General features: G+C 60.4%; 51 protein-coding genes and 2 pseudogenes. 21 read left to right on the plus strand and 32 right to left on the minus strand.

Going from position 1 to position 55,789, the window contains the following annotated elements:
• Nucleotides 1-309 precede the first annotated feature (309 nt).
• From AC0Z5Z_RS25415 to AC0Z5Z_RS25425, 3 genes are read right to left on the minus strand one after another with little or no spacing between them, the layout of a single operon-like run.
• Nucleotides 310-1,545 carry an RNA polymerase sigma factor gene (locus tag AC0Z5Z_RS25415; protein ID WP_258707098.1) on the minus strand — a complete coding sequence of 412 codons (1,236 nt, stop codon included), beginning with the start codon at nucleotides 1,543-1,545 and terminating at the stop codon, nucleotides 310-312.
• Nucleotides 1,538-1,882 (minus strand): YciI family protein, encoded by a 345-nt coding sequence (locus AC0Z5Z_RS25420; RefSeq protein WP_039758054.1) that lies wholly within the window; start codon nucleotides 1,880-1,882, stop codon nucleotides 1,538-1,540. Before AC0Z5Z_RS25420 ends, AC0Z5Z_RS25415 begins: the two co-directional genes overlap by 8 nt.
• A gap of 40 nt (nucleotides 1,883-1,922) precedes the next feature.
• Entirely contained in the window at nucleotides 1,923-2,348 is a 426-nt protein-coding gene (locus AC0Z5Z_RS25425) for a YybH family protein (protein ID WP_056788004.1), read from the minus strand.
• Between the two features lie 142 nt (nucleotides 2,349-2,490).
• On the opposite strand from AC0Z5Z_RS25425, the gene AC0Z5Z_RS25430 reads away from it, so the two are divergent.
• Entirely contained in the window at nucleotides 2,491-2,976 is a 486-nt protein-coding gene (locus AC0Z5Z_RS25430; protein ID WP_056788001.1) for a GNAT family N-acetyltransferase, read from the plus strand.
• A gap of 142 nt (nucleotides 2,977-3,118) precedes the next feature.
• Here AC0Z5Z_RS25430 and AC0Z5Z_RS25435 read toward each other — a convergent pair whose 3' ends face one another.
• The 3 genes from AC0Z5Z_RS25435 to AC0Z5Z_RS25445 all read right to left on the minus strand — a co-directional run bounded on the left by AC0Z5Z_RS25435 (nucleotide 3,119) and on the right by AC0Z5Z_RS25445 (nucleotide 4,913).
• Complete coding sequence (locus AC0Z5Z_RS25435; RefSeq protein ID WP_485611798.1) at nucleotides 3,119-3,607, minus strand: GNAT family N-acetyltransferase; 489 nt, start codon at nucleotides 3,605-3,607, stop codon at nucleotides 3,119-3,121.
• An 88-nt stretch (nucleotides 3,608-3,695) separates the two neighbouring features.
• Complete coding sequence (locus AC0Z5Z_RS25440; RefSeq protein WP_151552947.1) at nucleotides 3,696-4,181, minus strand: GyrI-like domain-containing protein; 486 nt, start codon at nucleotides 4,179-4,181, stop codon at nucleotides 3,696-3,698.
• A gap of 69 nt (nucleotides 4,182-4,250) precedes the next feature.
• Entirely contained in the window at nucleotides 4,251-4,913 is a 663-nt protein-coding gene (locus AC0Z5Z_RS25445) for a LysE family translocator (RefSeq protein ID WP_016773553.1), read from the minus strand.
• Between the two features lie 138 nt (nucleotides 4,914-5,051).
• On the opposite strand from AC0Z5Z_RS25445, the gene alaC reads away from it, so the two are divergent.
• A complete protein-coding gene (gene alaC, locus AC0Z5Z_RS25450; protein ID WP_056787993.1) occupies nucleotides 5,052-6,269 on the plus strand; it encodes an alanine transaminase in 1,218 nt (405 codons plus the stop codon).
• 215 nt (nucleotides 6,270-6,484) lie between these two features.
• Here the strand turns inward: alaC and AC0Z5Z_RS25455 are convergent, their stop codons facing one another.
• Nucleotides 6,485-7,837, minus strand: coding sequence for a GntP family permease (locus tag AC0Z5Z_RS25455; protein ID WP_485611799.1), 1,353 nt, complete (start codon nucleotides 7,835-7,837; stop codon nucleotides 6,485-6,487).
• Between the two features lie 82 nt (nucleotides 7,838-7,919).
• Complete coding sequence (locus tag AC0Z5Z_RS25460) at nucleotides 7,920-8,453, minus strand: gluconokinase (protein WP_485611800.1); 534 nt, start codon at nucleotides 8,451-8,453, stop codon at nucleotides 7,920-7,922.
• Nucleotides 8,454-8,669: 216 nt separating this feature from the next.
• Between AC0Z5Z_RS25460 and gntR the strand changes: the two genes are divergently transcribed.
• Nucleotides 8,670-9,701 carry an HTH-type transcriptional regulator GntR gene (gene gntR, locus AC0Z5Z_RS25465; protein WP_485611801.1) on the plus strand — a complete coding sequence of 344 codons (1,032 nt, stop codon included), beginning with the start codon at nucleotides 8,670-8,672 and terminating at the stop codon, nucleotides 9,699-9,701.
• Nucleotides 9,702-9,840: 139 nt separating this feature from the next.
• Here gntR and AC0Z5Z_RS25470 read toward each other — a convergent pair whose 3' ends face one another.
• Entirely contained in the window at nucleotides 9,841-10,713 is an 873-nt protein-coding gene (locus AC0Z5Z_RS25470; protein ID WP_485611802.1) for a LysR family transcriptional regulator, read from the minus strand.
• A 122-nt stretch (nucleotides 10,714-10,835) separates the two neighbouring features.
• Between AC0Z5Z_RS25470 and AC0Z5Z_RS25475 the strand changes: the two genes are divergently transcribed.
• Both AC0Z5Z_RS25475 and AC0Z5Z_RS25480 read left to right on the plus strand, forming a co-directional pair.
• Nucleotides 10,836-11,276, plus strand: coding sequence for a PACE efflux transporter (locus tag AC0Z5Z_RS25475; protein ID WP_041479195.1), 441 nt, complete (start codon nucleotides 10,836-10,838; stop codon nucleotides 11,274-11,276).
• 125 nt (nucleotides 11,277-11,401) lie between these two features.
• Nucleotides 11,402-12,826 (plus strand): MFS transporter, encoded by a 1,425-nt coding sequence (locus AC0Z5Z_RS25480; RefSeq protein ID WP_130928862.1) that lies wholly within the window; start codon nucleotides 11,402-11,404, stop codon nucleotides 12,824-12,826.
• A gap of 135 nt (nucleotides 12,827-12,961) precedes the next feature.
• Here the strand turns inward: AC0Z5Z_RS25480 and AC0Z5Z_RS25485 are convergent, their stop codons facing one another.
• Together AC0Z5Z_RS25485 and AC0Z5Z_RS25490 are read right to left on the minus strand one after the other, a co-directional pair.
• Nucleotides 12,962-13,501: a methyl-accepting chemotaxis protein gene (locus tag AC0Z5Z_RS25485; RefSeq protein WP_223259141.1), complete on the minus strand. Its 540-nt coding sequence runs from the start codon at nucleotides 13,499-13,501 to the stop codon at nucleotides 12,962-12,964.
• A gap of 6 nt (nucleotides 13,502-13,507) precedes the next feature.
• A pseudogene (locus AC0Z5Z_RS25490) lies at nucleotides 13,508-14,281 on the minus strand (PAS domain-containing protein); the annotation flags it as partial.
• A 717-nt stretch (nucleotides 14,282-14,998) separates the two neighbouring features.
• On the opposite strand from AC0Z5Z_RS25490, the gene AC0Z5Z_RS25495 reads away from it, so the two are divergent.
• Nucleotides 14,999-15,421: a GNAT family N-acetyltransferase gene (locus AC0Z5Z_RS25495; RefSeq protein WP_056787980.1), complete on the plus strand. Its 423-nt coding sequence runs from the start codon at nucleotides 14,999-15,001 to the stop codon at nucleotides 15,419-15,421.
• A 115-nt stretch (nucleotides 15,422-15,536) separates the two neighbouring features.
• On the opposite strand, the gene def is transcribed toward AC0Z5Z_RS25495, so the two are convergent.
• The 3 genes from def to AC0Z5Z_RS25510 all read right to left on the minus strand — a co-directional run bounded on the left by def (nucleotide 15,537) and on the right by AC0Z5Z_RS25510 (nucleotide 17,384).
• Entirely contained in the window at nucleotides 15,537-16,076 is a 540-nt protein-coding gene (gene def, locus AC0Z5Z_RS25500) for a peptide deformylase (protein ID WP_041479189.1), read from the minus strand.
• Nucleotides 16,073-17,029 carry a YihY/virulence factor BrkB family protein gene (locus AC0Z5Z_RS25505; protein ID WP_041479188.1) on the minus strand — a complete coding sequence of 319 codons (957 nt, stop codon included), beginning with the start codon at nucleotides 17,027-17,029 and terminating at the stop codon, nucleotides 16,073-16,075. Before AC0Z5Z_RS25505 ends, def begins: the two co-directional genes overlap by 4 nt.
• 163 nt (nucleotides 17,030-17,192) lie before the next feature.
• Nucleotides 17,193-17,384: a CsbD family protein gene (locus AC0Z5Z_RS25510; protein ID WP_016775518.1), complete on the minus strand. Its 192-nt coding sequence runs from the start codon at nucleotides 17,382-17,384 to the stop codon at nucleotides 17,193-17,195.
• Nucleotides 17,385-17,578: 194 nt separating this feature from the next.
• On the opposite strand from AC0Z5Z_RS25510, the gene AC0Z5Z_RS25515 reads away from it, so the two are divergent.
• Nucleotides 17,579-17,956 carry a hypothetical protein gene (locus AC0Z5Z_RS25515; protein WP_016775519.1) on the plus strand — a complete coding sequence of 126 codons (378 nt, stop codon included), beginning with the start codon at nucleotides 17,579-17,581 and terminating at the stop codon, nucleotides 17,954-17,956.
• A gap of 158 nt (nucleotides 17,957-18,114) precedes the next feature.
• Here the strand turns inward: AC0Z5Z_RS25515 and fadD1 are convergent, their stop codons facing one another.
• Both fadD1 and fadD2 read right to left on the minus strand, forming a co-directional pair.
• Complete coding sequence (gene fadD1, locus AC0Z5Z_RS25520) at nucleotides 18,115-19,812, minus strand: long-chain-fatty-acid--CoA ligase FadD1 (RefSeq protein ID WP_024014053.1); 1,698 nt, start codon at nucleotides 19,810-19,812, stop codon at nucleotides 18,115-18,117.
• Nucleotides 19,813-20,160: 348 nt separating this feature from the next.
• Complete coding sequence (fadD2, locus tag AC0Z5Z_RS25525) at nucleotides 20,161-21,849, minus strand: long-chain-fatty-acid--CoA ligase FadD2 (RefSeq protein WP_024014054.1); 1,689 nt, start codon at nucleotides 21,847-21,849, stop codon at nucleotides 20,161-20,163.
• A gap of 225 nt (nucleotides 21,850-22,074) precedes the next feature.
• Here fadD2 and AC0Z5Z_RS25530 point away from each other — a divergent pair, with 225 nt between their 5' ends.
• Nucleotides 22,075-23,019: a lysophospholipase gene (locus tag AC0Z5Z_RS25530; RefSeq protein ID WP_485611803.1), complete on the plus strand. Its 945-nt coding sequence runs from the start codon at nucleotides 22,075-22,077 to the stop codon at nucleotides 23,017-23,019.
• A 43-nt stretch (nucleotides 23,020-23,062) separates the two neighbouring features.
• Nucleotides 23,063-23,533, plus strand: a complete 471-nt coding sequence (locus AC0Z5Z_RS25535) for a MaoC family dehydratase (RefSeq protein WP_003227420.1) — start codon at nucleotides 23,063-23,065, stop codon at nucleotides 23,531-23,533.
• A 123-nt stretch (nucleotides 23,534-23,656) separates the two neighbouring features.
• Here the strand turns inward: AC0Z5Z_RS25535 and AC0Z5Z_RS25540 are convergent, their stop codons facing one another.
• A complete protein-coding gene (locus tag AC0Z5Z_RS25540; RefSeq protein WP_485611804.1) occupies nucleotides 23,657-24,124 on the minus strand; it encodes a ferritin-like domain-containing protein in 468 nt (155 codons plus the stop codon).
• Between the two features lie 206 nt (nucleotides 24,125-24,330).
• On the opposite strand from AC0Z5Z_RS25540, the gene AC0Z5Z_RS25545 reads away from it, so the two are divergent.
• Together AC0Z5Z_RS25545 and AC0Z5Z_RS25550 are read left to right on the plus strand one after the other, a co-directional pair.
• Entirely contained in the window at nucleotides 24,331-24,567 is a 237-nt protein-coding gene (locus AC0Z5Z_RS25545; protein ID WP_003227425.1) for a DUF3820 family protein, read from the plus strand.
• 30 nt (nucleotides 24,568-24,597) lie between these two features.
• On the plus strand, nucleotides 24,598-25,779 hold the full coding sequence (locus tag AC0Z5Z_RS25550; protein ID WP_460161221.1) for an aminotransferase class V-fold PLP-dependent enzyme: 1,182 nt from the start codon (nucleotides 24,598-24,600) through the stop codon (nucleotides 25,777-25,779).
• Here AC0Z5Z_RS25550 and AC0Z5Z_RS25555 read toward each other — a convergent pair.
• The 4 genes from AC0Z5Z_RS25555 to zwf form a co-directional block, all read right to left on the minus strand.
• Nucleotides 25,776-26,348, minus strand: a complete 573-nt coding sequence (locus tag AC0Z5Z_RS25555) for a hypothetical protein (RefSeq protein WP_485611805.1) — start codon at nucleotides 26,346-26,348, stop codon at nucleotides 25,776-25,778. The genes AC0Z5Z_RS25550 and AC0Z5Z_RS25555 overlap by 4 nt on opposite strands.
• A 171-nt stretch (nucleotides 26,349-26,519) precedes the next feature.
• Nucleotides 26,520-27,185, minus strand: coding sequence for a bifunctional 4-hydroxy-2-oxoglutarate aldolase/2-dehydro-3-deoxy-phosphogluconate aldolase (locus tag AC0Z5Z_RS25560; RefSeq protein WP_056787965.1), 666 nt, complete (start codon nucleotides 27,183-27,185; stop codon nucleotides 26,520-26,522).
• Between the two features lie 17 nt (nucleotides 27,186-27,202).
• The gene (gene pgl, locus AC0Z5Z_RS25565) at nucleotides 27,203-27,916 is read right to left on the minus strand and encodes a 6-phosphogluconolactonase (RefSeq protein ID WP_150637499.1); all 714 of its coding nucleotides are present in this window, start codon (nucleotides 27,914-27,916) and stop codon (nucleotides 27,203-27,205) included.
• Nucleotides 27,903-29,369, minus strand: a complete 1,467-nt coding sequence (gene zwf, locus AC0Z5Z_RS25570; protein ID WP_016773537.1) for a glucose-6-phosphate dehydrogenase — start codon at nucleotides 29,367-29,369, stop codon at nucleotides 27,903-27,905. Before zwf ends, pgl begins: the two co-directional genes overlap by 14 nt.
• Before the next feature lie 226 nt (nucleotides 29,370-29,595).
• Here zwf and AC0Z5Z_RS25575 point away from each other — a divergent pair, with 226 nt between their 5' ends.
• Nucleotides 29,596-30,456 (plus strand): MurR/RpiR family transcriptional regulator, encoded by an 861-nt coding sequence (locus AC0Z5Z_RS25575; RefSeq protein WP_169842436.1) that lies wholly within the window; start codon nucleotides 29,596-29,598, stop codon nucleotides 30,454-30,456.
• Nucleotides 30,457-30,663: 207 nt separating this feature from the next.
• On the opposite strand, the gene AC0Z5Z_RS25580 is transcribed toward AC0Z5Z_RS25575, so the two are convergent.
• The 11 genes from AC0Z5Z_RS25580 to edd form a co-directional block, all read right to left on the minus strand.
• A complete protein-coding gene (locus AC0Z5Z_RS25580) occupies nucleotides 30,664-31,518 on the minus strand; it encodes a D-hexose-6-phosphate mutarotase (RefSeq protein WP_039758108.1) in 855 nt (284 codons plus the stop codon).
• A gap of 312 nt (nucleotides 31,519-31,830) precedes the next feature.
• A complete protein-coding gene (locus AC0Z5Z_RS25585) occupies nucleotides 31,831-33,180 on the minus strand; it encodes a carbohydrate porin (protein ID WP_016773536.1) in 1,350 nt (449 codons plus the stop codon).
• Between the two features lie 193 nt (nucleotides 33,181-33,373).
• Complete coding sequence (locus AC0Z5Z_RS25590) at nucleotides 33,374-34,534, minus strand: ABC transporter ATP-binding protein (RefSeq protein ID WP_485611806.1); 1,161 nt, start codon at nucleotides 34,532-34,534, stop codon at nucleotides 33,374-33,376.
• Nucleotides 34,535-34,536: 2 nt separating this feature from the next.
• Nucleotides 34,537-35,382, minus strand: coding sequence for a carbohydrate ABC transporter permease (locus AC0Z5Z_RS25595; protein ID WP_016773534.1), 846 nt, complete (start codon nucleotides 35,380-35,382; stop codon nucleotides 34,537-34,539).
• Nucleotides 35,375-36,283, minus strand: coding sequence for a carbohydrate ABC transporter permease (locus tag AC0Z5Z_RS25600; RefSeq protein ID WP_016773533.1), 909 nt, complete (start codon nucleotides 36,281-36,283; stop codon nucleotides 35,375-35,377). The genes AC0Z5Z_RS25595 and AC0Z5Z_RS25600 overlap by 8 nt, the downstream gene beginning before the upstream one ends.
• 214 nt (nucleotides 36,284-36,497) lie before the next feature.
• Complete coding sequence (locus tag AC0Z5Z_RS25605; protein WP_024014061.1) at nucleotides 36,498-37,799, minus strand: ABC transporter substrate-binding protein; 1,302 nt, start codon at nucleotides 37,797-37,799, stop codon at nucleotides 36,498-36,500.
• A gap of 118 nt (nucleotides 37,800-37,917) precedes the next feature.
• Nucleotides 37,918-39,177, minus strand: coding sequence for a D-mannose isomerase (locus AC0Z5Z_RS25610; protein ID WP_310217950.1), 1,260 nt, complete (start codon nucleotides 39,175-39,177; stop codon nucleotides 37,918-37,920).
• 306 nt (nucleotides 39,178-39,483) lie between these two features.
• Nucleotides 39,484-40,953 carry an ATP-binding protein gene (locus tag AC0Z5Z_RS25615; protein WP_056787959.1) on the minus strand — a complete coding sequence of 490 codons (1,470 nt, stop codon included), beginning with the start codon at nucleotides 40,951-40,953 and terminating at the stop codon, nucleotides 39,484-39,486.
• A complete protein-coding gene (locus AC0Z5Z_RS25620) occupies nucleotides 40,943-41,674 on the minus strand; it encodes a response regulator (RefSeq protein ID WP_016773529.1) in 732 nt (243 codons plus the stop codon). Before AC0Z5Z_RS25620 ends, AC0Z5Z_RS25615 begins: the two co-directional genes overlap by 11 nt.
• Nucleotides 41,675-41,853: 179 nt before the next feature.
• Entirely contained in the window at nucleotides 41,854-42,813 is a 960-nt protein-coding gene (locus AC0Z5Z_RS25625) for a glucokinase (RefSeq protein ID WP_056787957.1), read from the minus strand.
• The gene (gene edd, locus AC0Z5Z_RS25630) at nucleotides 42,810-44,636 is read right to left on the minus strand and encodes a phosphogluconate dehydratase (RefSeq protein WP_016773527.1); all 1,827 of its coding nucleotides are present in this window, start codon (nucleotides 44,634-44,636) and stop codon (nucleotides 42,810-42,812) included. The genes AC0Z5Z_RS25625 and edd overlap by 4 nt, the downstream gene beginning before the upstream one ends.
• Before the next feature lie 220 nt (nucleotides 44,637-44,856).
• Between edd and gap the strand changes: the two genes are divergently transcribed.
• From gap to AC0Z5Z_RS25675, 9 genes and pseudogenes are all read left to right on the plus strand, one after another.
• Nucleotides 44,857-45,858 carry a type I glyceraldehyde-3-phosphate dehydrogenase gene (gene gap / locus AC0Z5Z_RS25635; RefSeq protein ID WP_016773526.1) on the plus strand — a complete coding sequence of 334 codons (1,002 nt, stop codon included), beginning with the start codon at nucleotides 44,857-44,859 and terminating at the stop codon, nucleotides 45,856-45,858.
• Between the two features lie 199 nt (nucleotides 45,859-46,057).
• On the plus strand, nucleotides 46,058-46,585 hold the full coding sequence (locus AC0Z5Z_RS25640) for an RNA polymerase sigma factor (RefSeq protein WP_041479774.1): 528 nt from the start codon (nucleotides 46,058-46,060) through the stop codon (nucleotides 46,583-46,585).
• Nucleotides 46,586-46,686: 101 nt separating this feature from the next.
• Entirely contained in the window at nucleotides 46,687-47,652 is a 966-nt protein-coding gene (locus tag AC0Z5Z_RS25645; RefSeq protein WP_056787954.1) for a FecR family protein, read from the plus strand.
• Between the two features lie 122 nt (nucleotides 47,653-47,774).
• Nucleotides 47,775-50,360 carry a TonB-dependent receptor gene (locus AC0Z5Z_RS25650; RefSeq protein ID WP_485611807.1) on the plus strand — a complete coding sequence of 862 codons (2,586 nt, stop codon included), beginning with the start codon at nucleotides 47,775-47,777 and terminating at the stop codon, nucleotides 50,358-50,360.
• Between the two features lie 109 nt (nucleotides 50,361-50,469).
• Nucleotides 50,470-51,066 (plus strand): biliverdin-producing heme oxygenase, encoded by a 597-nt coding sequence (locus AC0Z5Z_RS25655; protein WP_485611808.1) that lies wholly within the window; start codon nucleotides 50,470-50,472, stop codon nucleotides 51,064-51,066.
• A gap of 162 nt (nucleotides 51,067-51,228) precedes the next feature.
• Complete coding sequence (locus AC0Z5Z_RS25660; protein ID WP_150637489.1) at nucleotides 51,229-51,639, plus strand: YbaN family protein; 411 nt, start codon at nucleotides 51,229-51,231, stop codon at nucleotides 51,637-51,639.
• Between the two features lie 441 nt (nucleotides 51,640-52,080).
• Nucleotides 52,081-53,088: pseudogene (locus AC0Z5Z_RS25665) on the plus strand (methyl-accepting chemotaxis protein); the annotation flags it as partial.
• 102 nt (nucleotides 53,089-53,190) lie between these two features.
• Nucleotides 53,191-53,946, plus strand: a complete 756-nt coding sequence (locus AC0Z5Z_RS25670) for a methyl-accepting chemotaxis protein (protein WP_371699605.1) — start codon at nucleotides 53,191-53,193, stop codon at nucleotides 53,944-53,946.
• A 191-nt stretch (nucleotides 53,947-54,137) separates the two neighbouring features.
• Entirely contained in the window at nucleotides 54,138-55,487 is a 1,350-nt protein-coding gene (locus AC0Z5Z_RS25675; protein ID WP_485611809.1) for a CoA transferase, read from the plus strand.
• Nucleotides 55,488-55,789 lie beyond the last annotated feature (302 nt).

Raw genomic sequence — 55,789 nt, forward strand, 5'->3', positions numbered from 1 at the left:
CCGACCGAAGTGTCTGGCGTTATGCATCGACCTGAAAAACCTTATCGATTATGGATTCAAGACAATTCGTTCAAGTCGGTGAATCCCTCCAATATCCCCAATCAGCCCCCTCTCCCTTTGGGAGAGGGGGCCGACCGAAGTGTCTGGCGTTATGCATCGACCTGAAAAACCTTATCGATTATGGATTCAAGACAATTCGTTCAAGTCGGTGAATCCCTCCAATATCCCCCGATCAGTCCCCTCTCCCTTTGGGAGAGGGTTAGGGTGAGGGCAATCCACAGACTGCCCACAATCGCCAGAGCGCCAAGGTCAGAGCATTTCCAGCGCCATGATCCGTCCTCGAATAAACCGCCGCTCCGGCTCCTGCCGCGTCAGCTCCAGCGCCCGCTGATACGCCGCCCGCGCCTGCTCCACTCGGCCCAATTGCCGGCAAAACTCCGCCCGCGCCGAATGCGCCAAGTGGTAATCCTGCAACTCCCCACGCGCCAAAATCCCTTCAACCAACAACAACCCGGCCAACGCTCCATCCCGTTTGGCCACCGCCACCGCGCGGTTCAGCTCGATCACCGGCGACGGCACCGCGCGCAGCAGCACGTCATACAGACCGACAATCTGCTGCCAGTCCGTTTCCGCCGCTGACGGCGCTTCCGCATGCACCGCTGCAATCGCCGCTTGCAGACAATATGGCCCGAAACGCCGCGTGCTCAGCGCGCTCTCGACCAGCGCGCAGCCTTCGGCCATCAACCCGGCATTCCACAACGAGCGATCCTGATCGTCGAGCAATACCAGTTCACCGCTCGGCGAAGTGCGCGCCGGTCGACGTGATTCGTGCAGCAGCATCAGCGCCAGCAGACCCATGACTTCCGGCTCAGGCAGCAACTCCATCAACAAGCGCCCTAGGCGAATCGCTTCGCGCGTCAGGTCCTCGCGGGTCAGCTCAGTGCCGACCGATGCCGAATAACCCTCGTTGAACACCAGATAAATCACCCGCAACACGCTGTCGAGGCGCTCGGGCAATTCGTTCAGCGTGGGTACTTGATAAGGGATTTTCGCGTCGCGGATCTTCGCTTTCGCGCGGACGATACGCTGGGCAATCGCCGCCGGCGCCGAGAGAAAAGCACGGGCGATTTCCTCGGTGGTGAGGTCGCAGACTTCGCGCAAGGTCAGCGGCACCTGCGCATCCGCCGCCAGTGCCGGGTGGCAGCAGGTGAAGATCAGCCGCAAGCGATCGTCTTCCACGTCTTCGCCACTCCAGTCAGCCTGTTCCAGCTCATCGAGTTGTGCCAGCAGCAACGGTTGCGACGCCTTGAACCGGGCGCGCCGGCGCAGCACATCGATGGCTTTGAAACGTCCGGTCGAGACCAGCCAGGTGCGCGGGTTGTCCGGCACGCCGTCGCGCTGCCAGCGCTCGACCGCGACGAAGAACGCCTCGTGCAAGGCTTCTTCGGCGAGGTCGAAATCACCGAGCAGGCGGATCAGCGTGGCCAGAATCCGCCGCGAATCCTCGCGGTAGACCTGCTCCACCCGCGCCCTGACGTCAGACATTCAACTGCCGCACCGGACGCACTTCAACGCTGCCGACCCGCGCTGCCGGAATGTTGCCGGCCACCTGAATCGCTTCGTTGAGATCCTTGGCATCGATCAGGTAAAAACCGGCCAGTTGCTCCTTGGTTTCAGCGAAAGGCCCGTCGGTGATCGACACCTTGCCGTTGCGCATGCGTACCGTGGTGGCGGTCTCTACCGATTCCAGCGCTTCAGCGGCGATCATCCGCCCGCTGCCCTGAATCGACTCGGCGTAGGCCCAGCATTCGGCGTCCTCCGGGCTGTCGGGCGAGGTGTGCAGCAGGCGTTCATCGCTGTAGACCAGGCATAGATATTTCATGGCGATCTCCTGATTCGAACGGATCAACTATGGCTGAAGATCAGGGCTGCACATCGAACAGCGTCGCGCCGCTCATCGGATCGAACGGTGCCGACCAGTGCTCGTGGGCAATCTTCCACGCCCCGCCGATTTGCCGGTAACAGGCGGTGACACGCATCCAGCAACTCTGGGTTTCGCCTTTGTCATTGGTGCCGCCGCAGTTGGCTACCCAATGGGCGAAAGCGATGTTGTCGGCACTTTCGATGGCGATTTCGTGGAACTCGAAGATGTGCGGGCCGGGGCACATTTCCATGCACTCGACCCAGTGCGCGCGGTACGCCGCTTTGCCTTTGAATTGCAGGGCCTTGATCGCATCGAACGAGACGATGTCGTCGGCGTACAGGGCCATGACTTTCTCGACGTCCTTGGCCATTACCGCTTCGCGATAGGTGTTGATCAGAGTCTGGATCTCGCTTTGTGCGCTCATGGTGTTCTCCGTGGTTTTTGTTGTGAAGACACCCTTAGTCGTTTGCCCAATGCGCGGATCGACAGGGCAAACAAAAAAATTTCGCCGACGACAATCTCGCTAGAATCCGAGGCTCACTCTTTGTAGGAAAAAGGAAATTCCCGTGTCAGCCCAACTCGTGCCTTACGACAGCCTCAGCCCTTTACAGCGTCAGCAAGTCGAGGCCATTGAAATCCACCCCGAGCAGATCAAATTCTCCGGCGACATCCACGGTGCCTTGCACACCCTGCTGTCGAAACCCGGCCCCGGCGTAAAGGGTTTTGCCCTGCTGGCGGACGACGTACCGGTAGCGTTTCTGCTGCTCAAGCGCCCGCCGGTGTTGCCCGACTGGGCCGACGAACACAGCGCCACATTGCATGCCTTGCAGGTCGATCGCCGTGCGCAGGGCATGGGTTATGGCAAGGCCTGCCTGCAAGCGCTGCCCGCTGTCGCCCGTGAAGCGTGGCCGGAAATCAAAGGACTGGAATTGTCGGTGGACGCTGATAACGAGGCGGCGATTGCGCTGTACGCCAAGCATGGCTATGTCGACAGCGGCGAGGCGTACAAGGGCCGGATCGGTTACGAGCGGCGGATGGGGCTGTTCTTCTGAGTATCCCCTGATCGTTCCCACGCTCCGCGTGGGAACGCCTCTTTGTGACGCTCTGCGTCACGCTTTTGGGACGCGGAGCGTCCCCGGCTGCATTACCACGCGGAGCGTGGGAACGATCAGGCAGTTTCGATAGGTGTTGGCTTCAGAGGGTCAGGATCATCTCGTGCCACGCCATGCCGCCGTGGTCGGACTCCGACGGTTTGATGTAAGCAAAGCCAAACCCGGCGTACACCGCAATGTGTTGCTCTTTGCACATCAGATGAATTGTCGCTTTGTCCATCCCACGCATGCGCTCGATGAATTCGCCGAGCAGGCGCTTGGCCAGGCCCTGCCCTTGGTAATCCGGGTGCACCACCACCGACATGATCACCACGTTCGGGCCTTTCGGGTCGTGGCCGATCAATTCCTTGAAGGCTTCGTCGGACATCTGCACGTCGAACGCCGCGCCGGAATTGATGAAACCGGCGACCACGCCGTCCACCTCGGCGACGATGAAGCCGTCCGGCCAAGTGGCAATGCGCGTGGCGATCTTCTCGCGGGTGGCGGCTTCGTCGCCCTCGTAGGCGATGGTTTCGATGGCGTAGCAGCGGTCGAGGTCGGCGGCGCTGACGTTGCGGATCACGGTGTTCATGGCAACTCGAGAATCTGTGGAAACAAGGCCCGCCAGCATAAAGCAGAACCACCGGGGCGGACATGCTCCGCCTCGATTGTCACGCCGCTCAGGCCTTGATCGGCAGCCAGATTTCCAGGGTGCCGGTATTGAGTTTCGGGTTGTAATCCTCGCTGTAGCGCTCGAATTCCGGGGCGTCCGCCGCTTCGTAACCGGACTGCGGCAGCCAGGTGTTCCAGATGTACTGGAAAGTGTCAGGGAGTTGCGCCAGTGACCCCTTGTGCTCGAACACCGCATATTTCTGCGGCTGGATTTCAACCCAGCGGTACTTTTCCGGCAGGTCGTCGAGCTTGTCGATCTGCACCCCGGCGATGTATTCGAAACCGCCCTCGCCGTCCGCGTTGCAGCAAACGCCGTAGGTCACTTCATTGACTTGCGCGGGGATTTTCCCCAAGTGCGGGATCAGTTTTTCCCACAACGCGGGAATGTCTTCGGTGGTCTCCTGAGTGAATCGCCCGCCGAAACCGGCAATCAGCAGAAATTGCCCGTGTTCGAAGCGAGGCTCGGCTATCTCGACGCGTTGTTGTTCATCCATGACGCGACTCCTCAGAACGGAATAGTGGATTCGGCTGGGAGTATAGAAAGCCCGACCCGTTTCGCACGTTTACAGCGAGTGCAACTGCTCGACGGCGCCCGAGCCGACAAACTCGTTGTAGCCGGAAACGATCACGTACACCGCGAAATAGCAGAAGATCGCCGCCGATGCCAGATAGGAGTAGCGCAGCAGCTTGTCGCCCAGCAGCTTGCCGCCGTGGCTTGCGGCGAAGCACAGACCGGCCGACCAGAGCAGCCCGGCGCAGAGAAAACCACCGAGAAACAGCGCCGAACTCAACGGACCACCGCCACCGGATCGGGCGATCAACGTACCGCCGACAGCAGCAAACCAGAGAATCGCACTCGGCGACGACATCGCGAGAAAGATGCCGCGAAAGAATTCCTTGCGATGGGAGTTCTGCCCCACTTCCGCCGTTTCCGCCAGCAGCGCTTCGTGGTGGATCGCCGAATAAATCATCTTCGCCGCGAAGTAGATCAGCAGCGCCGAACCGCCAATCCACAGCACCCAGCGCACGGTTTCGTATTGCAGCAAAACAGTCATGCCGGCCAAGGCCAGCACCGCGTAAATCAGGTCGCCGACGCAGGTGCCCAGGCCCAGAGCGAAGCCCTGAAAGTAGCCGCGCTGCATGGCCAGGGTGATCATCGCGATGTTGGCTACGCCGATATCCAGGCACAGCGAAAGGCTCAGCAAGAAGCCGCTGGTGAATTCCATTGACCGATTTTCCTTGAAAAAAATGTTTACAACCGCGCTGGACAGTATGCCATCACTGCCCTTATCTTCCGCCACAGGTCACCGCAGTGACCAGCGTCGCTCGGACGGTTCCGGGCGCTTACGTTATCCGAGGCAACAATGGCCGAACAAGGTTCGCCGCGCCGCTTTGCGCGCATAGATCGACTCCCCCCTTACGTTTTCAACATCACCGCCGAACTGAAGATGGCCGCTCGCCGCCGTGGTGAAGACATCATCGACCTGAGCATGGGCAATCCCGACGGCGCCACGCCGCCGCACATTGTCGAAAAACTGGTGCAGGTCGCCCAACGTGAGGACACCCACGGTTACTCGACGTCCAAGGGCATTCCACGCCTGCGCCGGGCGATTTCCAACTGGTACAAGCAGCGCTACGAAGTCGATATCGACCCGGAAAGCGAAGCCATCGTCACCATCGGCTCCAAGGAAGGCCTGGCGCATTTGATGCTCGCGACCCTGGACCAGGGCGACACGGTGCTGGTGCCGAACCCGAGCTATCCGATTCACATCTACGGTGCGGTGATTGCCGGCGCCCAGGTGCGTTCGGTGCCGCTGGTGCCGGGGGTGGATTTCTTCGATGAGCTGGAGCGCGCCATTCGCGGTTCGATCCCCAAGCCAAAAATGATGATCCTCGGCTTCCCGTCCAATCCGACCGCGCAGTGCGTGGAGCTGGACTTCTTCGAACGGGTGATCGCCCTCGCCAAGCAGTACGACGTTTTGGTCATCCACGACCTGGCTTACGCCGACATCGTCTACGACGGCTGGAAAGCGCCGTCGATCATGCAGGTGCCCGGGGCCAAGGACATTGCGGTGGAGTTTTTCACTCTGTCCAAGAGCTACAACATGGCCGGCTGGCGCATCGGTTTCATGGTTGGCAACCCGGAACTTGTCAGCGCTCTGGCGCGGATCAAGAGCTACCACGACTACGGCACCTTCACTCCGCTGCAAGTGGCGGCGATTGCTGCGCTCGAAGGTGATCAGCAATGCGTGCGCGACATCGCCGAGCAGTATCGTCAGCGTCGCAACGTGCTGGTCAAAGGCCTGCATGAGCTGGGCTGGATGGTCGAGAACCCGAAAGCGTCGATGTACGTCTGGGCGAAGATTCCCGAGGCGTATGCGCATCTGGGTTCGCTGGAGTTCGCCAAGAAACTGCTGGCCGAGGCCAAGGTCTGCGTTTCGCCGGGCGTGGGTTTTGGCGAATACGGCGATGATCACGTGCGCTTCGCCCTGATCGAAAACCAGGATCGGATTCGTCAGGCCGTGCGCGGGATTCGCGGGATGTTCCGCGCGGATGGCTTCAATCCGAAATCTCCTGCCTGACACCTGCCCCCTGTGGGAGCGAGCCTGCTCGCGAAAGCGGTCTGATCGTTCCCACGCTCTGCGTGGGAATGCCTCAATGGACGCTCTGCGTCCGCTTTGGGACGCGGAGCGTCCCGGGCTACATTCCCACGCGGAGCGTGGGAACGATCAAACCGTGAAATCAAGACACAAAAAAACCGCATCGCTGCGGTTTTTTTGTGCCTGCAAACTGCCGCTTAAACGAACAGCGACAACAGCAGGATAAAGCCCAGGCCCACCACCGACAGAATGGTTTCCATCGCGGTCCAGGTCTTGAAGGTTTCGGCCACGGTCATGTTGAAGTACTGCTTGACCAGCCAGAAACCGGCGTCGTTGACGTGGGACAGGATCAGCGAACCGGCGCCGGTGGCCAGCACCAGCAGCTCACGGTTGACGCCCGGAATCATGCCGACAACCGGCACCACAATGCCGGCGCCAGTGATGGTCGCCACAGTGGCCGAACCGGTTGCGATACGGATCACCGCCGCTACCAGCCAGGCCAGCAGGATCGGCGAAATCTGCGCGCTGACCGCCATGTGGCCGATCACGTCACCCACGCCGCTGGTCACCAGCATCTGCTTGAAGCCACCGCCCGCACCAATGATCAGAATGATCGCGGCGGTTGGCGCCAGACTCGCGTCGAGCCACTTGAGCATCTGGTTGGAACCGATGCCCTGCTTGTAGCCAAAGGTGTACAGCGACAGCAGCAACGCCAGCAGCAATGCGGAGATCGGGTGGCCGATCATGTCCATCCAGATGCGGAAGAAGTTGCCGTCCGGCAGTGCCACGTCAGCGAAGGTTTTCAGCAGCATCAGGAACACCGGCAACAGCACGGTGACCAGAGTGATGCTGAAGCTCGGCAGGTCGGCCGAATCGTTTTCGCGGGCCAGTTGATCGACCAGCTCCTGATTCGGGTGACCCGGGATGTGCTTGGCAATGAAGGTACCGAAGATCGGACCGGCAATGATGGCGGTCGGCAGTGCGACGATCAGACCGTAGAGAATGGTCTTGCCGATGTCAGCGCCGAACACGCCGATGGCCAGCAGCGGGCCTGGGTGCGGCGGTACCAGACCGTGCACCGCAGAGAGGCCGGCGAGCAGCGGGATACCGATCTTGATGATCGATACGCCAGTGCGACGCGCAACGATGAATACCAGCGGAATCAGCAGCACGAAGCCGATTTCGAAGAACAGCGGGATACCCACCAGGAACGCAGCGAACATCATCGCCCACTGCACCTTGTCCTTGCCGAAGGCGCGGATCAGGGTCTGGGCGATCTGATCGGCGCCGCCGGATTCGGCCATCATTTTGCCGAGCATGGTGCCCAGGGCGAGGATGATGCCGACGAAACCGAGCACGCCACCGAAGCCGTCCTGGAACGCCTTGATGATGGTATTGATCGGCATGCCGGAAGTCAGGCCGAGGAAGGCGGCGGCGATGGTCAGGGCAATGAACGGGTGAATCTTGAACTTGGTGATCAGGATAATCAGGCCGATTACCGTGACCACCGCATCGAGCAGCAGGAACGTCTCGTGGGACATGCCAAACATGGGGGGTGTCTCCTGGATTGTTGTTGTTATTAAAGCGGGTTGAACAGAAGTCGGGAGGACAGCGCTGTCTTTTTCAACATGCTCATATCGCCTGTTTCAGGCCGTTGGCCTGCCACCAGACGTGAGCCTGCAGGGCCAGCTCTTCGACGCTGTGAATCGAGGCATTGAGCGCCAGGGTCAGCGGCTCGCCCTTGGGCGATTCGAGCGTGGCGAACTGGCTTTCGATCAACGTCGCCGGCATGAAGTGGCCCGGGCGGTGCGATACACGCTCGGCGGCGACTTCCGGAGTCAATTCAAGAAACACGAAACCCAGGCCCGGCAAGGCACTGCGCAGACGTTCGCGATAGCTGTGTTTAAGGGCGGAGCAGGTCAACACCGGGCGCTGGCCTTGGGCATCGACGCGACGCAGTTCATCGCACAGGCTGTCGAGCCAGCCGGCGCGGTCTTCGTCGTTCAGGGGGATCCCCGCGCTCATCTTTTCGATGTTCGCGGCCGGATGGAAAGTATCGCCTTCAATGGCAGTGGCGCCGCTCAATTGGCACAGGGCCTGGCTGACGCACGTCTTGCCGCAACCGGCAACGCCCATGATGACCAGGGCGGTGATGGGATGACTCATATAACACCTCAGCGCGCAGACAGCGCTACCTTTGCTAGCTATGACTCTAGTGCACAGGCAGAAGTTGCCGACGCCTTCTTGTCGTTTTTTTGGGTTGCAGCAGGTTTGTTCCTAACGCCAAAGAGCACTGATCAGGCAGGACCGCGCTCACGCATTTGCAGCTGCATCAGGACAGCGCTACCTTAGTGCCTTGATTTTTGTTTGGCAAGCCGCCCGATGACCTCCCCCAAGAACGATAAAAATACCCGCACCACCGGCCGTCCGACCCTCAACGAAGTAGCCCGCCTGGCCGGCGTCAGCCCGATCACTGCCTCGCGTGCCTTGCGCGGGGTGAGCACGGTAGCCACCGAACTGGTGGAAAAAGTGCAGAAAGCCGCGCTCGAACTCAACTATGTGGTCAACCCCGCCGCCCGCGCACTGGCCTCGGCGCAGAGCCATTCGGTGGTGGTACTGGTGCCGTCGCTGTCCAACCTGCTGTTCATCGACACGCTGGAAGCCATTCATCGGGTGCTGACGCCCAAGGGCTTCGAAGTGCTGATCGGCAACTTCCACTATTCGCGCGATGAAGAAGAAAACCTGCTGCGCAATTACATGGCTTATCAGCCGCGCGGCTTTCTGCTGACCGGTTTTGATCGCACGGAAAGTTCGCGGCGGATGATCGAGGCCAGCAACATTCCTTGCGTGTACATGATGGAGCTGGACAGTGCTGCCGGAGTCAATTGCGTGGGTTTCTCGCAGTTGAGCGCCGGGGAAACTGCCGCCGAACATCTTCTGTCTCGTGGACGCAAGCGTCTGGCGTACATCGGCGCGCAGCTGGACCAGCGCACCTTGCTGCGCGGTGAGGGTTTCCGCAAAGCATTGCAGAAGGCAGGCCGTTACGACCCGGACCTGGAAGTGCTGACACCGCGTGCTTCGTCGGTGGGCTTGGGCGGCGAGCTGTTCCTGCAATTGCTGGCGGCGCATCCGGACGTCGATGCGATCTTCTTTGGCAACGATGACCTGGCCCAGGGTGCGCTGCTGGAAGCGTTGCGCAATGGCATCAGAATTCCCGAGCAAGTGGCGATCCTCGGTTTCAACGACTTGCCGATGTCCGAACACATGGTGCCGCGCCTGAGCAGCATCAACACCCCCCGTGAGGCGATCGGCCGGCGCGCGGCGGAGCAGATGCTCACGTTGATGGCGGGTAACAAAGTGGCGCGGCCGATGGAGGATATGGGGTTTGAGCTGAAGGTTCGCGAGAGTACCTGACCCTTCACAAATGCTGAGTTGCAACACAACCCTTGTGGGAGCGAGCCTGCTCGCGAAAGCGGTGGGTAAGTCAGCTTTGATGCAGCTGACACGAGGCCTTCGCGAGCAGGCTCGCTCCCACAGGGGATCTTTACCAAATTCAATGGCTGAGCAGGTCAACCAACGCCTGCGCACCCTTCTGCAATGGCTGGCTCTTGAGCCACACCGCGTGCACCGGCAGCACCAGGCCATTTTCGATGTTGCGAAAATTCAGCCGTTTCAAGCGTCCCGCGTCCAGCCACGGCTGCACCACCGACAGCGGAAAATTCCCCCAACCCAATCCCGCTTCAACCATTTCCATTGCCGTCTCGAGATTGTCCGTACGCCAGTAAGATTCAGCCACCAATGGCCGCGTCTCGCTGATCGGCAAGTCGCGGCTGGCGACGATGATCTGCCGCACTTGCACCAGATCTTCGAGAAACACATCCCGCCCCCGCAACAACGGACTGTCCGCCGCCAGCGTGGCGATCATGCGTTCGCTGCCGACAAACTGAAACCGCTCCAGCGCATTCACGCTCAAACCGGCGAACGCCAGACACACGCTGACCCGGCCACTGTGCAACATCGCCAGCACATCATCCTGTGGCGCAGTCAGCACTTCGATATCGAGCAACGGATGCCGCTCGGCAATCACCTTGATCGCTGCCAGCAAGCGCCGCCGATCAATGTCCGCGATCACGCCGATCGACAACCTGCTTTCCAGCCCCAGCGACAGCTCCACCGCGTGCACCTGCAACTGCTTGAGCTGCTCGGCGATCAGTCGCGCGTGCGGCACCAACGACTGCGCCATCGCCGTGGGTTGCGGCTCGCGGTGGCTGCGGTCGAACAACGGGTAACCGAGTTCCGCTTCAAGATTGGCAATGCCCATGCTCACAGCCGACGGCACCTTGCCCAACTGCCGTGCGGCAGCGGAAAACGAGCCGCGTTCGATCACCGCGAGAAACAATTCGATGCTGTCGCTGCTGAAATTCAAATGCCTCACCTATCAATAAAACTGAAAGCTACCGACTTTTTCTGTCAGGTCTATTGAAGCTATCTTTCGCCGCCTTCGCCAGCCCTGCTGGCCAACATTCGGCAAGAAAGAGGCAAATCTGCATGCAAGGCGTGAAACGCAAACTGGTCTACGTGTCGCTCTACGAAGTGATCGGCATGACCTTCTCGGCACTTGGTCTGGCACTGTTATCGGGCACATCGCCGGGCAGCACCGGGCCGCTGGCGGTGATCATCACCAGCATCGCCGTGACCTGGAACTTCATTTACACCTCGTTGTTCGAGCGCTGGGAAAGTCGCCAGATCTCGCGCACCCGTACGGTCAAACGGCGTATCGCCCACGCGGTCGGCTTTCAACTGACGCTGATCGTGTTTCTGATTCCGTTGATCGCGTGGTGGATGAACATCAGTCTGGTGCAGGCGTTCCTGCTGGATCTGGCACTGATCATTTTCATCCCGTGCTACACCTTCGTGTTCAACTGGCTGTTCGACCGGATCTTCGGTTTGCCGAACTCGGCGCTACCGGATTCTGCCGCTGCGGCATAAATCGCTAATTCGTAAGCAGATATTGCGAGAAATCAGCGGTTTGACCGGGTAAACCGCTGATATTCACAATCCATCAATTCCGATAGCAGGCTAAGCTTTTCCATCAATAAAAAATGGATCAGCTTATGACTGCTCACGCTCCCGCCGCCGCGCCCAGTGATGGCATCGACCCGGTACGCGCCGCCGAAATTTCCGCCCGCATTGATCGGCTGCCCGCTGTTGCTACCATCTGGCGTCTGGTGGCGCTGCTGTCGATCGGCGGATTTTTCGAACTCTACGATCTGTTCCAGACCGCCTACATCAGTCCCGGGCTGATTCGCGACGGCTTGTTCGCCACGGGCAAGCAAGGCGTGTTCGGTTTCTCCGATCAGGCGGCGTTCGCCTCGGCGACGTTCCTCGGCCTGTTCCTCGGCGCCAGCCTGCTCAGTCCGTTGGCGGATCGTTTCGGTCGCCGGGCAATCTTCACCTTCGCGCTGATCTGGTACACGGTGGCGACAGTGCTGATGGGGATCCAGACCTCAGCGCTGGGCATCATCGGCATGCGTTTTCTGGTCGGCATCGGCTTGGGTATCGAATTGGTGACGATCGATGCCTACCTCTCGGAACTGGTCCCTAAACGCATGCGCAGCTCGGCGTTCGCCTTTGCGTTTTTCGTGCAGTTCCTCTCGGTGCCGGCGGTGGCCTTGATGTCGTGGTGGCTGGTGCCGCAAGCGCCGTTCGGGGTGTCCGGCTGGCGTTGGGTGGTGCTGGCCAGCGCGGTGTTTGCGCTGTTTATCTGGTGGCTGCGCAAGCGTCTGCCGGAATCGCCGCGCTGGCTGGCGCAACACGGTCGGTTCGATGAGGCCAACCGGATCCTCGACCATCTCGAAGCGCGCTGCGCCAAGGATTACGGAAAAGCGCTGGATGCGCCGGAACCGGTGTCAGTCGATGTCGAAGGCAAGGGCCGTTTCGCCGATATCTGGCAGCCGCCGTACCGCCGCCGCGCGTTGATGTTGATCGTCTTCCACATCTTTCAGGCGATCGGTTTCTTCGGTTTCGGCAACTGGTTGCCGGCGCTGCTTTCGGGGCAAGGTGTGAGCGTCACCCACAGTTTGATGTACGCCTTCATCATCACCCTCGCCTACCCGCTCGGGCCGTTGCTGTTCGTGAAGTTCGCCAACCGCTTCGAAAACAAATGGCAGATCGTCGGCTCGGCCCTCGGCGCGATGACCTTCGGCACCCTGTTCGCCCTGCAGACCAGCGCGTTCGGGCTGATCTTCTGCGGGGTGATGATCACCTTCTGCAACGCCTGGCTGAGCTTCAGTTATCACTCCTATCAAAGCGAACTGTTCCCGACCAACATCCGCGCCCGCGCGGTCGGGTTCTGCTATTCGTTCAGTCGCTTGTCGACGGTGTTCAGCAGTCTGCTGATCGGCATGTTCCTGGATACTTTCGGCACGCCGGGGGTACTGGCGTTTATCGTCAGCAGCATGCTGATCGTGATGCTGACCATCGGCTGGTTCGGCCCGCGTACGCGTAATCTGGCACTGGAAAATATTGCCCATCGTTGAAGGCCAACGCAGGACTCAACTGTGGGAGCGAGCCTGCTCGCGAAGGCGTCGTGTCAGAAAGGCATGTGCTGGCTGACATAACGCTTTCGCGAGCAGGCTCGCTCCCACATTGGTTATTGGTGACGTTGAAACAGCTCAGTTCAATTGCAGGGTTTCATTGAACTGGCTGATCGCATCCACCACATGCCGCGAGCCTTGCTGGATTTCCAGGATCACCTCGCCCGCTTCGTTGGCCAGTTCCACGCCCAGCCCGGTTCGGCTCAGACTCGACTGCATGCTCGACACTGCGCTCAGCGACAGGTCGTGGTTCTTGCGCACCACGTCGACAATTTCCAGAGTGGCCTGACTGGTGCGCGCGGCGAGGCTGCGTACCTCATCGGCGACAACCGCGAAACCGCGTCCATGCTCACCGGCGCGCGCCGCTTCGATCGCGGCATTGAGTGCCAGCAGGTTGGTCTGATCGGCAATGCCGCGAATGGTCTGGACGATGGTGCCGATGATGTCCGACTGTTTGCTGACCGCATCGATGCTCACCGCCGCTTCGTTCAGATCGCGGGAAATGTCCTGAATGATCTGCACGGTCTGCTGCACGACTTGTGAGCCTTTTTGCGCGCAGGCGTCGTTTTGTACCGAGGTGCTGTGGGCCGATTCAGCAGCGTTCTGCAGAGTGGTCATTTGCCGAGTGATGTCGCTGGCAAACTTCACCACTTTGTACAGGCGGCCTTTGGCGTCGAACAGCGGGTTATACGAGGCTTCCAGATAAACCATCTGGCCGGATTTGTTCTTTCGCTCGAAACGGTGCGAGTGATATTCGCCGCGATTGAGCGAAGCCCAGAACGCCTTGTACTGCGCAGATTCGGCTTCGGCACGGTGACAGAACAGGCTGTGGTGCTGGCCGACAATTTCAGGGTGCGCGTACTGCATGGTCTGCAGGAAGTTGTCGTTGGCGCGGATGACATTGCCTTCGGGAGTGAACTCGATCACCGCCATGGAACGGCCGATCGCTGCCAGCATGGCTTCTTCTTCATGTTCTTTGTTGATGCGCGCGGTGATGTCCGCCGCAACCTTGATCACACTTCTGACCTGTTTGTCTGGCCCGAACACCGGCATGTAACTGGCTTCGAGCCAGATCTCGCGGCCGCTCTTGTTCAGGCGCAGAAAAGTGCCGCTGAGCGGTTCACCACGAGCCAGGTCGCGCCACAACTTCGCGTAGTCCTCGCTGCGATAAAAGCTTTCTTCACAGAAAATCCGATGGTGTTTGCCGCGCACTTCTTCGGCGCTGTAGCCCATGGTCTTGCAGAAGTTCTCGTTGGCGTCGAGAACGATGCCGTCCGGAGTGAACTCGATCATCGCCATCGAGCGGCTGATCGCTTCGATTTTCGCGTTGGCCTCGGTCAGCGCACAGCTGAAACGCTCGATTTCCCGCAGGTCAGCCTTGTGATGTAGGTTGAACATGGTTGTATCACCTTCCGCGCGTTCTTTTGATTTGATGAAAGTTCAGGTCTTTCAAGATCCACCACTACGTTCCACAGAACAGGCACACGCCTTCCTCCACAGGAGGAAGTTGTCAGGTAATAAATGATGATCAATCGGAGGGTCCCTGCAGCGACGCTCTGATCAAGACATCCTTTTCTTGATAGCCCGCACTCGGGCCAGCCCTAACGTGAAGAACTTCCATGTTGGTGACGCTCCTTGTTGGTTCAGTGTCGGTGCCTTGAATTGCGCACTCTGGCAGCATGAATCACGGACCAACCTGTGCCGTCGGCCTGGTGGCATGACGGTCGACATGGTTAGTTACCTGCAAAGCATAGCCATCCCGACGCCGGGCGCAAGGCCACTAGTCGGCCAGTATCTGGCACTTTTTGCACAAGAAACGGTTCAGCGCGGGAAACAGTGTGGTGAAAACGGACGTTTTCGCCAGCGAGGCGGGAGCCCGTGAACCGGGCTTCCGCATGGTTTGATCAATGGCCGAAAATATCGACCTTCTTGGCTTTCTTCTCCGCGCGTTTTTCAATCGCGGTCTTGGCCGGCTTCTTCTTCGCGGCTTTCTTTGAATCCATACCTTTGGACATGATCGGTACTCCACTCACAGGGGTGTGAGTTCAGGTATACACCTATCCCGAAGCGCGCGTTCTTTTATAATCGGCGCTTTTCGCAGCGACAGCCCGAATCATGTCCGACATCCACTACAGCCAGCTCGACGAATCGTTGTGGCCGCTGATGAACAAGTTCTACCGCAGCCACCAGTCGTCGATGAAAGCCGTGCGCGAGGCGCAGCTGTGGGTGGCAAGGCGCGGCGAGATCGTTGCGGCGCTGTGCCTGCGGCCAGTCTCGGGCGGACACTGGCTGACGGGGTTGTTTGTCGATCCGCAGTGTCGGGAACAAGGTGTAGCTGCGCAGTTGATCGCAGCGGCGGTTGCCCAGGTGGACGAGCCGGTGTGGCTGTTTTGCCATCCGGATTTGCGCGGGTTTTATGAGCGGCGTGGGTTCAGCTTCGATCCGCCGCTGCCGCAGGCGATGGCCGAGCGATTGAGCCGGTACGCGCGGAGCAAGCCGATGATTGCGATGGGGCTCAATCCCGCAGATTTACGCTGAAACCCTGTGGGAGCGAGCCTGCTCGCGAATGCGGTGTGTCAGCGCCGAATTTGGTTCTGATACTCCGCGTTCGCGAGCAGGCTCGCTCCCACAGGGGTTGATGGTGTTCTGACAATCAGTCGTCAGCGTTGGGATCAAGATCCGGGAAAAGCACTTCGGTAAAGCCGAACTTGCTGAAGTCGGTAATCCGCGACGGATACAGCCGGCCGATCAGGTGATCGCATTCATGCTGCACCACCCGTGCATGAAACCCCGAGGCCACGCGCACGATCGGCTCGCCCTTCGGATCAAAGCCTTCGTAGCGAATCTGCTGATAACGATCCACCGCGCCGCGCAGGCCCGGCACCGAAAGACAGCCTTCGAAGCCCTCTTCCATCAGCGGATTCAACGGCGTGATCAGCGGATTGATCAGGATCGTCTGCGGCACTGCTTCAGCATCCGGGTAACGCTCGCTGTGTTCGAAGCCGAAGATCACCAGTTGCAGATCGACGCCGATCTGCGGCGCCGCGAGGCCAACACCGCCGACGCTTTCCATGGTCTGGAACATGTCGTCGATCAATTGCCAGAGCTCGGCGCTGTTGAACATTTCCGGTGGCACCGGCGCGGCGATGCGCAGCAGGCGCTCGTCACCCATTTTGAGAATTTCACGAATCATGGTCGCGCTTCATCAGTGTCCGGCTTGAGCGAATGATCGCGGCCCAAGCCCGAGACGTGTTGTTTGGGGGATTCGTCGGGCTCGCCAGGGGCTTTTTCGCCCTTTTCCTTGCCTTCGGCGGACATGTGCTCGATCACCGCGTTCATCTCCGCGCCGAGCAACAGGACTGCGGAGGAAATGTAGAAATACAGCAAGAGCACGATGATCGCCCCGATGCTGCCATACATCGCGTTGTAGTTGGCGAAGGTTTTCACGTAAAAGGCAAAACCCAATGAGGCAAGGATCCACACCACCACGGCCAGCACTGAACCTGGGGTGATGAAACGGAATTCCTGTTTGACGTCGGGCATCACGTAATAGATCAGCGCCACCGCGACCATCATCAGAATCACGATCACCGGCCAGCGGGCGATCGTCCACACCGTGACGATGAAGTATTCCAGCCCCACTTGTGCGGCAATCCAGCCCATCACCTGCGGCCCGAGCACCATCAGCGCAGCAGCGATCAGCAGCATGCCGGCGATGCCGACGGTGTAGACGATCGACAGGGGAAAACGCTTCCAGATCGGCCGGCCTTCGACCACGTCGTAGGCGGCATTCATCGCGCTCATCATCAGGCGCACGCCGGCGGACGCGGTGTACAGGGCGATCACGATACCGATGGACAGCAGGCCACCCTTGGATTGCTGCAACTGGTCGATCACCGGGTTGACCTGCTCCAGCGCCTGCGGCGGCAGCACCAGTTCGGATTGCAGACGCAGCCAGGAGAAGAAATCCGGCAGGTGCAGGAAACCGATCAGGGCGATCAGGAAAAGAATGAACGGGAAAAGCGAGAACAGCATCTGGTAGGCCAGTGCCGAGGCGTAGGTCGACATTTCGTCATCGACGAACTCAGTGACCGTGCGCACCATCACCCGGTGCAGGGGCAGACCTTTCATGTCCGGAAATATCATTCGCGTCTCCTTGCGCCGCAAAAGGTTGAAGTCGTGGCGACTCAGGGGCCGTTTTTTACCTCAAGGTAGCCTACTTGGCGATCCTTCGGCGGATGACCGCAGGGTTCTGATACAAAAACGGCCATCCTTGGATGGCCGCTCGTGTGATTCGTTCAAGGCTCGCTTACGCCTTGTCGACGCCTTTTTTCACCGCGTCCTTGGCGTTGCCGACCGCTTGCTGGGCTTCGCCCTTTTTCTCTTGAACCTTGCCTTCGGCGCGCATCTTGTCGTTGTCAGTAGCTTTGCCGACGCCTTGCTTGATATTGCCGACGGCTTCGTTGGCCATGCCTTTTACTTTATCGCCTGTGCTACTCATGGTGTTTCTCCGTGAAGCATAAAGGGAAGAAAAGTCATTACGTAACGATTGACCGGTGCGCTTTGCGCCGAGTTTCATTTATTTTGCCGGCATTTCGTCGAGGCATGCAGGTTGCGCTTTATGTTTGCCGGCGTTGCCCCGAGAATGCTCAGCCTACGGGCGCTGAGCCCGGCACACCGATTCGCAGGAATGTCATGAAGCTCAATAAAACCCAGGCCATCGCCCGTCGCAACCAGGAACTGGGCGGCGCCGTGCTCGGCACCAACAACTGCCACTTCGCCGAACTGAACCGCAACCGCAATATCTGGTGGTTCGACCTGCCGGTGTCGCGCTTGGCCATCGGTCAGTACGAGTGGATTCACTTGCTGCTGCACACCCCGGCCACCGATGAGTTGCTGCACCTGAAAGTACCCACGGTGTTCCTGCGCGAAAAGCTCGAAGGCCTGGTGATTCGCAATGAAGGCAAGCGCAAGGCGGCGTTGAGCCTGGAATTGAGTGCGGACAAGGATTCGTACCTGCAGGACATGCGACCGGCGGGGACCAACGTTAACTTTGCACCGTTTCGTCAGTAACAGCTTCGCGAGCAGGCTCGCTCCCACACTCAACCGCGTTCGCCAGTTGCAACACGGTCAAATGTGGGAGCGAGCCTGCTCGCGAAGGCGGCTTCACAGTTGATACAAGTCTAAAGTCACGCACCAACAAAAAGCCCCGCATCTGCGGGGCTTTTTATTTACGCGGCAGACTTGGCCTTGATCTTCTTCAGCTCTTCATCCCGCAACTCGCGGCGCAGGATCTTGCCGACGTTGGTGGTCGGCAGTGCGTCGCGGAATTCCACCGAACGCGGCACCTTGTAGCCGGTGACGTTGGCGCGCATGTGGTCCATGACCTGCTCTTTGGTCAGGGTCACGCCCGGTTTGGCAACGATGAAAATCTTGATCGCCTCACCCGATTTCTCGTCCGGCACACCGATCGCCGCGCACTGCAACACGCCGGGCAAAGTCGCCAGCACGTCTTCCAGTTCGTTCGGATAGACGTTGAAGCCAGACACCAGAATCATGTCCTTCTTGCGATCGACGATGCGCATGTAGCCGTCCGGCTGGATCAGCGCGATGTCACCGGTTTTCAGCCAGCCGTCGCTGTCGAGCATTTCATCGGTGGCTTCCTGACGCTGCCAGTAACCCTTCATCACTTGCGGGCCTTTGACGCACAACTCGCCGATTTCGCCCAGCGGCTGTTCGACACCGGCATCGTCGATGACTTTGCACAGGGTCGACGGCACCGGAATGCCGATGGTGCCGATCTGGATGTGCTGGATCGGGTTGACCGTGGCCACCGGGCTTGTTTCGGTCATGCCGTAGCCTTCGCAGATGGCGCAACCGGTCACGGCTTTCCAGCGCTCGGCTGCGGCCAGTTGCAGGGCCATGCCGCCGGACAGGGTAACTTTCAGCGCGGAAAAATCCAGCTTGCGGAAACCTTCGTTGTTGCACAGCGCCACGAACAGCGTGTTCAGACCGACAAAACCGCTGAACTTCCACTTCGACAGTTCCTTGACCATCGCCGGCAGGTCACGCGGGTTGCTGATCAGGATGTTGTGGTTGCCGATCAGCATCATCGCCATGCAATGAAAGGTGAACGCGTAGATGTGATACAGCGGCAGCGGCGTGATCAGGATCTCGCAGCCTTCGTTGAGGTTGGAGCCCATCAGCGCCTTGCATTGCAGCATGTTGGCGACCAGGTTGCGGTGCGTCAGCATCGCGCCCTTGGCCACGCCGGTGGTGCCGCCGGTGTATTGCAGCACTGCGACATCGCCGCTGTCCGGGTTGGCTTCGGCCACTGGCTGGCCGTGGCCCTTGCTCAGGACGTCGTTGAATTTGATGGCTTTGGGCAAGTGATAGGCCGGGACCATTTTCTTCACGTACTTGATGACGCTGTTGATCAGCAGGCGCTTGATCGGCGGCAGCAGGTCGGCGACTTCGGTGACGATGACGTGCTTGACGCCGGTCTTCGGCACCACGGCTTCGGCCAGGTGCGCCATGTTCGCCAGGCACACCAGGGCTTTGGCGCCGGAGTCGTTGAATTGGTGTTCCATTTCCCGCGCGGTGTACAGCGGGTTGGTGTTGACCACGATCAGCCCGGCGCGAATGGCACCGAAGACCGCGACCGGGTACTGCAGGACGTTGGGCAGTTGCACGGCGATTCGATCGCCGGGCTGCAAGTCGGTATGCTGTTGCAGATACGCGGCAAAGGCACCGGACAGCTCGTACAGCTCACCGTAGGTGATTGTCTTGCCGAGGTTGCTGAAAGCCGGTTTGTTGGCGAAGCGTTGGCAGGATTGCTTCAACACTGCCTGAATGTTCGGATACTCGTCTGGATTGATCTCGGCTGCGATTCCAGCCGGGTACTTATCCTTCCAAAAGTCTTCGATCATGGAAGCCCACTCCTCAGCAACGCGAATTCTTCACCGCATTTGATGCGATTATTATTGGTGTGTGTTTTGTATTGGTGAATCCGGCGTTTTACAGGCCGAGAAGTCACAAAGCGCGCCGAGAGTAGCAGCTTTGCCAAGGGTCGACCAGAGCCAAAAGAGGCCCCTACAGTCATATTGATGACTCAAGACTTGCCAGCGGTCATTTTAGAGCAAAAATCCTATTACCCTGTGAAAGCCCCGTAGTCATGGGGTGTAAAAGCAAAAGATCGCAGCCTTCGGCAGCTCCTGCATTTGGAATGCGTTTCCTGTAGGAGCTGCCGAAGGCTGCGATCTTTTCGCTCCTAACCTTTATGCGATATCCCGCAACTCGCGCCGCAGAATTTTCCCTACAGGCGTCATCGGCAACGACTCACGCAACACGATGTGTTTCGGCACCTTGTAGGCCGTGAAATTCTCTTTGCAGTACGCCTTCAGCTCTTCCAGGCTGACCCCGCTCTCCCGCGCTACCACAAACAGCTTCACCGCCTCTCCCGAACGCTCGTCCGGCACGCCGATGACCGCGCAGTTGGCGACTTTCGGGTGGGCCATGACTACGTCTTCGATTTCGTTGGGGTACACGTTGAAGCCGGAGACAATGATCATGTCCTTCTTGCGATCGACGATCCGCACAAAACCGTCCGGGTCGATCACGGCGATGTCGCCGGACTTGAACCAGCCTTCGGCATCCAGCACTTCGGCGGTGGCTTCGGGTTTGTTCCAGTAGCCCTTCATGATCTGCGGGCCTTTGATGCACAGCTCGCCGCGCTCGCCCAGCGGCTGTTCGACGCCGTCATCGTTGATGATTTTCACCAGCGTACCCGGCACCGGCAGGCCGACAGTGCCCAGCCGCGACTGATCGCCGTAAGGGTTGGTGCAGGCCACTGGCGAGGTTTCGGTCAGGCCGTAGCCTTCGGTGATACGGCAACCGGTCATCTGCTCCCAGCGCTCGGCGGTGGCCTTGACCAGCGCGGTGCCGCCGGAGTTGGTCAGCTTCAGACTGGAGAAATCCAAGGTCTTGAAGTCAGGGTGATCCATCAGCGCAACGAACAAGGTGTTCAAACCCAGCAGCGCCGAGAAACGCCAGTTCTTCAGTTCCTTGATGAAGCCGGCGATGTCGCGCGGATTGGAGATCAACACGTTGTGGTTGCCGGACACCATCATGCACATGCAATTCGCAGTAAAGGCATAGATGTGGTACAGCGGCAGCGGCGCGATCATCACCTCCTGGCCCTCGCGCAATAGCGGCTGGCCGTCCGGCCCGAGCTGGGCGAGGCAGGCGCGCACCTGCTGCATGTTCGCCACCAGATTGCCGTGGGTGAGCATCGCGCCCTTGGCCAGGCCGGTGGTGCCGCCGGTGTATTGCAGCACGGCGATGTCATCGAGACCGACGTTCAGCGGTTTGATGCCCAGGCCGCGGCCCATGCGCAGCGCGCTTTTGAACGAGGTCGCTTGCGGCAGCGAATACTCGGGAACCAGTTTCTTCACTTTGCTGACCACGGTGTTGACCAGCCAGCCTTTGGCGGTGGGCATCAGGTCGCCCATCTTCGCTTCGATCAAATATTGGATGTCGGTGTCGGGCAGCACTTCCTGGACTTTTTGCCCGAACAGATTCAGGTAGACCAGTGCGCGTGCGCCGGAATCCTTGAACTGGTGGCGCATTTCCCGTGGCGTGTACAACGGGTTGGTATTGACCACGATCAGCCCGGCGCGCAGCGCGCCGAACACGGCAATCGGATAATGCAGGACGTTGGGCATCTGCACCGCAATGCGATCCCCCGGCACCAGATCGGTATGGGCCTGCAGGTAACCGGCGAACGCCGCGCTCTGGCGTTCGAGTTCGGCGTAGGTCAGGGTGATGCCCATGCTGCTGAACGCCGGGCGGTCAGCGAACTTCTTGCAGGAACGCTCAAACACTTCGATGACCGACTTGAACTCGCCCATGTCGATGTCCAGCGGTACGCCGGCCGGGCGTTTGTCATTCCAGAAATCAGGTTGCATTGTTCTTGTCCTCTTTACCTGAGCCGATCCGGGAGCCGCTTTCTGTCGTTTCTGCTTCGTCCATGGAAGGCGAAAAGCACAAAGCGGAGCTTCACGGACACTAGCAGCTATGGCCATTGAGGCAAATATGACGCAAGCCCTCATTGATCCCGTGAATCTTCCTGCCGTGGCATGAGCTGATCAGACGCGCTATACACTGTGGCGATGCTGAGCAAAGGAATCGCCATGACCCACGACACCTTCTGGCTGGACGCGAGTGACCGCAGCCGCCTGTACGTCAACCGCTGGCTACCAGCGACGCCATTGAAAGCGGTGATTCTCGTCGCCCATGGCATGGCCGAACACAGCGCTCGCTATGCGCGGCTCGCTGACACGTTTTGCGACAAAGACTATGGTGTTTACGCACCGGATCTGCGCGGCCATGGTCGCACCGCTGACAAAGGCACCCTTGGCCATTTCGCCGATGACGATGGCTGGTGCAAGGTGGTTGGCGATCTGGCCAGCCTCAACCAGCATATCGGCCAGCAACATCCCGGCGTGCCGATCATCCTGCTCGGCCACAGCATGGGCAGCTACATCGCCCAAGGCTATTTGTTGCACCACAGTGCCAGTCTGCACGGGGCGATTCTCAGTGGCTCGAATTACCAGCCAGTGGCGCTGTATCGCGCCGCCCGGCAGATTGCCCGGCTGGAAAAACTGCGTCAGGGCGGCAAGGGCCGCAGTGCGTTGATCGAGTGGCTGTCGTTCGGCTCGTTCAACAATAAATTCAAACCGGTGCGCACCCGTTTCGACTGGCTGAGCCGCGATCCGGCCGAGGTCGACAAGTACGCCGCCGACCCGTTGTGCGGCTTTCGCTGCACCAATCAGCTGTGGATCGACCTGCTCGGCGGCTTGCAGCAAATCAGCAAAGCGTCCAATCTCGCGCAGATCGATCCGGGCCTGCCGCTGCTAGTGATTGGCGGCGAATGTGATCCGGTGAGCGAGGGCAAGCGTCTGACAGATCTGGCCAATGCCTTGCGCAGGGCCGGCAGCCAGCACCTGCAACTGAAGATCTACCCGCAGGCCCGGCACGAATTGTTCAATGAAAGTAATCGCGACGAAGTGACCGCCGATGTGCTCGCCTGGATCGACCAAGCCCTGAGCCACCGGCGCCCGCAGCGCAGCGAATAATTTTTTGTGGATTGACTGAAATCCGTCACAGGAATCGAAACCGATGACCCAGGTTACCAACATCCCTTACGAAGCCCTCGAAGTCGGCCAGACCGCCAGCTACAGCAAGACTGTCGAAGAGCGCGACATTCAGCTGTTCGCCGCGATGTCAGGCGACCACAACCCGGTGCATCTGGACGCCGAGTTTGCCGCCGCCAGCATGTTCAAGGAACGCATCGCCCACGGCATGTTCAGCGGTGCGCTGATCAGTGCAGCGGTGGCCTGTGAATTGCCTGGGCCGGGCACCATTTATATCGGTCAGCAGATGAGCTTTCAGAAGCCGGTGAAGATCGGCGACACGCTGACAGTGCGTCTGGAAATTCTCGAGAAGCTGCCGAAGTTTCGTGTGCGCATTGCCACTCGCGTGTTCAATCAGCGTGATGAATTGGTAGTGGATGGTGAAGCGGAGATTCTCGCGCCACGTAAACAGCAGACGGTGACGTTGCCGACATTGCCGGCGATCAGTATCGGCTGATCAGTCGCACAAAATAAAAGTGGGAGCGAGCCTGCTCGCGAAGTGGTCGTGTCAGCAAAAGCAACATTGCATGACACACCGAATTCGCGAGCAGGCTCGCTCCCACAGTTGTTTCAGTGCAGCTTAAGAGTTGGCACGAGCCTGGTTACGCAGGGCTTTCACCTGGTCGTGGTTGCGTTGTACGCCGTGGTACTGACGCTCAACCAGGTCACGAATACCCACCAGATTGTGCTTGGTGATTTTTTCCAGCGCTTCTTTGTAAGCCTTCAGGGCATGGTCTTCACCGCGCTCGGCTTCGTTCAGCACAGCCTCTTCGTCTTTGCCGGTGAACATGGCTTTCACGTCGACCCAGCGACGGTGCAGGTCACCGGCAACGCTAGTCGAGGTCTCTGGATCACCGCCCAGCGAACGCACCTGAGCCTGCAGCTCGGCAGCTGCGGTAGCGCAGTCGGCGGAGCGCTGCACGAACAGTGTTTTCAGTTCTGGGTGCTTGATGTCTTCAGCGCAAGTCTTGAACCCTTCCTGACCGTCCTTGCAGGTTTCAATCAGGTCGTTGAGTACAGAAATGGCTTCTTTTTTCATATCGGTCATTTTTCAATTCCTTGCGATGGGTTGAAGATGCAAGGGATATTGCAGTGTGCGTGCCAGCTTTTTGATCGGACAAAAATCCTTTATTTTCAACAAATTACGAAAGATTGAACCATCTGTATGCTGGTTTTTTGCATGATCTGTCATTTGGCCTGCATGCAGAATGCCTGTATTTTCCAGGCTGTGATGTGAATCGATGAAGCGTGCTGATGAATCCGGAAAAACTCGAACTGCTGATTACCCGCGAAATGCCCTTCGGCAAGTACAAAGGCCGAATCATTGCCGACCTGCCCGGCCCCTATCTGAACTGGTTCGCCCGTGAAGGCTTTCCCCACGGTGAACTCGGTGGCCTGCTGGCGCTGATGCAGGAGATCGACCACAACGGCCTGTCCGACCTGCTCGAGCCGCTGCGCGCCAAACACGGCAAACCCGCCCCGCGCCACTGACGCGCCCTTCCCTCTTGAGCCTTGCCGACAATGCCTGACAACACCCGCCGCGCCCGTGACGAAGCCTTCTGGCAAACCTTTGCCGACCGATACGATGTGCAGCCCGGCCCGGTCAATCTGGAAAACGGTTACTTCGGGCGCATGTCGCGCACAGTGATCGAGGAGTACCAGCGCAACATCGAGCTGATCAACGCCAGCAACTCGATTTATGCACGCCAGCGCTTTGAACAGCACGACAACCTTGAGATCCGCGCGCAACTGGCCGAACTGATTGGCGTGCGCGCGCAAAGCGTGGCGCTGACGCGCAATGCCACCGAAGGCCTGCAATCGCTGATCCGCAATTACAATCGTCTGCAACCGGGTGATCAGGTACTGATCTGCGACCTCGAGTACGACACGGTCAAGGGCGCCATGCGCTGGCTGGCGAAGCAGCGTGGCGTGGAGGTCATCGAAATTGCCCACCACCATCCCGCCAGTTTCGACAGCCTGCTCGAAACCTACCGCGAGGCTTTCGTCCGCCATCCAAAACTCAAACTGATGGCCCTGACCCACGTCACCCATCGCACCGGTCTGGTTATGCCCGTGCAAGCCATCGCCGCGCTGGCCAAAGAGCATGGCGTCGACATCATCCTCGACGGTGCCCACGCCCTCGGCCAGATTGAATTCGACCTGCAAGCGTTGGGCATCGCTTTCGCCGGTTACAACCTGCACAAATGGATCGGCGCACCGCTGACCCTCGGCTTTATCTATATCGCCCCGCAGCGTCTGGCCGACATCGATCCGGACATGGGCGAGATGCATTACCCGGTCAGCGATATTCGCGCGCGGACCTCGTACAGCACGCCGAACATCCCGGCACTGATGACCTTGCCGCTGGTGTTCGAAGAGCACGACGCGCTCGGCGGCGCCGCAGCCAAAAGCCCACGCCTGAGTTACCTGCGCAACCTGTGGGTCAGCCGGGTCCGGCACCTGCCGGGCATCGAGGTGCTGACGCCGGACGACCCGCAACTGTATTGCGGGATCACCGCGCTGCGCTTCACCCGGCATGCCGATCAGCAGGCCATGGCCGAGCGTCTGCTCAGCGAATTCAACCTGTTCACCGTGGTGCGCACCGGCGCCGCGTGCGGGCCGTGCATTCGCATCACCCCGGGGCTGACCACCACGGCTGGCGAGATGGAGCAGTTGGTTCGGGCGCTGGACCAACTGCGCTAGAACGGCGCTCCGGAGTTTTTTTCGTAGCCTTCAAGGCCAAGCTGCGACGACACGGCGAAGGTGTCGATGCCGAGGGTCTGGCAGGCGAAAGCACCGTCTTCAAGATCGGCGCCGGCGATCGGCTGCAATACCAACTGCAAGGCCTCCTCGGCGGCACCTTCACAGCCGCAGCGGCCTGGGACGTGCAAGGTGCCGGCCCAGGCCTCGTGGTGAGCTTGCGCTCCTGCTTCGTCGCCGGGGATGAATACGTTCAGCTTCAGGCAAGCAGCGCCGTGCGCCGGCCGATCCGGATAGATACTGGTGAAACGGACGATGCCATGGCTGTCGGTCGATTGACTGCCGCCCAGGCTGGTGTCGCCATCGACACGCTGTTGAATGCGCACCAGCGCGCCGATGACCGGCTCGCTGGTCATCGCATCGACCAGCGACAGACGCAGGACCAGCGGCAAGCCTTGGACACCTTGGCTGATATTGCGCACTTGAGATTCAGCTGCGGGCCGGCCGAGGGGAAGTTGCTTCGGTTGATAACGGGATTGTGGCGTAAGGGTCAGAGACTGAAGGTCGTCCATGAGGCGTTCTCTCTTCCATAAGATGGACGCAGATTAACCCCGTGAAAAAGTCAGCGTGCAGTAACTATGTATCGCCGCATGTACCGGCAATTTTTTTCAGCGCAAAAAAAAGGTGCGCCGACCAAGCGCACCATAAAGCCGTAAAGCACACAACGAAGTGTCGGGTAACGATCAGTCCAGCAGCGCCAAGGCTTCGGCAGTGCATTCCTGAATGCGGGACCAGTCGCCGTTCTTGATCCACTCCGGATCAAGCATCCAGCTACCGCCCACGCACATGACGTTTTTCAGCGCCATGTAGCTCTTGATATTGGCCGGGCCGACGCCGCCAGTCGGGCAGAATTTCACTTCGCCGAACGGGCCGCCGAGGGCCTTGATTGCCGCCACGCCACCGCTGACTTCCGCCGGGAACAGCTTGAAGCGGCGATAGCCCAGACCGTAGCCTTCCATGATCCCCGAGGCGTTGCTGATGCCCGGCAACAGCGGAATCGGGCTGTCGACGCTGGCTTCGAGCAGGTCGCGGGTGATGCCCGGGGTGACGATGAACTGCGAGCCTGCCGCTTCCGCCGCTGCGAGCATGTTGCGGTCGAGCACGGTGCCGGCACCGGTCATCAGTTCCGGGCGCTGTTCGCGCAGGATCTGAATGGCCTTGAGGCCGAACTGCGAACGCAGGGTCACTTCCAGCGCAGTCAGGCCACCGGCGGCGAGGGCGTCGGCCAGCGGCAGCACGTCCTGTTCGCGAGCGATGGTGATCACCGGCAGGATCCGCGCCTTGGCGCAGAGACTGTCGATCAGGGCAACTTTGTCCGCCATGGAAACGGTCGGGGATGGGGTTGTCATAGCGGCTGTTCCTTGGCTCATGGGCACCAGTAAATCTCTAACGTAGGTTGCAGAAACGCGCGCACCGGCATGGCCGCAACGTCATCGGATGCCAGCGCGGCATTCAGGGTGGTCAGTTTCGATTGACCGGAAATCGACAGAATCTTGTGCCGGGCCGAGGCCAGCAGCGCGCGGCTCATGGTCAGGCGCTGACGCGGCACGCTTGGCGCCAGCATCGGCCAGCAACGGCGCGTGCCATCGGCTTGCAGGGCTTCGGCGAGGTTCGGGCTGTCGGGGAACAGCGATGCGGTGTGGCCGTCATCGCCCATGCCCAGCACCAGCACGTCGATCGGCGGCAGTTCGCCGAGCAGACGATCGGCCTGTTCAGCAGCCTGCTCGACGTTGGCCGCCGCGCTGTAGAGGCTGAGGAACTGCGCCTTGGCTGCCGGGCCTTTAAGCAGATACTGCTTGAGCAGGCCGGCATTGCTGTCGGCATGTTCCACCGGTACCCAGCGTTCGTCGGCCAGGGTCACAACGACCTTCGACCAGTCCAGCTCCTGCTTGGCCAGGTGCTGGAAAAACGCTACCGGGCTGCGCCCGCCGGACACCACCAGCACCGCGTTGCCGCGCGCGGCAATGGCGTCGCTCAGTTGATTGGCAACGTTCAGCGCCAGGCCTTCAGCCAGCAGCACCGGGCTGTTGAATTCGCGGGCAGTCACACCCGTCGGCAGTTGCACATCAGATATCGCCATACCACGACCTCCCGTCCCGCGTGATCAAAGCAATGGAGCTCATCGGCCCCCACGACCCGGCCGCATAAGGCTTGGGCGCGTCGCCGGATTTCTTCCACCCGGCAATCAGCTGGTCACACCACTTCCACGCGGCTTCGATTTCATCTTTACGGACAAACAGGTTCTGATTGCCGTTCATCACTTCCAGCAACAACCGCTCGTAGGCATCGGGGATCCGCGCGCTACGCCAGGTGTCGGAGAAATTCAGTTGCAGCGGCCCGCTGCGCAGTTGCATGCCCTTGTCCAGGCCCTGCTCTTTGGTCATCACGCGCAAGGAAATGCCTTCGTCCGGTTGCAGGCGGATGATCAGTTTGTTGCTGATCTGCAGGCGTTGCTCCGGGGCGAAGATGTAGTGCGACGGTTCCTTGAAGTGGATGACGATCTGCGACAGCTTCTGCGGCATGCGCTTGCCGGTACGCAGGTAGAACGGCACGCCGGCCCAGCGCCAGTTGCGGATGTCGGCACGCAGGGCGACGAAGGTTTCGGTGTCGCTCTGGGTATTGGAATTCGGTTCTTCGAGGTAACCCGGAACGGATTTGCCTTCGCTGTGGCCGGCGATGTACTGGCCGCGCACCACTTGTGTGGTCAGGCCTTCCGGACTGATCGGCGCCAGCGCCTTGAGCACTTTTACCTTTTCGTCACGGATGCTGTCGGCGGACAGGTCGGCCGGCGGGTCCATGGCAATCAGGCAGAGCAGCTGCAACAGGTGATTCTGGATCATGTCGCGCAGCTGGCCGGCCTTGTCGAAATAGCCCCAACGGCCTTCGATGCCAACCTTCTCGGCCACGGTAATTTCCACGTGGGAGATGTAATTCTGGTTCCACTGGGTTTCGAACAGGCTGTTGGCGAAACGCAGGGCGATCAGGTTCTGAACGGTCTCTTTGCCCAGATAGTGGTCGATGCGGTAGGTGCGGTCTTCCGGGAAGAACTGCGCTACTGCGTCGTTGACCTTGCGCGAGGACTCCAGGTCAGAGCCGATCGGTTTTTCCAGGACCACACGGGTGTTTTCGGCCAGACCGACTTTCTCGAGGTTCTCGCAGATCGCGCCGTACACCGCCGCCGGGGTGGCGAAGTAGGCAATCATGCGCTGGCTGCTGCCGGCCAGTTCCGCCAGCGCCACGTAATCCTCAGCCTTGAGGAAGTCGACATGCAGATAGGTCAGGCGCGCGAGGAAGCGCTCGGCCACGGTTTCGTTCAGCTCTTTGCCGACATAACGGCGCAATTCGGCGGCGATGAACGCCATGTGCTGCTGCTCGCTGCCGGGCTCACGGGCCAGCGCGATGATGCGCGTGTCCTCGTGCAGCAGGTCGGCACCGTCAAGGTGATACAGGGCAGGAAACAGCTTGCGCAGGGCCAGATCGCCAAGCGCGCCGAACAAGGCAAAGGTGCACGGTTCAACCGTAATGGAAGGCATGATGTTTGTTCTTTTATCAAGTTAAGCTACAAATACCTTTTTTCAAGGCATCACTCAAGGGAAAATGTAGTAATAACCACAACATTTTCGCAGAATACTCAATCCGAGTGGTGGTCGCCCGGACGCATCAGTAGGATAGGCCACCGTCACGGGCCATATCAAAGGCCCAATTTGCATAGCCCGACGCAACTCTGCGTCGGTGAATCAGGAATTCCATATGGACCGCGTGCGAAATTTACTGGAACAGATCCAGAGTCGCCTTGAAGAGCTGAACAAGGCCGAACGTAAGGTCGCCGAGGTGATTCTGCTCAACCCGCAGCAGGCCACCCGCTTCAGCATCGCCGCCCTCGCCCAGGCCGCCTCGGTGAGCGAACCGACGGTCAACCGTTTCTGCCGCTCGTTCGGTGTCAGCGGCTATCCCGAACTCAAGCTGCAATTGGCCCAGAGCCTGGCCAGTGGCGCGGCGTATGTCAGCCGTGCGGTCGAGGCCGATGACAATCCCGAGGCGTACACGCAGAAGATCTTCGGCAGCGCCATCGCTTCCCTGGACAGTGCTTGCCAGGCGCTCGACCCGAACCTGATCAGCCGCGCCGTCGACCTGTTGATCCAGGCCCGGCAGATCCACTTCTTCGGCCTCGGCGCTTCGGCCCCGGTGGCGCTGGATGCGCAGCACAAGTTCTTCCGCTTCAACCTCGCCGTCACTGCCCACGCCGATGTGCTGATGCAGCGGATGATTGCCTCGGTGGCGCACACCGGCGAGCTGTTCGTGATCATTTCCTACACCGGGCGTACCCGCGAACTGGTGGAAGTGGCGCGAATCGCCCGGGAGAACGGTGCTTCGGTTTTGGGCCTGACAGCGGAGAATTCACCGCTGGCCAAAGCCAGTACCCTGAGCCTGAACATTCCACTGCCGGAAGACACCGACATTTATATGCCGATGACCTCGCGGATCATTCAGTTGACCGTGCTGGATGTGCTGGCAACGGGAATGACCCTACGCCGTGGCGTGGATTTCCAGCCGCATCTGCGCAAGATCAAAGAGAGTTTGAATGCCAGCCGGTATCCGGTTGGGGATGAATTCAACTAAAGATCAAAAGCCCCCTCACCCCAGCCCTCTCCCGGAGGGAGAGGGAGCCGACCGAGGTGTCTTGCGCGGTACATTGACCTGAAATATCCAGTCGATTATGGATTCAGAACTGCACTTTCACGTCGGCGTAATTCTTGAGCATCCCCCATTCGGTCCCCTCTCCCTCTGGGAGAGGGCTAGGGTGAGGGTATCGGTGTACTTGACGCACTAAGCCGCCGCCCACGCCTGCAAACTCAAATGCGCCTTCTCCCCCGGCGCCAGGTGCAGGCTGTCCGTGCCACCCGCCGCTGCTTCCACGCAGACGAACTCGGAAATCTCGTCCCAACTTACCCCCAGTAACGGCCGCGCGCCGGGATGCCAGACGACGGTGTCGCCGCTGTCACCGGTATCGATGCACAACTCGCGCTGCCAGGCGTGATCCTTGAGCTGCAATTCGCCGTCATGCTGGAACACCCGCTGACAGCCGCCATCGACCCGCAACTCGCCTTCCTGCTGGCAAACCTGACGATTCAACTGGTCATAACCCTGAGCGCCTTCGAGCCCAGACAGCGCTATCTCACCAACATCGCCTATACGCCAGTAAGCGTGCAAAGCCTGGCTCAACTGGCACGGCATGTCGTCCTGATGCTCGGTGCTCAGCCGTAATTCCATGCGTTCGCCCAGGTGCGCGTGCAGGTCGACCTGCCAATCGCACAGCTGCAATTGCCAGTGCAGGCGCACGCCGTCTTCGGCGCTGCTGCTGTCGAGCAGTTTCCAGTCGAGCAGTCGCGCCCAACCATGGGACGGCCAGGCGTTTTCGCTCGGATGACGGCCATACCACGGCCAGCACACCGGCACGCCACCGCGAATCGCGCCGACATGCGGCCACTTCGCCGCGCACCACAACCACGGCTTCTGCCCACGCGGCTGAAAGTGCAGCAACTGCGCACCCTGCCGACTGAACACCGCCTGACACAGCGGATGATCGATCACCAACACGTCGCGCATCTGATAGCGCTCCCAGGCGAACACCGGTCGCTCGCGCAGGGATTTGAAGAAGCGTTGCAGCGGATGCTCATGCATTGGCTACGGTCCTGAAAATCATGGGGTACTTATCAATCCAAAAGCCTTGCATAGCACTTTGTGGCGAGGGGATTTATCCCCGCTGGGTCGCGAAGCGGCCCTGAAAACCATTCACCGAGGTGTATCGGCCAGATTGTGCTTATCGGATTTGGGGCCGCTTCGCAGCCCAGCGGGGATAAATCCCCTCGCCACAAAAAGCTCTCCGCCACAAAAAATCATCAAGCAACACATCTGACCTGTGTCACAAAAAAAAGCGGACAGCCTTGGCTGTCCGCAAAATGCGCACATAGAGAGGAGCTTATCGCAGACGCGTTAGAACGTTGACTGAATTTTCAGGCCAGCGACCAAAGCGTTATCGACTTCATCCACACCGCCCGGATGGGTGATGTATTGCAGGTTGGGACGCACGGTCAGCCAGTTGGTGACATGGATGCCGTAGTTGAGCTCGTAGTTGTATTCGGTTTCACGAATCGGCGAGAACGCGGCGTTGTCGTAGTCGGACACACCGTTGGCAGCGTTCAGCAGTTCAGCGTTGCGCTTGACGTCCTTGTTGACGTGGATACGCGCCGCGCCGATACCGATGTCATCCTTCGGACGCGCATCGAACGGGCCTTTGTAGACAAACATCACCGACTGGTAGTTGTCGATGAAGTTGGTGTCCTTGTCGTGGAAGGTCGCGTTGGCGGCGATGTTCAGACCGCGAGTCGCATCACCGTTGTGGCTGGTGAGCTGCTGTTGCGCAACGAACCAGTAACCGCTTTTGCTGTTGTGCGACTTGTAGTCATCACCGGTGGTTGCCGCATCGAGACCGTTGACGTCTTCGCGAACGTCGTCGGCATCGGCCGTGCTCTTGTAGTAACCGACGCGGTATTCGCCCGGCAGGCTGTTGACCTTCGGCGACCAGACCAATTCAACCGGCAGCACCGTACCCTTGGTACCGCTGCCGCTGAGCTTGAAGCCGTTGCCGTGTTCCAGTTGCGACGGGTTCTGGTTGTACGCACCGATTTGCGCGTAGAGCTCGTCGTTGATGTTGTACTTCACACGGATCGCGGCCTGGCTGACCGGCCAGTTGTACCAGATGTTGGTCGCCCAGTTACCCACTTGCGAACCGCAGAACGCCAGGTTCTGGAAGTCGCACGGGAAGGTGTTGAAGTCTTCGCCTTCGCCGAAGTAACCGGCCTTGACGTCGAGCTTGTTGTCGAAGAACTGGTGCTGAATCCACAGTTGGGTCAGACGCACCATGTGGCCACGGCCGTAGACTTCCTGCGAGGAGCTGAGGGTGCCGGCACGCGGATCGCCAACGCGGTCGTTGGAGATGTTGTAGCCGTTACGATTGGTCAGCTGGATCTTCGCTTGGGTGTTGTCCCAGCCCCACAGCTTCTGCAGGTCGAGGGCCACGCCCAGACCGAACTGGTCGGCGTAACGCGCAGTCTTGTCGTCGTTGTAGCCGCCGTTCAGGTTGGCGCCCATCTCGCCAACGTAGTCGGCCTTGATGTCGATACCCTGCTCGATCAGCTTGGTGCGCTCGCCGCCCCAGTCGCCGGTCATCCACTTGGAGTCGGAGCTGAACGCATCCGCCGCCATCGCATTACCGGCCAGCACCAGTGCAGCTGCCGCAGAAACCTGGCAGATCAACCGGGCATTGACGTGTTTCTTTTTCATCCCTACATCCTCGTCTTTATTGTTATTAACTGTTTTTATCTAACGCGGTTTACATAAAGTGCAGTGCTCGACAGGCCGGGCACTGCTTGCCCCCTGTGGGAGCGAGCCTGCTCGCGAATGCGGTGTATCAGGCGACATCAATGCTGGATGTCAGACCGCTTTCGCGAGCAGGCTCGCTCCCACATTTTGTACTTCAGCGGCCTTTGAACTGCGCCACATTCGCCGACCGGGTCTCTGTCTGCACCTGGCCCGCAACGCCCAGACGCTCGCCGGTATTGGCGTCGAACAACAACACTTTCGATGGATCGAACTGCAGCGTCAGGCTTTCGCCCACCTGCGGTGCCACGTCCGGCGCCAGTCGGCAGCAGACCTTGGTGTCATTCAGATTGACGAACGCCAGCGTGTCCGGACCGGTCGGTTCAGTGACCTGCACTTCGGCACGGATGCTCGGCAGACCATTGCCCTCGCCATTCGCCAGTACGATCTGCTCCGGGCGCAGGCCGAGGATCACTTCGCGGTCTTCGAGACCGGCGTCCTGCATGCTCATCGGCAGTTCACAACGCGCCTGACCGCTGTCGAGCAGCGCCAGCAGGCGACCGTCCTTGCGCTGCAAGCGCAGGGGGATGAAGTTCATCGGTGGCGAACCGATGAAGCTTGCGACGAACAGGTTGGCCGGGTTGTTGTAGATGTCTTTCGGCGTGCCGAACTGCTGAATGATGCCGTCCTTCATCACCGCAACCTTGTCGCCTAGGGTCATCGCTTCGATCTGGTCGTGGGTCACGTAGACCGTGGTGGTTTTCAGACGCTGGTGCATCAGTTTCATTTCGGTACGCATCTCGACGCGCAGCTTGGCGTCGAGGTTCGACAGCGGTTCGTCGAACAGGTAGATCTTCGGCCGCCGCGCCAGGGCACGGCCCATCGCCACACGCTGTTGCTGACCACCGGAGAGCTGGCCCGGTTTGCGATTGAGCAGGTGTTCGATCTGCAACAGCTTGGCCACGCGGGCGACTTCTTCGTCGATCGCCGCCTGCGGCATCTTGCGGATCTTCAGGCCGAACTCGATGTTCTCGCGCACGCTCATGGTCGGGTACAGCGCGTAGGACTGGAACACCATGGCGATGTCGCGATCCTTGGGGCTCATGCCGCTGACGTCCTGATCACCGATCATGATCGCGCCGCCGGTGATGGTTTCCAGACCGGCGATGCAGTTCATCAAGGTCGATTTGCCGCAGCCCGACGGGCCGACGAGGATCAGGAATTCACCGTCCTTGATCGACAGTTCGATGTTCTTCAGGGTGTCCGGCAGGCCGGCCCCGTAGGTCTTGTTTACGTTGCGAAGTTCAAGCGTAGCCATGATTACCCCTTGACCGCGCCGGCCGTCAGCCCGCGCACGAAATACTTGCCTGCGACCACATAGACCAGCAGGGTCGGCAGGCCGGCGATCATCGCCGCTGCCATATCCACGTTGTATTCCTTGGCGCCGGTGCTGGTGTTGACCAGGTTATTGAGCGCCACGGTGATCGGTTGCGAATCACCGCTGGAGAACACCACACCGAACAGGAAGTCGTTCCAGATCTGGGTGAACTGCCATATCAGGCAGACCATGATGATCGGCGTCGACATCGGCAGAATGATGCGGCGGAAAATCGTGAAGAAACCCGCCCCATCCAGACGCGCAGCCTTGACCAGCGCATCGGGAATGCTCACGTAGTAGTTGCGGAAGAACAGCGTGGTGAACGCCAGACCGTAGACCACGTGCACGAAGACCAGGCCGGTGGTGGTGCTCGCCAGGCCCATCTTGCCGAGGGTGAACGAGGCCGGCAGCAGCACGGTCTGGAACGGCAGGAAGCAGCCGAACAGCAGCAGACCGAAGAACAACTGCGAACCACGGAAGCGCCACATCGACAGCACGTAACCGTTCAACGCACCGATGGCGGTAGAGATGATTACGGCCGGTACGGTGATCTTGATCGAGTTCCAGAAGTAGCCGTCAACCGTGGCCCAGGCCTTGACCCAGCCGATGCCGCTGACCACGGTCGGCCAGCTCAGCAGGTTGCCGGTGCTGATGTCTTCCGGGGTCTTGAAGCTGGTCAGCAACATCACCACCAGCGGCACCAGATACAGAAACACCGCGAGGATCAGCACCGCATAGATCGCGATGCGACTGAAGCTGATCGCAGGTTTGGCAGCGAGACTAGTCATGACGCTTGGTCCTCAGCTCGGAGTACAGGTAAGGCACGATGATCGCGAGGATCGCACCGAGCATCAGAATCGCACTGGCCGAGCCCATGCCCATCTGGCCGCGACTGAAGGTGAAGGAATACATGAACATCGCTGGCAGGTCGGAGGAATAACCCGGACCACCGGCGGTCATTGCCGCAACCAGGTCGAAGCTCTTGATCGCGATGTGCGCGAGGATCATCACCGCACTGAAGAACACCGGACGCAGGCTTGGCAGCACGACTTTCCAGTAGATGCGCGGCATGCTCGCGCCGTCGATCTGCGCGGCACGGATGATCGATTGATCGACGCCACGCAGGCCGGCGAGGAACATCGCCATGATGAAGCCCGAGGCTTGCCACACAGCGGCGATCACCAGGCAGTAGACCACGCGATCGGGGTCGATCAGCCAGTCCAGACGGAAGCCTTCCCAGCCCCAGTCACGCAACAATTTGTCCAGGCCCATGCCCGGGTTGAGCAGCCATTTCCATGCGGTACCGGTGACGATCATCGAGAGCGCCATCGGGTACAGGTAAATGGTGCGGATAAAGCCTTCGCGACGGATGCGCTGGTCGAGGAACACCGCCAGCAACACGCCGATCACCAGGGTAATGCCGATGAACATGCCGCCGAACACGGCGAGGTTCTTGCTCGCCACCCACCAGCGATCGTTGTCGAACAACCGCGCGTATTGCGCCAGACCGGCCCACTTGTAGTTGGGCAGGAAGGTCGAGGTGGTGAACGACAGAATGAACGTCCACAGGATGTAGCCATAGAAGCCCACCAGCACGATGAACATGCTCGGCGCCAGCACCAGTTTCGGTAGCCAGCGCTGCAATGCATCGAACGGCGAGGCCTTGCTGAACACAGCAACAGAACTCATGGGGAAATCCACAATAAGGGTTTACGAAAGCATTCCCTTGCAGGAGTGAGCCCTGTGGCGAGGGGATTTATCCCCGATCGACTGCGCAGCAGTCGCGAAATCATTACATGCGGTATTTCAGACACTGCACCGCTGCAACTTTCCGGGGTCGCTTCGCAACCCATCGGGGATGAATCCCCTCACCACAAAGGCTCACTCCTACAGGGGCCAAGCATTACTTGGCCGACTGAACTGCCGCGCCGAGTTTCTTCGCCGCATCGGCCGGGTCGGCTTTCGGGTCGTTGATGTAGTTGGTGACTACGTCAAAGAACGCGCCCTGCACCGCCAGCGTGGTCGCCATGTTGTGCGCCATGCTTGGTTGCAGGCCGCCGGACTTGGCGTCCGCGAGGAAGTCCTTGGCAGCGGTCTGCGCGCAGGAATCGAAGCCGAGCTTGTCCATGTTGTTCAACATGTCGTTGCGCACCGGGATCGAGCCTTTGTTGATGCTGAAGACTTTCTGGAAGTTCTCACCCAGCACGACTTTGGCGATGTCCTGCTGACCGGCCGCAGTGCCTGCGTCCTTCTGCTTGAACACGGCCAGCGAGTCGATGTTGTAGGTGAACGCCTTGTCGGTGCCCGGGAACGCTACGCACTCGTAGTCCTTGCCGGCGACTTTCTTGGCGGCGGTCCATTCGGACTTGGCCCAGTCACCCATGATCTGCATGCCGGCCTTGCCGTTGATGACCTTGGCCGCTTCGAGGTTCCAGTCCTGGCCTTTGCCGTCCGCGTCCATGTAGGTCGCGACTTTCTTCAGCTCAGTGAGCGCCTTGACCATTTCCGGGCCGGTCAGCGCTTTGTTGTCGAGATCGACCAGGGCTTTCTTGTAGCCATCCACGCCCATGACTGAGAGCACCACGGCTTCGAACACGGTGCTGTCCTGCCAAGGCTGACCGCCGTGAGCGAGCGGAATGAAGCCCGCCGCTTTCAGCTTGTCGCCGGCCGCGTAGAACTCTTCGAGGGTGGTTGGATTCTTGGTGATGCCGGCTTTCTTGAAGACTTCCGGGTTGATCCACAGCCAGTTCACGCGGTGAATGTTCACCGGCACGGCCACGTAATCACCGTCGTACTTCACGGTATCGGAGACTTTCTTGTCGAGCAGGCTGTCCCACTTTTCCGACTTGGCGACGTCTTTCAAAACGTCGGTGTCGAGCAGGCCGGTCGACGCCCATTCCTGGATGTCCGGGCCTTTGATCTGCGCTACGCCTGGCGGGTTGCCGGCAACGGCACGGCTTTTCAGCACGGTCATGGCAGTCGCACCGCCACCACCGGCGACAGCGCCGTCCTTCCAGGTGAAACCGTCTTTTTCGACTTGGGCCTTGAGCACATCGACAGCGGCTTTTTCGCCACCGGAAGTCCACCAGTGCACGACTTCGACCGAACCTTTGGAATCGGCGGCGGAGACACTGAGCGGCAGGATTGCGAGCGGGAACAGGGAGGCGACAGAAATGACAGTAGCGAGGCGAGAAATCGCATTCATTCGAGATGTACCTTTCTTGTTGTTATGCATTGCAAGTCTGGTGCTTGCGCTGCACGGAGTTTAAACAGAGCGTTTCGCTTCGCAGGTAACGAAGGGACGCGTAAATGTCACGACATGGTTACACAGCAACAGGCCGGGACGACTGCGCCAAAGCCGTGGCCATGCTTGGCGCCAGCGGCAATCGTGGAATCAGCACAGCCTGCCAGGCGTGATACAGATCGGGCTTGCCCGGCCAGATATCGGCACTCGGCAAATTCTGCGGATTGAGTTCGTGGTGCCAACTGCCGTTGCAACGATCGATGAAATTCGTCTCACAGAATTCCCAGAACAGTCGGTACCAGGTTTCGTATTGCGCATCGCCGGTGCGTTTGAGCAAGGCGCTGGCGGCGGCGCTGGCTTCGGCGTGCGTCCAGTGCAGGCGATGGCGAACCACGGCCTGGTTATCCCAGTCGAGGGTGTAGACGATGCCCGGCGCGCCATCGACATTCCAGCCGTGGCGGCAATTGTTTTCGAAGAGTTTTTGCGCATCGAGGGCCAGCCAGCCCGGCGTGAGCATGCCGGCCTGCACTCGCGCGGCTTCAAGATGCAGGAGCAAGCGCGCCCATTCGAAACCGTGGCCCGGCGTGGTGCCGTAAGGACGGAAACCGTCGGCGGGGTTGTCGTGGTTGTATTCGCGCAGCGGTTGCCAGTCGCGATCGAAGTGTTCGATGACCATGTAACCGTTGGCCGCAGCGTGGCCATGGATCACCCGCTCGACGATGCGCTGGGCGCGCACCAGCCAGCGCGGATCTTCAGTGACATCGGCCAGCGCGAGGAATGCTTCGGTCGCGTGCATGTTGCTGTTGGCGCCGCGATAGGCTTCTTCTTCGCTCCAGTCGCGGTTGAAGAATTCGCGCATGGCGCCCTCTTCTTCGCTCCAGAAATAAGTGTCGATGATGTCGATTGCGTCATCGAGCAAGGCTTGGGCGCCGGGCCGTTGCGCGACCGCGGCGGAGCTGGCGGCGAGTGCGACAAAGGCGTGCAGATAGGCGTTCTTGCCGGTGTTGTCGTCGCGGTGTTCGGCAACTGCAAACCAGCCACCGTGCAGCGCGTCACGCAGCGGCCCGCGCAACGCGGCGATACCGTGGTCGACCAGTTCGGCAAATCCCGGCAGGCCCTGAATGTGCGCCATGGCGAAGCTGTGGGTCATGCGCGCGGTGTTCATGGTCTCGGCTTGTGCGTGCGCAGGCAAACGGCCGCGTTCGTCGAGGTTGCCGAAGCCTTCGGACAGTCGTGATGCCTTGGCGAAATCCAGCAGACGCAGGCCTTCGGCGGCAAGCCATTGCTGGTGGACAGGGGCATTCAGCCAACTGCTGAAGTCTGGGTGAAAGGTGTCCATGGAGTGACCCTTTTTTGTTGTTAGGACTGCGGGCAGTCTAAACAACGGGCCGGGGCGGGCTTGTAACGAAGGGGACGGGGATTGTCACTGGCTTGTGACAAAAGAGAAGAGCAAAAGCACCCTCACCCCAACCCTCTCCCGGAGGGAGAGGGGGCCGACCGAGGTGTCTTGCGTCCTCCGTCGACCTGAAAAATATTGGCGATTATGGATTCACCACCGCATTTACAGGTCAGCGCACCTCAGCAGCATCCCCCAATCGGTCCCCTCTCCCTCTGGGAGAGGGCTAGGGTGAGGGGCTTTTCGGGGCTAATCCACAGACCGAGGCAACTGCAACGTCACCCGCAACCCACCCTCACGCAGGTTCTGCAACGTCACCTCGCCGCCATGGCTATGGGCGATGTTGCGCGCAATGCCCAGTCCCAATCCGTAGCCCTGCTGCTGTCCCGCCAAACGGAAGTGCGGTTCGAACACTTGCTCCAGCCGCTGCTGCGGCACACCCGGCCCTTCGTCGTCGACGTGCAAAACGAACGCGCTGTCATCGTCATCGATGTGCAGGTGCGCGTTCTGCCCGTACTTCAAGGCGTTGTCGATCAGGTTGCCGATGCAGCGCTTGAGCGCCAGCGGTTTGCCCGGATACGCCGACAGTGCGCGGCCATGCTGAGTGACGCGGCCATTGCCGTTCGGCGCCAGATACGGCTCGACCAGGCAATCGAGGACATGATTGAGATCCACCGGCTCGATGTTCTCGTGGATGTCGGTGTCTTTCACGCATTGCAACGCGCCTTTGACCAGCAGCTCCAGCTCATCCAGATCGCGGCCGAACTTGGCTTGCAGCTGTTCGTCCTCGAGCAGCTCGACGCGCAAACGCAGGCGGGTGATCGGCGTGCGCAGGTCGTGGGAAATCGCGCTGAACAACTGGCTGCGTTCGGTCAGGTAACGGCTGATGCGTTCGCGCATGGTGTTGAACGCGCGGCCAACTTCGACCACTTCACTGCCACCGCCCTCCGCCACCGGCTCGACGTCGGCGCCCAGCGACAGATCCCGCGCCGCCCGCGCCAGACGCTTGAGCGGCCGGCTCTGCCAGTGCACCAGCAGGCCGATGAACAACAACAGAAAGCCGCTGGTGAGGACGATAAACCATACCTGCTGCGCCGGCAGGCCTTGCTCTTCGAGACTGGTGTACGGCTCCGGCAGCAACGAGGCGATGTACAGCCACTCGCCCGGGGCCATTTGAATCTGCGTGACCAGCACCGGCGGATTCACCGGTTCAAGCGTCAACGCGTAGTGCGCCCAGGAGCGCGGCAATTCATCAAGTTTCAGCCCTGCGTTGAAAATGCGCAGGTCTTCGGGGCTGACGAAGGTCACCGAAATATCCGTGTCATGGCCCAGAGACTGGCGCAGCACTTCGTCCACCGCTTGCATCACCGCAGCCTTGCGCGGCGTCACCGGCAGCACGTCCATGCCCAGCGGCTTGTCGTTCAGCGTCACGACAAACCGGGTGCCGCCCATGCTGCGCAATTGATCGAGCACCAGCGGCCGATAGGCCACTGGCAAGGAACGGAAATAGCTGACGCTGGCGGTCATCGAATGCGCCAGGCTGCGGGCACTGGTGACGAGGCCTTCGAGCTGGGTAGCGCGCAACTGCGAGACCCAGATCACGCTCGACAGCGTCTGCGCGAACAGCACCGCCAGCAGAGTCAGCAGCAGCATCCGCCCGAGCAGTGAGCGCGGCACCGGTATGCGACTGGCGAATTTGCGCAGCGACTCAGTGAGCATTGCCGGCAACCACATTGGCTGCCAACTGATAGCCGCTGCCGCGCACGGTGCGGATCAACCGTGGCGGTTTTTCGGTGTCGCGCAAGCGTTGACGCAAACGGCTGACGGCCATGTCGACGATGCGATCGAGCGGCATCAGATCGCGGCCACGGGTGGCGTTGCCGATGGTGTCGCGGTCGAGGATTTGCTGCGGATGATCGAGGAACAGTTTCAGCAGAGCGAAATCGGCGCCGGAAAGGATCACTTCCTCGCCGTCAGTGTGGAACAGCCGATGGCTGACCGTGTCCAGGCGCCAGTCGTCGAAGACCAGCACTTCGCTGCCGCTGCGTTCGTGGGCGAACTGTGCGCGGCGCAGCAGGGCCTTGATCCGCGCTTGCAGTTCGCGCGGGCTGAACGGTTTGCCAAGGTAGTCGTCGGCGCCGAGTTCCAGACCGATCACGCGGTCGGCTTCGTCGGAACTGGCAGTCAGCATGATGATTGGCACCTGTGCCTGACGCGGGTGCTGGCGTACCCAACGGCACAGGCTGAAGCCGTCTTCGTCGGGCAGCATGACATCGAGGATCACCAGATCGCTCGGCGCCTCGTTGAGCGCCTGACGAAAACCGGCACCATCGGCGGTGGCCCGCACCTGGAACCCGGCGCGGGTCAGGTAGGTTTCCAGCAACTCGCGTATTTCCTGGTCGTCATCGACCAACAATATCGACTTGTTGACTGAGCTCACTTCGAAGGCATCCTTGTTGTTGGAGTTGGGCGGATTATGCCTTAAGCATCAAACTAACAAACACTACAGAAACCCTTGTGGGAGCGAGCCTGCTCGCGAATCGGTTTTAACATTCAACAGATCTGTTGACTGACACACCGCTTTCGCGAGCAGGCTCGCTCCCACAATTGGATTGCATTTCAGGTCGGGATTGATTGGTCCAGGGCCACACCGGCACCAACGAGGCCGGAATACGGCGCGGTCACCAGCCACACCGGGATGCCTTTGAAGTAATCGCTCATGCAGCCTTTGTCGGCGAAGCAGCGGGCGAAGCCGCTGGCGAGGAAGAAATCGGCGAAGCGTGGAATCACCCCGCCAACGATAAACACCCCGCCGCGCGCGCCGGTGGTGAGCACGTTGTTGCCGGCAACGCGGCCGAGCCAGCAGCAGAATTGCTCGAGCACTTCCAAAGCGATCGGGTCACCGGCAAGGCCAGCGGCGGTGATCGCTTCCGGCGTTTCAAGCGTAGGCTCATGACCATCCACCGCGCAGATCGCCCGGTACAGTCGAGGCAGGCCGCCGCCGCTCAACGCGGTTTCCGCGCTGACATGGCCGATTTCGTTGTAGATGTGTTGCCACAGTTGCGTTTCGCGTGGACTGCTCAGCGGCAGGTCGACGTGGCCGCCCTCGCCCGGCAACGCGGCAAAGCGCCCTTCGCCGAGATCGAGCAAGGTGCCGACACCCAGGCCAGTGCCGGGGCCGATCACCACCGCCGGGCGCAACGGCTCCGGCGTGCCTTCGCAAACCACGCGGAACTCGCCCGGCTGCAAGCGGGTCATGCCCAGCGCCATCGCCGAGAAGTCGTTGGTCAGCAACAACTGCTCGACCTGCAAGGTCTTGCAAAACGCGCTGCGGCTGAGCCGCCAGTGATTGTTGGTGAACTTGAACTCATCGCCGCTCACCGGACCTGCCACCGACAGGCACACCGAGCCGATCGAGCCCGGCGCCAGACCGAGCCCGCTCAGGTACAAGGCGATTGCCTCTTCCGGGCTGGCGAAGTCGGCCGTGGCCAGCACCTGAACCGATTGCAGTTGCTGGTTTTGCCACAACGCGAACCGCGCGTTGGTGCCTCCGATGTCACCGACCAAAGCCAGTTTCAATTAAGCGTCTCCAGGGCAGAAGTGAAGGCGCTGGCGCCCTGCTCCGCCGAGCTGAAGGCCATGCGCATGAAGCCAAACAGCTCGCGGCCGCTGCCGATGTTGTTGCCCAACAGGCCTTTGGCAGGTTCGCGCGCTGCAAATTCGGCGGCGTCGACCTTCAGTTCCAAGGTGCCTTTGACGCCATCGACGCGGATGATATCGCCCTCTTGCACTCGCGCCAAAGCGCCACCGACATAAGCTTCCGGGCTGACGTGAATCGCCGCCGGGATTTTCCCCGAGGCGCCGGACATGCGCCCGTCAGTCACCAGCGCGACTTTGAAGCCGCGATCCTGCAGTACGCCGAGGAATGGCGTCATCTTGTGCAGCTCGGGCATGCCGTTGGAGCGCGGCCCTTGAAAGCGCATCACGGCGACAAAATCCTTCTCCAGCAGACCGGCCTTGAATGCGTCCGCCAGGTCTTGTTGATCCTGGAAGACCATCGCCGGTGCTTCGACGATCTGATTTTCCAGCGCAACCGCAGAAACCTTCATCACGCCGCGACCGAGGTTGCCTTCCATCACCCGCAAGCCGCCCTCCTGCGAGAACGCACGGGACACCGGACGCAGAATGTTTTCGTCGAGACTGTCAGTCGGGCCTTCGCGCCAGACCAGCTCACCGTTATCGAGGAACGGCTCCTTGGTGTACTGGCTCAGGCCATGGCCGAGCACGGTGTTGACGTCTTCATGCAGCAGGCCTGCGCCGAGCAGTTCGCGGATCAGGAACGACATGCCGCCCGCTGCCTGGAAGTGGTTGATGTCGGCTTTGCCGTTCGGGTAGACGTGGCTCAGGGTCGGGACGACTTCGGAAAGGTCGGCCATGTCCTGCCAGGTCAGTTGAATGCCAGCGGCCATGGCGATGGCCGGCATGTGCAGAGTGTGGTTGGTCGAGCCGCCGGTGGCGTGCAGGGCAACGATGGAGTTGACCAGCGCCTTTTCGTCGACGATTTCGCCGATCGGCATGAAGTTGCCGTTCTGCTTGGTCAGGCGCGTGACCTGATGCGCGGCTTCGCGGGTGAGCGCGTCGCGCAGCGGCGTGTTCGGGTTGACGAAAGAGGCGCCCGGCAAATGCAGGCCCATGACTTCCATCAGCAACTGGTTGGTGTTGGCGGTGCCGTAGAAGGTGCAGGTGCCCGGGCTGTGGTAGGACTTCATCTCCGATTCCAGCAGCTCTTCGCGGGTCGCCTTGCCTTCGGCGTACTTCTGGCGGACGTCGGCTTTTTCCTTGTTGGAAATCCCCGACACCATTGGCCCGCCCGGTACGAAAATGGTCGGCAGATGACCGAAACGCAGCGAACCCATCATCAGGCCCGGAACGATCTTGTCGCAGATGCCGAGCATCAGCGCGCCGTCAAACATGTTGTGCGACAGCGCCACGGCGGTGGACATCGCGATCACTTCGCGGCTCGGCAGGCTCAGTTCCATGCCCGGCTCGCCTTGGGTCACACCGTCGCACATTGCCGGAGTGCCGCCGGCGAACTGACCGACCGAGCCGATTTCGCGCAGGGCGTTCTTGATCTGTTGGGGGAAAACTTCGTACGGCTGGTGCGCCGAGAGCATGTCGTTATACGAAGACACAATGGCGATGTTCGCCGAGTTCATCATCCGCAGGCTGTGCTTGTCTTCAGTGCCGCAACCGGCCACGCCGTGGGCGAAGTTGGCGCATTGCAGCTTGCCGCGCATCGGGCCGTCGGTGGCGGCGCCGCGAATCAATGCAAGGTAAGCCTGACGCGTGGCGCGGCTGCGGGCGATAAGCCGTTCGGTGACCTCAAGAACGCGGGGATGCATGTGTAGAACTCCAGGCTAACGGATGTGGCGACCTGATTGTCTATGCTGATCAAACGCCGTTGTTGTTGGAATGACAGACGGCTTTTTTGACCATTCGGACCAGTTGATTCAGGTCACTCGTTGTAGATAAAACAAAATATTGCCACTAAAAAGGCTTGTTTTCTATTTTTATGCGAATAATCTTGTAATTCCAACAACAAAACGACGGCGGCGCTGTTCCATGACTCTTCGAATCGCAATCAATGGTTTTGGCCGCATCGGCCGTAATGTCCTGCGCGCACTGTATACCCAAGGCTATCGTCAAGACCTGCAGATCGTCGCGATCAACGATCTGGGTGACAGTTCGATCAATGCCCATCTGCTCAAATACGACACCGTTCACGGCACTTTCGACGCCGAAGTGGCGCACGATAACGAAAGCCTGACGGTCAATGGCGACCGCATCGCGGTCAGCGCCATTCGCAACCCGGCCGACCTGCCCTGGGCCGCAGAAAAAATCGACGTAGTGTTCGAATGCACCGGTCTGTTCACCGACCGTGCCAAAGCCGCCGCGCATATCAGCGCCGGCGCCCGCAAGGTGATCATTTCTGCCCCTGCCAAGGGCGCCGACGCCACCGTCGTTTATGGCGTCAACCACGACATTCTGCGTCAGTCGCACCAGATCATTTCCAACGCTTCGTGCACCACCAACTGCCTCGCGCCAGTGGCGCAGGTGCTGCATCGTGAGCTGGGCATCGAGAGCGGCCTGATGACCACCATCCACGCCTACACCAACGACCAGAACCTCACCGACGTCTATCACAGCGACCCGTACCGCGCCCGCTCGGCCACGCAGAACATGATTCCGAGCAAGACCGGCGCAGCCGAAGCGGTAGGCCTGGTGCTGCCGGAACTGGCGGGCAAACTGACCGGCATGGCTGTGCGCGTACCGGTGATCAATGTGTCGCTGGTCGACCTCACCGTGCAACTGAAGAAAGAAGCCAGTGCCGACGAAGTCAACGCCCTGCTGAAAGCGGCGAGCCAGCATTCGAAGATTCTCGGTTACAACACCTTGCCGCTGGTTTCCAGCGACTTCAACCACAACCCGCTGTCGTCGATCTTCGACGCCAACCACACCAAAGTCAGCGGCAAGTTGCTGAAAGTGCTGGCCTGGTACGACAACGAATGGGGCTTCTCCAACCGCATGCTGGATAACTGCCTGGCGTTGTGTAACGCCGAATAATCCCGGCCGGTCCCCAATCCCTGTGGGAGCGAGCCTGCTCGCGAAAGCTGTCTGTCAGTCGATATGGAATTGACTGACACGACGCCTTCGCGAGCAGGCTCGCTCCCACAGGAGATCCGATTTCAATTCGAAATCAGCACTTGACCATCTAGCTAGATGATAAGCATTATCATTCGCTCGAAATGGATCAGGTCCTCCCGTGAGTCAATCGCGCTTCAACCACGTCTTCCTCGCCCAGCGCACTTCCCTGCTGCGCACGCTGGAACGGATGGTCAACAATCACAGCACCGCTGAAGACCTGTTGCAGGAGACCTACCTGCGCGTCACCCGAGCGTTGAGCGAACGGGCCATCGATCACCTTGAACCCTTTGTCTTCCAGACCGCGCGCAATCTGGCGCTGGACCATTTGCGTGCGCGCAAGATTCATGCGCGGACCATGGTCGACGACGTGCCGCAAGATGTCGTGCAGAGCATCGCCGCGCCGGCCAGCAGCGCCGAAGACGCCGCCCACGCCGAACAACTGCTGGAGCGTTTGAACGTGAGCCTCAGCCAACTCAGCCCGCGCCAGCAACAGATCTTCATCCTCAGCCGCCTGCACGGGCACAGTTATCAGGAAATCGCCAATGAACTGAACGTGTCGCTGAGCACCGTGCAGAAAGAACTGAAACTGATCATGTCGATCTGCATCGGTGTTGCCGAACGACATAACGGCAGCGGCAAGCTTTGAGCTGCAAGCTACAAGTAAAAACAAAAAGCGGTAACGCATCCGGCTTGCAGCTTGCAGCTTGAAGCTAGAAACTGCTTCGCCAGAAGCCCTGAGGAACCACCGTGACGGACACCCACCGCTCGCCTTCGCCCGATTCGGCGCGGGACGCTGCAGCTGCAATGGACCAGGCGCTGGACTGGCTCATCGTGCTCGGCAGCCCGGATGAGGAACAGACCCGGCAATTTCATGCCTGGCTGGCGGCTGATCCGTTGAATGCCGAGGCGTTCGCCAAGGCCCAGGCCATCTGGGAAGGCCCGCAAGTCGCACTGTGCGCCGAGGCTCTGGCGACAAAACCGGTAAAAATCACCTTCCTCAAACGCTTGCGCCCACACTGGAAACCGCTGGCCACCGCTGCGGTGCTGATCCTTGGGCTGTTCAGTTTCAGTAATTTGCCGATGCGCATTCAAGCGGATCACCTGACCGTGGTCGGCGAGCGTCAGCGACTGCAACTGGAGGACGGCTCGAAGGTCCTGCTCAATACCAACTCGGCGTTTTCCAGCACCATCAATGACCAGCAGCGTGTGGCTCGTTTGTTTCAGGGCGAGGCGTTTTTCGAGATCGCCAGCGGGCGCAATCAGCCGCTGGAGATCGACGCAGGCCCGGTAACGGCCAGCGTCCACGACACCGCATTCGCCGTGCGCTACCTCGACGGGGTCGCGCAAGTGAATGTGCAACGTGGCGATGTCGATCTGCGCGCCACCCACAACGATGCCCGGGTGCGCCTGCGTGCCGGGGAAAGCATTCGCATCGGCCCCAACGGTTTTGATCGCCCGGCCAAGCTCGACGCCAATGCCGATCTGGCCTGGGTTGAAGGCCGTCTGGTGTTCGAGAACTGCCCGCTGAATCAGGTGCTGGCCGAGCTGCGCCGCTACTACCCGGGCTGGATCATCAACAACAACGAGCACCTGGCCGACGTCGCCGTCACCGGCAATTACCGTCTCGACCAGCCGCTCGACGTGGTCCGCTCCCTCGCCCACATCACCTCGGCGCGCCTGCAGGAATTCCCGGCGCTGGTGATCCTTAACTGAATGAGAATTATTTTTACTCGATAGCCAGCGACAGTACGTCTCGTTATAGCCAATGCAATTGATTCGCATCTAACCATGCCGATCAGCACCTATAAAGATTCGTGCGACACGGAGCGCTATCGATGTCCTCACGCCTTACCCGCCAGACTTCCTCCCCTTCCCGCGTGCTGTCGCTGCTGACTGCGGCCATTCTCATGGCCGGCACCGCGCCGCTGCTCGCCGCCGCCGAGCAACCGACACGCAACATGGGCGATTACGCCTTCGCCATCGGCCAGCAACCGCTGGTTTCGGCACTGAATGCCTTCACCGCCGTGACCGGTTGGCAGGTCGGCTTGCCGGCAGAGTTGGGGCAGAACGTTTCGTCGCCGGGCGTGCGCGGTTCGCTGCCGCCGGAGAAAGCCCTCGAGCGCTTGTTGGTGGGGACCAACCTGAGCTTTCGCAAGCTGAGCAACAACAATGTCGTGCTGGAAAAACGCAACAGCAGCGGCACGCTCAATCTCGATCAGGTGACCATCAGCGCCACTCGCCAGGAACAGTCGGTCAACAGCGTGCCCTCGACGGTCAGCGTGCAGGACCGCCAAGCGCTTGACCGCAACAACGTCAACACCATCAAGGATCTGGTGCGCTACGAACCGGGCGTTTCCGTTGGCGGTGCCGGTCAGCGCGGCGGCATCAGTGGCTACAACATTCGCGGTATCGACGGCGACCGCATCCTGACTCAAGTCGATGGCGTGGAGATCCCCAACGGCTTCTTCAACGGCCCCTACGCCAAGAGCCAGCGCAACTACGTCGACCCGGAAATCGTCAAGCGTGTGGAAATTCTGCGCGGCCCGGCCTCGGTGCTGTACGGCAGCAACGCCATCGGCGGCGCGGTCAGCTATTACACGCTGGACGCCGACGACATCATCAAACCGGGCAAGGATGTCGGCGCGCGTCTGAAAAGCGGTTACAGCTCCGCCGACGACAGCTGGCTGAAATCCGCCACCGTCGCTGGCCGCAGTGGTGAGTTCGACGGTCTGCTGCATTACAGCCAACGCGACGGTCATGAAACCGAATCCTTTGGCAGCCACAACGGCACCGGTCTGGAACGCACCGCCGCCAACCCGGAAGACGTGCGCGCAACCAACGTTCTGGCCAAGCTCGGCTGGAATTACAACGACGATTCGCGTCTGGGCCTGACCTACGAAAAGTACAAGGACGATCGCGACACCGACCAGAAAAGTGCCTACGGCGGCCCGTACTTCAATGGCGCGCCGACCATTCCGAGCAGCGTCCTGCCCGGCGGCATGTACCAGTGGCGCACCGGTAACGACACCATCACCCGCGAGCGTTTCGGCATCGAACACGCGTTCGCCCTCGGCAGCCTGCTGGTCGATAACGTCAAGTGGAGCCTCAATCACCAGATCGCCAAGACCGACCAGAGCACCGAAGAGTTGTACTACCCGATCACCCGTAAAGTGCAGCGTACCCGCGACACGATCTACGAAGAAAAACAGTGGGTGTTCGACGCGCAACTGGACAAGGCTTTCGCCATCGGTGACACCGATCACCTGCTGACTTACGGCACCACGATCAAACAGCAGAAAGTCACCGGCTCACGCAGCGGCGACGGCACCTGTGTAGCCGTCGGTCGCGGCTGCACGGCGATTGGCGCGACGAGTCCGGCGGACGTACTGGCCAAGGCCTCTGATTTCCCCGATCCGACCATCAACACCTACAGCCTGTTTGCTCAGGATCAGATCAGCTGGAACGACTGGACCTTCCTGCCGGGCCTGCGCTACGACTACACCCAGCTCAAGCCGCACATCACCGAGGAATTCCTCAACACCGTGAATGCCGACGGCCAGGGCACGGTCAGCGACAAGAACAAGACCTGGCACAAAGTCTCGCCGAAATTCGGCCTGACCTACGCGTTGACGGAAAACTACACCTGGTACGGCCAGTACGCCGAAGGCTTCCGCACGCCCACGGCAAAATCGCTGTACGGGCGTTTCGAGAACAACACGACCGGCTACACCGTAGCGCCCAACTCCGACCTCGAGCCGGAAAAGAGCAAAGGCTTCGAAACCGGCCTGCGCGGGAATTTCGAGCAGGGTTCGTTCGACGTCGCGGTGTTCTATAACAAGTACCGCGACTTCATCAACGAGGACGCGGTCAAGCCGGGCGACGATCAGTTGACCTTCCAGAGCAACAACATCAAGCGCGCCACCATCAAGGGTGCGGAAGTCAAAGGTCGCTTGAACCTGGATGCGTTCGGCGCGCCGCAAGGCCTGTATACCCAAGGCTCGATCGCCTACGCCTACGGTCGCAACAACGACAGCGGCGAGCCGATCAACAGCGTCAATCCGCTCACCGGCGTGTTCGGTCTCGGTTACGACCAGGACACCTATGGCGGTTTGCTGAGCTGGACCGTGGTGAAGAAAAAGGACCGCGTCGACGACAGCAATTTCAAATCGCCGGACGGCGTCAGCAGTCAGTTCAAGACCCCGGGCTTCGGCATTCTCGATCTGGCCGGCTATTACAAGGTGACCGACGACGTCACCGTCAGCGGCGGCGTCTACAACCTGACCGACAAGAAATACTGGCTATGGGATGACGTGCGCGGTTACGACAGCGTCGGCGAAGCGTCGGTGACGCAACCGGCCAACCTTGATCGGCTGACCCAACCGGGGCGCAACTTCGCGATCAACCTGATCTGGGACATCTGATCCGCCCGGCCTCACTGCGCGAGTTCTCGCCGCGCAGTGAGGTTTTTTTACTGTCCGGCGCCCGCCCGTACGTCTTGTTATCAAGCGCCTCATTTATCAAGGACACCCCATGACTACCCCGGAAAAAGCCCTGCGTTCGCAACGCCTGAACCAGATCACCCATGAGCCGCACAGCAAACTCGATGCCCTGGTCAAAGCCCACGCACCATTCGAAACCCGCGCCAGCTTCGCCCGTTTCGTCGTTGCGCAATACCTGTTCCAGGCGGAACTGGTCGAGCTGTACAACGATGCCGAACTGACCGCGATCGTCCCGGATCTGCCAGCCCGTTGCCGCGCCGAAGCGGCCAGGGCTGACCTCGCCGACCTCGACACCGAAGTCCCGGCGCCGGTGGCCGGCGCGCTGAAAAACCCGAGCAAGGCGCGGGCGCTGGGCTGGATCTTCGTGTCGGAGGGTTCCAAGCTCGGCGCGGCGTTCCTGATCAAGCGCGCGGTGGCGCTCGATCTGAGCGAAACCTTTGGCGCCCGGCATTTGGCTGAACCGCAAGGTGGCCGCGCCGAGGGCTGGAAAAGCTTTGTGCGCACCCTCGATGCGTTGCCGTTCACGGCAGAGGAAGAGGCGGAAGTTGAGCAAGGTGCGCTGGATGCATTCAACCGCTTCACCGTGCTGCTGGAACGGGCTTATGCCATAGAAGCCGAAGTGGCCTGAAGCAACTCTTATCACTTGTGGGAGCGAGCCTGCTCGCGAAGACGGCAGCACATTCAACATCAATGTGCCTGATCAACCGCTTTCGCGAGCAGGCTCGCTCCCACAGAGCTCACCACAAATCTGTAAGATCCCCGTTCCGCTTCAGAAGCCGCCGCTGAGCCCATGCCCGCACCCGCCCCATCAAAACTCGCCCGTCTGCTGTTCGGCGTGCTGGCCTATGTCAGCCTCGGCATTGGCCTGATCGCCATCGTCGTGCCCGGCCTGCCGACCACCGAGTTCATCCTCCTTGCCGCGTGGGCCGCGACCCGCAGTTCGCCGCGCTTGAGTGCGTGGCTGGAAAATCATCGCCTGTTCGGGCCGATCCTCAGTAACTGGCGCAACGGCAGGGTGATCGCGCGCAAGGCCAAGATCAGCGCCACCGTCAGCATGCTGCTGTGCGCCACTTTGATGCTGGTACTGCTTGATCACGGCTGGCCGATCTATCTGGCGATTGCCGGCATGGCCATGGGCAACCTGTGGATCTGGTCGCGCCCGGAGACGCCCGTCGCGGTAGTGAAACATCCCTGCAATTAAAGCCTTTTCAGCACTTTCCCCTGCGCAAACGTTTAGCAGCGACCGTCCGTCGGCGAGCGCCTCATGCCGTTTCGTGCGACGCCGATGAGGATTGAATGGCGCTGAATGGATTTGGCAAACCGGGCTTCAGGCCCAGCCACCTGTTTATTCCATTCGCGAGATCGCCCCATGTTCGACTCTCTTTCCATTCGCCTGAAAATCGTCCTGCTCTCCGGCCTGTGCCTGCTCGGAGTGGTGGTGCTGATTGTCAGCATGAACATCTACCAGACCAACCAGAACGACGCGCTGGTCAGTCAATCCAGCAACCAGTTGCTCACCGCCAGCGTGCAGAACCTGCTGCAGGCCAAGGCCGCCGAGCAAGCGGTGCGGGTGCAGAAAACCTTTGGTGAAAGCCTGCTCGTGGTCACCGCCCTCGCCGACCAGATCAAGGATCTGCGGACGATGGCGGCCAAGCGTTCGCTCGAAGCCGGCGCTGTTCGTGAAGAGTTGAACCAGAGCCTGAAAACCGCTTTCGAGCGCAACGATAAAGTCCTCGGTATCTGGCTGGCCTTCGAACCCAACGGCCTCGACGGCAAGGACAGCGAATTCGCCAACGATGCCGCGCGGCAGTCCAACGAAGCCGGGCGCTTCGCCTCGTACTGGAGCCGTGCCGCCGGCGCCGCGCTGAATACGATCATGGTCGAGGACGACTTGACCAAGACCACCCTCAGCGTCAGCGGCACGCCGTACAACAGTTGGTACACCTGCCCTCGCGACAACAAACGCACCTGCCTGCTTGACCCGTATGCCGACACGGTCGGTGGCAAGGAAATGCTCATGACGACCATTTCCGTGCCGCTGCTGGTGGATGGCAAAGCGATCGGCGTGGTTGGTGTCGACATTGCGCTCGACGCCCTGCAAGCCGCCGCCGTCGACTCGCAGCGCAGCCTGTTCAACAACGCCGGGCACATGCTGATCGTCTCCGGCAGCGGCGTACTGGCGGCCGACAGTGCCGACGCGACGCGAGTGGGCAAAAAAATCAGCGACACCCTCGGCGCTGACGGCAAGGATGTATTGCAACTGGTCGGCAGCGGCACGGCAAAAATTCTCCAACAGGGCGAGCTGATTCGCGCGGTTTACCCGGTCGACCCGATCGGCAATTCGCGGGCCTGGGGCGTGGTCATCGACCTGCCCGAGCACGTGCTGCTGGCCGACTCGGTGAAACTGCAAGCGGTGCTGGATGACGCGCAACAAACCGGCGTCATCACTGCCCTGCTGGTGGCGGGCGTGGCCGGTCTGGTCGGCCTCCTGCTGATCTGGCTCACCGCCTCCGGCGTCACCCGTCCGATCAACAGCGTCGCCGACATGCTGAAGAACATTGCCAGCGGCGAAGGCGATCTGACCCAGCGCCTGAACTACAGCAAGAAAGACGAACTGGGCGAACTGGTGAACTGGTTCAACCGCTTCCTCGACAAGCTTCAGCCGACCATCGCGCAGATCAAACAGAGCATCACCGAAGCCCGTGGCACGGCTGATCAGTCGTCGGAAATTGCCCGCCAGACCAGCGAAGGCATGCAGGTGCAGTTCCGCGAAATCGATCAGGTCGCCACCGCCTCCAACGAAATGAGCGCCACCGCGCACGACGTCGCCAACAGTGCCTCGAACGCGGCCAACGCCGCCAAGGGTGCCGATCAGTCGGCGAAGGACGGTATGGCGATCATCGAGCGCAGCACCCGCGACATCAATCAGTTGGCCGATGAAGTCAGCAAAGCGGTGACCGAAGTCGAAGCGCTGGCGGTCAACAGCGAGCAGATCGGCTCGGTGCTGGAAGTGATCCGCAGCATCGCCGAACAGACCAACCTGCTGGCCCTCAACGCTGCTATCGAAGCCGCCCGCGCTGGCGAAAGCGGTCGCGGTTTTGCCGTGGTCGCCGACGAGGTGCGCAACCTCGCCAAGCGCACGCAGGATTCGGTGGAGGAAATCCGCATCGTCATCGAGCGCATCCAGACCGGTACCCGTGGCGTGGTCGCGACCATGCACTCGAGCCAGACCCAGGCGCACAACAACGCCGGGCAGATTCGTCAGGCCGTTGATGCGCTGGGCAAGATCAGCGACGCGGTGACGGTGATCAGCGACATGAACCTGCAGATCGCCAGTGCCGCCGAAGAACAGAGTGCCGTGGCCGAAGAGGTCAACCGCAACGTCTCGGCGATTCGCACCGTGACCGAAACCCTGACCGAGCAGGCCACCGAGTCGGCGGCGATCAGCAGCCAGCTCAACAGCCTGGCGAGCCAGCAGATGAAATTGATGGATCAGTTCCGCGTGTAACGGCCCAGCATAAATCCCTGTGGGAGCGAGCCTGCTCGCGAAGCGGTCGTCATATCCAACATCCGTGTTGACTGACACGACGCCTTCGCGAGCAGGCTCGCTCCCACTGGGGAAACGGGTTCACATCCTGGTTTCATCTAAACCGCGATTCTTTTGCACTATCATCGCCCTCTCGTTCCGGAGGGCCTTCGATGACTGATCTGCTCACGTCCATCCAAACCGCACTCGGCCTGCCTCGCACGCCCATCCCCTTCAACGGTGAAGGCGCGTTGCCCTCGGCGTTCGCAGTCACTGAACTGGCCTGCGCCAGCATCGCCGTTGCCGGGCAAGCGCTCAGCGAATTGCTTCACCAGCAAACCGGGCACTTGCCTGCGGTTGCAGTCGACCGGCGCCTGGCCTCGTTCTGGTTCTCCACCTCGCTTCGCCCGATCGGCTGGCAGGTGCCGCCCTTATGGGACGCGATCGCCGGCGACTATGCGACCCGGGACGGCTGGATCCGTCTGCACACCAACGCTCCGCATCACCGCGCCGCCGCTGAACGCGTGCTCGGTGCCTGCGCCGACCGCGCCGCAATGGCGGCAAAAGTCGCGCAATGGGACAGTGCGGATCTGGAACAAGCAGTGGTCGACGCCAACGGCTGCGCCGCCGAGATGCGCAGTTGGGCGCAGTGGCAGCAGCATCCGCAGGGGCTGGCGGTGAATGCCGAAGCGCTGGTGCAATTCAGCGAGCAGACGGACGAGAAACGCACCGCCTGGCAAGGCTCGATCGCACGACCGCTGGCCGGGATCAAGGTGCTCGACCTGACCCGCGTCCTCGCCGGTCCCAGCGCCAGCCGCTTTCTCGCCGGGCTCGGCGCAAACGTGCTGCGCATCGATCCACCGAGCTGGAACGAACCCGGCGTCGTTCCGGAAATGACTGTCGGCAAGCGCTGTGCGCGGCTGGATCTGCAAGTGCCAGCGGATCGCGCAGTGTTCGAAGGTTTATTGCAAGACGCCGACATCTTGCTCCACGGCTATCGCGCCGATGCGCTGGAACATCTGGGGTTTGGTATTGAACGCCGAAGGCAACTGGCACCGGGGCTGATCGACGTCTGCCTCAATGCCTACGGCTGGAGCGGCCCCTGGCAGAACCGCCGGGGCTTCGACAGCCTGGTGCAGATGAGCAGCGGCATTGCCGAGGCCGGACAGCATTGGAGGCACAGCGATAAACCGACGCCGCTGCCGGTGCAGGCGCTGGATCATGCGACCGGGTATCTGATGGCGGCGAGTGCGATCAGATTGCTGACTGAACGACTGGCCAGCGGTCGCGGGGGTTCGGCGCGGTTGTCGCTGGCACGGACGGCGAAGCTGTTGCTTGAGCATGGGCCGGGAACGCATGACCCGCTGCGGGCCGAAGACGCGCTGGATCAGGATCCGGCGATTGAACACACCGCGTGGGGACCGGCGCGGAGGTTGCGCGTGCCGCTGCAGATCAGCGGGACGGCGGTGCGGTGGAATTGGCCGGCGACGGAGTTGGGCTCGCATCCTCCGTGTTGGCCATGAGAAGCCCCTCACCCTAGCCCTCTCCCAGAGGGAGAGGGGACTGATTGGGGGATATTGGAGAGTTACGCCGACGTGAAAGATTTTCGTCGAATCCATAATCAACTCGATCGCTCAGGTCGATGTATAGCGCCAGACACCTCGGTCGGTCCCCTCTCCCAGAGGGAGAGGGGACTGATTGGGGGATATTGGAGAGTTACGCCGACGTGAAAGATTTTCGTCGAATCCATAATCAACTCGATCGCTCAGGTCGACGTATAGCGCCAGACACCTCGGTCGGTCCCCTCTCCCAGAGGGAGAGGGGA

The organism is Pseudomonas sp. 1L-E-NC-VB-C3 (assembly GCF_057291535.1).

Excerpts from the sequence above, each read along its gene's own strand:
- alaC (WP_056787993.1), top strand. The coding sequence starts at position 5,052 with ATGGCCGAACAAGGTTCGCCGCGCCGCTTTGCGCGCATAGATCGACTC.
- AC0Z5Z_RS25615 (WP_056787959.1), bottom strand. The coding sequence starts at position 40,953 with ATGCTCACTGAGTCGCTGCGCAAATTCGCCAGTCGCATACCGGTGCCG.
- AC0Z5Z_RS25445 (WP_016773553.1), bottom strand. The coding sequence starts at position 4,913 with ATGGAATTCACCAGCGGCTTCTTGCTGAGCCTTTCGCTGTGCCTGGAT.
- AC0Z5Z_RS25530 (WP_485611803.1), top strand. The coding sequence starts at position 22,075 with ATGACCCACGACACCTTCTGGCTGGACGCGAGTGACCGCAGCCGCCTG.
- AC0Z5Z_RS25435 (WP_485611798.1), bottom strand. The coding sequence starts at position 3,607 with ATGAACACCGTGATCCGCAACGTCAGCGCCGCCGACCTCGACCGCTGC.
- AC0Z5Z_RS25555 (WP_485611805.1), bottom strand. The coding sequence starts at position 26,348 with ATGGACGACCTTCAGTCTCTGACCCTTACGCCACAATCCCGTTATCAA.
- AC0Z5Z_RS25460 (WP_485611800.1), bottom strand. The coding sequence starts at position 8,453 with ATGAGTCATCCCATCACCGCCCTGGTCATCATGGGCGTTGCCGGTTGC.
- AC0Z5Z_RS25425 (WP_056788004.1), bottom strand. The coding sequence starts at position 2,348 with ATGAGCGCACAAAGCGAGATCCAGACTCTGATCAACACCTATCGCGAA.
- AC0Z5Z_RS25590 (WP_485611806.1), bottom strand. The coding sequence starts at position 34,534 with ATGGCTACGCTTGAACTTCGCAACGTAAACAAGACCTACGGGGCCGGC.
- AC0Z5Z_RS25585 (WP_016773536.1), bottom strand. The coding sequence starts at position 33,180 with ATGAAAAAGAAACACGTCAATGCCCGGTTGATCTGCCAGGTTTCTGCG.
- AC0Z5Z_RS25440 (WP_151552947.1), bottom strand. The coding sequence starts at position 4,181 with ATGGATGAACAACAACGCGTCGAGATAGCCGAGCCTCGCTTCGAACAC.
- gntR (WP_485611801.1), top strand. The coding sequence starts at position 8,670 with ATGACCTCCCCCAAGAACGATAAAAATACCCGCACCACCGGCCGTCCG.
- AC0Z5Z_RS25495 (WP_056787980.1), top strand. The coding sequence starts at position 14,999 with ATGTCCGACATCCACTACAGCCAGCTCGACGAATCGTTGTGGCCGCTG.
- pgl (WP_150637499.1), bottom strand. The coding sequence starts at position 27,916 with ATGGCGATATCTGATGTGCAACTGCCGACGGGTGTGACTGCCCGCGAA.
- AC0Z5Z_RS25600 (WP_016773533.1), bottom strand. The coding sequence starts at position 36,283 with ATGAGTTCTGTTGCTGTGTTCAGCAAGGCCTCGCCGTTCGATGCATTG.
- AC0Z5Z_RS25505 (WP_041479188.1), bottom strand. The coding sequence starts at position 17,029 with ATGATATTTCCGGACATGAAAGGTCTGCCCCTGCACCGGGTGATGGTG.
- AC0Z5Z_RS25580 (WP_039758108.1), bottom strand. The coding sequence starts at position 31,518 with ATGCATGAGCATCCGCTGCAACGCTTCTTCAAATCCCTGCGCGAGCGA.
- AC0Z5Z_RS25545 (WP_003227425.1), top strand. The coding sequence starts at position 24,331 with ATGAATCCGGAAAAACTCGAACTGCTGATTACCCGCGAAATGCCCTTC.
- edd (WP_016773527.1), bottom strand. The coding sequence starts at position 44,636 with ATGCATCCCCGCGTTCTTGAGGTCACCGAACGGCTTATCGCCCGCAGC.
- fadD2 (WP_024014054.1), bottom strand. The coding sequence starts at position 21,849 with ATGCAACCTGATTTCTGGAATGACAAACGCCCGGCCGGCGTACCGCTG.
- AC0Z5Z_RS25605 (WP_024014061.1), bottom strand. The coding sequence starts at position 37,799 with ATGAATGCGATTTCTCGCCTCGCTACTGTCATTTCTGTCGCCTCCCTG.
- AC0Z5Z_RS25650 (WP_485611807.1), top strand. The coding sequence starts at position 47,775 with ATGTCCTCACGCCTTACCCGCCAGACTTCCTCCCCTTCCCGCGTGCTG.
- zwf (WP_016773537.1), bottom strand. The coding sequence starts at position 29,369 with ATGCCTTCCATTACGGTTGAACCGTGCACCTTTGCCTTGTTCGGCGCG.
- AC0Z5Z_RS25485 (WP_223259141.1), bottom strand. The coding sequence starts at position 13,501 with ATGACCACTCTGCAGAACGCTGCTGAATCGGCCCACAGCACCTCGGTA.
- AC0Z5Z_RS25480 (WP_130928862.1), top strand. The coding sequence starts at position 11,402 with ATGACTGCTCACGCTCCCGCCGCCGCGCCCAGTGATGGCATCGACCCG.
- AC0Z5Z_RS25550 (WP_460161221.1), top strand. The coding sequence starts at position 24,598 with ATGCCTGACAACACCCGCCGCGCCCGTGACGAAGCCTTCTGGCAAACC.
- AC0Z5Z_RS25475 (WP_041479195.1), top strand. The coding sequence starts at position 10,836 with ATGCAAGGCGTGAAACGCAAACTGGTCTACGTGTCGCTCTACGAAGTG.
- AC0Z5Z_RS25535 (WP_003227420.1), top strand. The coding sequence starts at position 23,063 with ATGACCCAGGTTACCAACATCCCTTACGAAGCCCTCGAAGTCGGCCAG.
- AC0Z5Z_RS25515 (WP_016775519.1), top strand. The coding sequence starts at position 17,579 with ATGAAGCTCAATAAAACCCAGGCCATCGCCCGTCGCAACCAGGAACTG.
- AC0Z5Z_RS25610 (WP_310217950.1), bottom strand. The coding sequence starts at position 39,177 with ATGGACACCTTTCACCCAGACTTCAGCAGTTGGCTGAATGCCCCTGTC.
- AC0Z5Z_RS25660 (WP_150637489.1), top strand. The coding sequence starts at position 51,229 with ATGCCCGCACCCGCCCCATCAAAACTCGCCCGTCTGCTGTTCGGCGTG.
- AC0Z5Z_RS25675 (WP_485611809.1), top strand. The coding sequence starts at position 54,138 with ATGACTGATCTGCTCACGTCCATCCAAACCGCACTCGGCCTGCCTCGC.
- AC0Z5Z_RS25560 (WP_056787965.1), bottom strand. The coding sequence starts at position 27,185 with ATGACAACCCCATCCCCGACCGTTTCCATGGCGGACAAAGTTGCCCTG.
- AC0Z5Z_RS25670 (WP_371699605.1), top strand. The coding sequence starts at position 53,191 with ATGCAGGTGCAGTTCCGCGAAATCGATCAGGTCGCCACCGCCTCCAAC.
- AC0Z5Z_RS25455 (WP_485611799.1), bottom strand. The coding sequence starts at position 7,837 with ATGTTTGGCATGTCCCACGAGACGTTCCTGCTGCTCGATGCGGTGGTC.
- AC0Z5Z_RS25420 (WP_039758054.1), bottom strand. The coding sequence starts at position 1,882 with ATGAAATATCTATGCCTGGTCTACAGCGATGAACGCCTGCTGCACACC.
- gap (WP_016773526.1), top strand. The coding sequence starts at position 44,857 with ATGACTCTTCGAATCGCAATCAATGGTTTTGGCCGCATCGGCCGTAAT.
- AC0Z5Z_RS25540 (WP_485611804.1), bottom strand. The coding sequence starts at position 24,124 with ATGACCGATATGAAAAAAGAAGCCATTTCTGTACTCAACGACCTGATT.
- AC0Z5Z_RS25415 (WP_258707098.1), bottom strand. The coding sequence starts at position 1,545 with ATGTCTGACGTCAGGGCGCGGGTGGAGCAGGTCTACCGCGAGGATTCG.
- AC0Z5Z_RS25655 (WP_485611808.1), top strand. The coding sequence starts at position 50,470 with ATGACTACCCCGGAAAAAGCCCTGCGTTCGCAACGCCTGAACCAGATC.
- AC0Z5Z_RS25510 (WP_016775518.1), bottom strand. The coding sequence starts at position 17,384 with ATGAGTAGCACAGGCGATAAAGTAAAAGGCATGGCCAACGAAGCCGTC.
- def (WP_041479189.1), bottom strand. The coding sequence starts at position 16,076 with ATGATTCGTGAAATTCTCAAAATGGGTGACGAGCGCCTGCTGCGCATC.
- fadD1 (WP_024014053.1), bottom strand. The coding sequence starts at position 19,812 with ATGATCGAAGACTTTTGGAAGGATAAGTACCCGGCTGGAATCGCAGCC.
- AC0Z5Z_RS25595 (WP_016773534.1), bottom strand. The coding sequence starts at position 35,382 with ATGACTAGTCTCGCTGCCAAACCTGCGATCAGCTTCAGTCGCATCGCG.